Here is a 57,671-nt window from a genome sequence, read left to right as displayed (position 1 = left end):
ATTTGTTATAACTAAGTTTTTATAACTAAATATAGCATTATTGTCAACTAAATTGTCAACTGATGAAATACACTTTTAATCTTAAAGAGCCGAAGAGTGATAAAGAAACTTTGATTTTATTTTCATGCTATTTTAAAAATGAGAATAAGAAATTTGTCTTTTCAACTGGTGAGAAAATAATGCCTGAAAATTGGGATTTTGAAAATAGATTCCCTTTTGTAAATGGGAAAAAGAAATCAAAATTTGTTCAAAGTATAAGACTTCAGATGAATCGATACTCTGATTTATTTCTTGAAACAGAAAGCTTGTATAAAAGAATAAATGAACCTTTTACTTCAAAGAATTTAAAAAAAGTTTTTGACGAAGAGTTTAAAAAAGCTCCGTCCGGGAAAAATGCATTTTTTGATGCGTATAATGAGTTTACTGCCGAAAAGGAAAAAGGCAAAGAATGGTCTGCGTCAACAATCAAAAGATATAAAAATATAAAGAATATTCTAGAAAAATTTGAAGCGGCTAGAAAATTCAAATTGACATTTAGTAAGATCGATGAAACATTTCATCGTGAATTCACTTCCTATTGTATGGATGATTTAAAGCATATTAATAATACTTATGCTAGAAATCTAGGGCTTTTCAAAACCTTTATGTTTTGGGCCAGGAAAAATAAATTTACTTATAACGATAGTTTTACAGAGTTTAAAAAAGTTGAGAGAGTAATTACAAATCAAATTGCATTAACAATAGATGATTTGAATAAGTTGATGCAACATGAATTTGAAAGTGAAAAGCTAGGGAAAGTTCGTGATGTTTTTGTCTTTGCTTGTGTAACTGGTATGCGTTTTGGTGAGTTATCTTTGATAAGAAGAAGTAATGTAACTAATGATTTTATTTTATTAAAAGAAAATAAAGATGAAACTAAAGAAACCAGGGAGATACCTTTAACCAGTATTTCTAGATATATTTTATTAAAATATGATTATAAACTTCCTTTAATTGCCAATCAAAAACAGAATAAATATATAAAAGATGTGTTTCAGGAGATGGAATACAATAATAAAGTTCAAAAAGTTACAACTAAAGGGAAAGAAAATATTAAAGAAGAAATGTTCTTTTACGATAGAATAAGTACACATACAGCAAGAAGAACTTTTATTACCATGATGAAAAGACAAGGTAAAAGTGATAAATTAATTGCATCTATAACTGGGCACAACGATATGAAAACTTTGAATCAATATTACCAGATTAGTGAACCAGAGAAAAAAGAAGCCATGGATGAAGTTTTTAATGTTGAATTAAAATTGAAAATCGTTTAGTATGGATTTTAAAAAGAAATATTTTAAAAAGAAATCAGAATTTATTGATTTAAAGCCTCTTGATAATAAGAAGACTAATAGTGAAATTAAATTAGGTGTAGTTATTCTTATTATGGTTTTTCTTTTTTTGATTGCTTTTTATTTTTTCGAAAATGTTTTTCTGAAATCAGAAGGAATATTTAGACTAGTTGCTATAGGAATAACGTTTTCGGCAGCAATTATGGTTGTTTTATATTTTCGTCTTTTGATTGATAAGACTGATAAGAGGAATAAAATAAATTCAGCAATAGTAAATTATGATTTTTCGAATGATGAAAATAATACAATAGAAGTTCGCTTTAAAAATTTTTTTAAAGATGAATTGTGTTATTTGAATTTTAAAAATAATGCCATTAAAATTGGATTAATTGACCAAAATTGTAAGTGGTTGTATAAAGAAAAAGAAATTTTATACTTCGCTTTATTGTTTTTTAAGTTAAAAGAGAATAATTATTTTAAAAACACAATTGAAAACAAAATTTTTTGTGAGGTTTCTAGCCAATTTTTAGATATTAAAATTAATTCAACGATGCTAACAAAATATGATCTTTCCAAGGAAAATAATCTAATTAAAGCACATCATGAAAAATATTATGAAAATGATTATTCCATTTTTAACCAAATATAATTCAACTCATTTTCAATTCAATTCAATTGAAGATATTGAATACAAATAAATTATAATTAATATGATTAAGTTATAAAATTGTAAAAAATTAAATCTACAATTTTATGCAAAATCCATTTGAAACAATTCAATCAGAATTGAAAGAGCTAAAAGGTTTAGTTGCACAACTTCTTACTAAACCAGAGAAAGATTTATCGAATAACATGTATACTGTCAAAGAAGCGGCAGAACTCTTGCATGTGGATCGCCAGACCATTAGAAACCACATTGAAAATGGTAATATTAAGGCTTCTTCTATTGGGAGAAGAATTTTAATAAATCACGAAGAGTTATTTGACTCTCTTAATGAAGTAAAATCCCTGAAATATAAAAGACAAGTATAGAAAGCACCATTTCTATACTTGTTTTTTTATTATCTAACCTATTGTATACACTATATATACAATAAAAAAAATTGCACAAAATGGAAGAAAAATATTTACGAGTAGGAACTTCCTATTTCAAAATTATAGATAAACCTTTAATTTCTGGCGATAAAGTAAAAGTAATGGTTCGGTGGAATCGTGAAACAATCATTTCAGATCACGGAAAATCATTTTTGAACGACATATCCAAACTAGATGGTTTTTGCTGTATTCCTAATCATTTTGGTTATGAGCAAATCGTAGATGATTTCTATAATACCTATCATGAACTGCCTAACAAACCAATAGCTAAGGATTTTTCAATTCATGAACTCGAAAAATTAATTCCAAATTCATTGCAATTTATTCAACATATTTTTGGAGAGCAAAGAGAGTTAGGCTTAGACTATATAAAACTTTTATATGAAAAACCTACTCAAACATTGCCAATTCTTTGTTTAGTAAGTAAAGAGCGATCGACAGGAAAAAGCTCTTTTATAAAGTGGTTGAAGGCAATTTTTGGAATGAATATGACTTACATAAAAGGCGATTCGTTTGGTTCACAGTTTAATTCTGATTGGGCAAGTATGTTACTTGTAGCCATTGATGAAGTGTTTTTTGATAAAAAAGAAATCACAGAACGTTTAAAATACCTTTCTACGACTGACAAAGATAAAATAGAAGCAAAAGGAAAGGATCGACAAGAAATTGAATTCTTTGCAAAATTTATTCTTTGTTCTAATAATGAAGATAATTTTATTCAAATAGATGAAGAAGAAATCCGTTTTTGGATTCGTAAAATACGTACTATAAATACAGAAGATGTATTTTTTCTTAAAAAACTGAACAAAGAAATTCCGTATTTCTTAAAGTACCTGCAAATGAGAAATTATTTTTCCGAGCAAAAAACAAGAATGTGGTTTAAACCCGAACAGATTATGACAGCTTCCTTATTAAAACTTGTAAATCGAAATAAAGAAGAAATTCTGATGCTTGAATTGATACATGAGTGTTTTGAAAAAATGGAAGAGGATGAGTTGAAATTGGCTCCTAATGATATTTTCATTCTACTGAGGAGGCAAAATAACAGAATAAATATTTCTGCTAATGAAATAAGAAATATTCTCAAACGATGGAGTTTTACACCCGAAGATAATACGAAGTCTTATTGTGGAATTGAATTATTGTCGCATGGTGAATATGTGAAAGTAGATCGAAGAGGACGTTTTTATACTATCAAAAAGATTTTGTTTTATAAAATATTTGATGCTTTGATGCAAAATTAATATAAAGTCCTGTAATTGAGCTAAAGAGATCTGCATCAAAGCTTGCATCAAACTAAAAAACAATCTTTTTTGATGCAAAACTGATGCAGGACAAAAATAAAGTGATGCACTGATGCAGCTATTGATGCAGTTTAATATTAATGAAATCAATGGATTACGTGTAATTTGCATCAAAATATCAAAAAAATAAAAAATTATAGTTCTTTTTTTCATTAGCAAATGAACAGACTTGTGCCAAATAAAATAGAAGAGTAAAAAAAACAATTATGGAAAAGTTCAATTGTAAAATTGCAAATCAAATTGATTTGGTCAATTATCTTGAAACATTAGGGCATGAGCCATCAAAAATAAAAAATCAGGATTATTGGTATCTATCGCCATTCAGAAATGAAAACACACCCTCTTTTAAAGTGAATCAAAAATTAAATTCATGGTATGACCATGGATTAGGCAAAGGAGGAAATGTAGTTGATTTTGGGATTGAATATTTTAGATGCACTGTTTCGGAATTTTTACAGCTTTTAAATAGTAACAGTATTTCCTCTGGTATAAGTTTATCACTTAAGAATGACAATCGACAATCGACAATTCTAAGAATTGCAAATGAAAAGAAAGATAATCCCCTTGATAAAATTGTCATTGTTGATGTACGCACATTGGAAAATAAATCCCTTATCCATTATTTAGAAAACAGGAGCATTCCGGAGGAACTGGCAAAAGAACACTGCAAAGAAATTGATTTTTCATTGAAAGGCAGAAAACATACTGCAATTGGATTTCAGAATATTTCAGGAGGATATGAATTACGTAATGAAAATTTTAAAGGTAGCAGCTCGCCAAAAGATATCACTTTCATAGATAACCAAGCAAAATCAGTATTTGTTTTTGAAGGTTTTTTTGATTATCTCTCTTATAAAATGATGAATCAAAAATCGCTTAACCTACAAACAAATTTTTTGATACTTAATTCATTATCTTTTTTTAATAAGTCATTACAGTTAATTGAAAAACACGAGCGAGTAGATCTCTATTTAGACAGAGATACAGGAGGTGTGAGATTTACTAACGAAGCCCTGAAAAGAGATTCTGCAAAATATACCGACCAAAGTTTTTTATATGAGCAGAAGAAAGATTTAAATGAATGGCTAAACCAGGGACAGCACATTAAGCGAGGTCATAGTTTTAGGCGATCTATATAACGTCCGAGTGGTAGCCAGCTATGTTTTGGTAAAACCAAAACGCTGGCTCCCCTCATGCTGTCGCATCCGTTGAGAGGATTTTTTTCATGCATCCGCATTCAAAAAATAAATGATAAGAGACTATGGAAGAGAAAGAAGTAAAAAAGAACAGAGGAGGAAGACCCAAAAAGGCTGTAAAAAGAGATCAGCTTATGGCAATTAAATGTACACTCTACGAGCGTAAAATAATTGAATCCAAAGCTAAAAAAGTAAATCTTACTGTTTCCGAATATCTTCGTGAAATCGGATTAACGGCAAAGATTGATTACAGAAATAAAGCCCTTCCGAAAGAAATTCTAAGCTTTACCGGAGTACTCAACCACATGGCAGCCAACCTGAATCAAATTGCTAAAAAGAGAAATAGCAATGATGAGTTAAGCCCGCTTGAACGTGCAGAATTAAAAGTGCAGTCAGGTCAGGTTAAAGATCTTGCTGTCCAAATTAAAAACTTTATATCATGATAGGTCATGTAAGTATAGGCAGCTCTTTTTACCATTGCATTAGCTACTGTCTGGAAGATAAAAGAGAATTGTCCGACGAGAAAAAGCTAGCACTTGCAATGCAAGATCATTTACAGCACAAAGAGCGTGCAGAAGTATTAGAATACAATAAATGCTTCGGAAACAAATATGAGCTTACTGGGCAGTTTAAGGATGTTAGAAAATTAAGCAGGCGTATTGAAAAACCAATGTTGCATCTAACCCTGCGTTTAGCCCCGGATGATACATTGACCAAAGAACAATTGAGAGAGGTTGGCAGAGAATGCGCTACGGAGTTTGGTATAGCAGACAACCAATACATCTGTGTACTGCATAAGGATACCAAAGAGCAACACATTCATATTGCAGCCAATCGTGTTGGATTTGACGGCAAAGTTGCCAATGACAGCAATAGCTATAAACGCATGGCTGAACTTTGTCGTCGTCTTGAAAAGAAATACGGTCTTCAGGAAGTATTAAGCCCAAGAGTATTCCTGTCCCCTAAAGACAGGTTATTGCCTCGTCATGACAGTAGAAAAGAAAAACTAAAAGGAGATATCCAGCAGACATTAAAGTCTGTCAGTTCTTATTTAGCTTTTGAAAAACAGATGAGAGATTTGGGGTATAAAGTTCTTAAAGGCAGGGGAATCTCTTTTATAGATGATAAAAAAGTAAAAATAAAAGGAAGCGAAGTAGGCTTTTCATTGACAAAAATTGAAAAGATAATAAGTCAGAAAGAGCAATTTGCGATAAAAAATACAGAAGAAGAAAAAAAACGTAATAAAGATAGTCTGTCAATATCCAATTCTTTCAGTAGTGGAAAGCAGAATGAAGAAAAGCAAAGCTACAACATAGGTAGCACTGGAGTGACAGTTATTGAGGAGGCCTTAGGAGTTATAGGGCAATTAGTGAATTCTGAATATGAGCCGGATTATTTCGATCCTGAATTACTGAGAAAACTCCAAAAGAAAAAAAAGAGACCATCATTAAGGAGATAATATTTTAAAAAATAGTAGTATGGAAACAGATACAAACAAAGGTCATTTAGAACGAGAGACATTACAATTAGTACTGGAGGAATTTACTCAGGAACAGAAAACAAACAATCAGCATATTGAGGCGCTTATTATTGCAGTTAATATCGTAGGCAATAAAATGGATGCATTAAAAAAAGAAGATAATAAAGCAAAAAGTGTTTCAGAGACATTAGATATTAGACCAATAGAAGCTATCCTACAAAAAGGTTTCCTGGATATAAAATTTATGATTGGCAGGCAACCGAAAAGTATCATTAGGAAATTTCAGATTTTATTATTTCCCGAACAGGATGCGAAACTGTTTTATAAAATTGTTTTTGGAAGGTGGTTTTTATGGCTTGTTATAATGGTAGCCTTAAGCAATCTTTATAATTGGGGAATAAATTATAGCGATAATAGCAAAGAAATTGAACTCAGAAAAATTCAAAACGATAGGATAAGAAAAGCTTGGGAGTATATGTATATTAATAGTGATAAAGAAACTAAAAAACGTATGAAAGAAGCGTATGAAACTCTGTAGAAAGTAAATGGCGGTGGAAACTTGAAATAAAATATTTTCTTTTATTCAATTAAGTAAATAGATTTGGAGATTTATAAAGGATTTTTTTGTCTTAAAAAATGGCAGGCAGCATTTAAAATTAAGATTTATTTTCTCTATACAGAAATTAGCAACCAGTATTTACTGGGATTGACAGATGTCGAGGGATCTCGACTGGACAAATTTCTATAAATTTTATGGAAGATTTGAAGAGATTGGCTTACTGGAAGTAAAGGCTGTCTTTTAATGGCTTCCAGAATTTGGTTTGGATGTCCCGTTGGGGATTAATGTAAAAATGTAACTAGTATATAGTTTTTAATAAGTTATGGTCAATTATAACTGCTGCAATGTATGCTCCATTTTTTTTTATAAAATCACTTAAAATATAATTTAATTAAAATCTTTAAAGACTTCTGGATTAGCGATGTTGGTTGGTTTTCCATTTATAAAGTTCAAAGCATTTTCGAATGCTTTTCCAAAGTATAATTCGTAACCGCATTTTTCAACATAACCTAAGTGAGGAGTGCAAACCACATTAGGTAATTTGAGTAATTCGTAATTTTTATCATAGATTGGTTCTTCGTCATAAACGTCCAACCCTGCGTATGATGGTTTTCCGGCTTTTAAACTCTTTAGTAATTTTCCTTCTTCAATAATTTCAGCCCTGGCTGTATTGATCAAAACAGAATTGTCTTTCATTGACAATAAATCTAATTCCTTTACTATGCCGAATGTATTTTCATTTAGACGCAGGTGTAATGTTACAATATCACTTTCAGTAAAAAACTCTTCTTTTGAATTTGCTCTTTCGAAACCATCTTCAATAGCTTTTTCTCTCGAAGATTCACTTCCCCAAACTATTACTTTTGCACCGAAAACTTTTGCATATTGAGCGATGCGCTGACCAATTTTTCCGTAGCCCCAAATTCCGATGGTTTTTCCGTGGATTGTTGAACCAATATTGGTCTGCCATTTTCCATTTTTCATTCCTTCAATTGCATTTGGAATTTGCCTTACGGTATTCAGCAGCAGCGCCCAAGTTAATTCTGCCGGTGCTATTGGTGAACCTAGACCTTCGGAAACTGCAACTTTATATTTAAGTGATTTGATATTTTTCCAGTCTGACTAATTAATTTCAAATTTGGCAGTAAGGAAATTAATTCTTCATTGATTTGAGTCCTCTCGCGTGTCAAAACAATAATGTCAGTGTCTTTTAGCTTTTCTGCTAATATTATTTTATTTTTCTCAGTATTATGAAGAATGTCAACATTCTGATTTTTTAAAAGTTGAAAGCAGTCGAGCTTCTCTACTGCATGTTGGTAATCGTCTAAAATTGTAATTTTCATAAGTTAAAATTTGATAATCATTTTATAAAGTTTCAAACCCATTCTCTAAATTTATTATCGTTATTAAGGTGTGATTAAAAGTTGAAACAGCATATATTGGATTTGGAACTTTTCAGGTATTATAGGAATTACAGGAGGGCTTATGATGGGGCGTGCTGAAGAACAGCGGAAGATCTTTGGCCTATCCCTTTTAAAGACTATATCTGGCCAATGTTATTTGCATGTCATCTGCAAAATAGCCGCTGCTTCAAAAAGTGGCGAGAAAAACGAATTGCATTACCGCAATTTGACCCCAAACGCATTGAAAAACTAAAAAATAGTAAAGAATACTCCGATAAGGCCGTTTAAACCTAAAGAGGAGTACTCCAATGGGTTTACAATTTAAACTATTTGGCTCTTATTTTTAGAACAAATTGCTCTACGCTATTTTTAAAATCCTGGTTCTTTTCATAATACAATAAATGTCCTCCGTCGATGATTTTAACATCTTGGTTCGGAAATTTAAAAGAAAGATAATGATCGGGACCAATATTATTGTCCTTTGCGCCTGAAATTATAAGTGTTGGGACTTTGATAGTCGAAGTTTCTTTTGTAAAATCTTTAAAATAAACCGGATCTTTTAGTGCGTGTTGGGCAAAAGAAGTGTTTCTTTTAAAACCGTTATCGATACTGTCTACTTTTTCGACACTTGCTTTATCATCGGATAGTATTTTATAATTCAAATCTGTTTTACTCAGACGTTTTTTAGCATCAAAAAAACTATTTAGTACTGAATCATTTTGTACAGTTATATACTCGCCAATGATAGTTCCAATAAAAGAAATCTGGTTGCGTAGGGAATAGTTAATATCAAGAGTGGCATTTAGAAGGATTAAGCCCTGTATATGCTGGGGATATTTCCTGGCATATTCAGTGGCTAAAATACCTCCAAAAGAATGTCCCATTATAAAAACTTTAGAAGTATTGAGATTTTTGCGAATATCTTCAATATCATCTACCATACGATCCAAACTATAGTTATTATCTGTTGGGGATGTAGATTTTCCGCAACCTCTCTGGTCATAGTAGCACATAGTTAATTTATCTTCCAGAATATTACCGCCCAGTTTTTCAAAAGATTCACTCCAGGCACCCGGACCGCCATGAACGAATATACAGACATCGCCTTTTCCTGAAATTTTTGCAAACAGAGAAACTCCGTCTGAAGTTTTGATGGTATTGTTTGTAAATGATCTTTTGGAATGGTTTTCCTGACAGTAACTGTTATATGAAAAAGACAAGAATACTAAGAGAAGAAAATAAATTTTTTGTGTCATTTTACAAGTTATTTAGATGTTTTGCATGTATTAAATTTAATATATTAAATGTATAATTTAAAATAGTAAAACAAAAAAGAATAAAAATCTTTTGTTAAATCAGGAACTCAGTTTTGTTTATAATCGTTACTACTGCATCATCGCTTAATTACCTCAAGCGTGTTACTTGAGCTCTTTGTCCTATGCTATGGTCGAATTTTTTTGCCAAGCCTCGGTATAAGGGATTTAACCGCATACAAGCCAAGTGAAGCGAAATAATCGGTGCCAAATGCTAGGGTTTATTTTTATCAATTTTATTTTAAGGAAGTGTTATTTCGTTCTATTTGGTTGCAAATTATAATTTGAAACACCTTTATCCCTTATGAATTTTCGCTCTTTTTTATTTTGAAGTAATTTTAGCTGTATCATTTATTGCTATGTATTTAATTTAAATCTAAAATTATGAAAAGAGTATCAAAGACAACGGTAAGGTTTTTATCACTTATAAGCTTATTGGCTGTGACAAAAACGTATTCACAAAAAATACAAACAGACAAAAATCAAAAAGATGCTACTAGTTTTACCCAGAAAGCAAATAATGATTTGTTATCCTATCTGCCTTTTGCAGACAAAACAGATTATGACAATGCAAAAAGAGGTTTTATTGCTACAATTCCCGAAGGAAATATAAAGGATGCGAAAGGAAATGTAGTGTATGATATGAAACAGTACGATTTTATAAAAGGTACTGCCCCTGCAACGACAAATCCAAGTTTATGGCGTCAGAGTGAACTCAACAGTATCAATGGTTTGTTTGAGGTAAAAAAAGGTTCAATTTATCAAATCAGAGGTTTAGATCTTGCTAACATGACTTTAATCGCAGGTAAAACAGGCTGGATTATAATTGATCCTCTTATGTCTCCCGAAACAGCCAAGGCCGGATTAGCATTAGCAAACGAAAAGGTTGGTAAAAAGCCTGTTGCTGCAATTATTATTACACATAGCCACATTGATCACTTTGGCGGAATAAGAGGAGTGGTGGATGAAAAAGATGTGAAAAGCGGCAAAGTTCCAATTTATGTTCCAGAAGGTTTTTTCGATCATGCTATAAGTGAAAACGTAATGGGAGGAAATACAATGGGGAGAAGAGCTTCCTATATGTATGGTAATTTACTTCCAAAAGATGCCAAAGGAACTTTAGGGACAGGTTTGGGACAAACAACTTCAACAGGTTTGTCTGGTATTATAGATGGTACATATAAAATTAATAAACTGTCCGGTGAGGAAAAAATTGTAGATGGACTTAAAGTGGAGTTCATTTATACTCCCGAATCTGAGGCGCCTGCAGAGATGATGTTCTATTTTCCTGAACTCAAAGCATTTTGCCAGTCTGAGGATATAACACATACCCTTCACAATCTTTATACTTTAAGAGGGGCGCAGGTTCGCAACGGTCAAAAATGGAGCGCCTATATTGATTTGGCACTTGCCAAGTGGGGAGACGATGTACAGTTTTCTTTTGCCTCTCACCACTGGCCAACCTGGGACAATAAAAACATAAAACCGTATTGGGAAAAGCAGCGCGATTTATATCGTTTTATTCATGACCAGACGCTAAGATTGGCTAATGAGGGATATACGCCTATTGAAATTGCCGAGATGTTAAAACTTCCGGAATCATTGGACAAAGAATTTTATAGTAGAGGTTACTACGGAACTTTAAGCCATGATGTACGTGCACAATATCAATTATATTTTGGCTGGTTTGATGGAAATCCTTCAAACTTAAATAAACTTACACCAGTTGATGCAGGGAAAAAATACGTTGAATTTATGGGCGGGGCTGATAATCTGCTCTCTAATGCCAAAAAATCGTATGACAAAGGAGAATATCGCTGGGTGGCTGAAGTTGTAAGCCATTTGGTTTTTGCAGACCCAAAAAATCAGGATGGAAGAAATCTTTTGGCAGACGCTTACGAACAGCTTGGTTATGTGGCCGAATCTGGTCCGTGGAGAAATTTTTATCTTTCAGGAGCAACAGAATTGAGAAATGGGGTTAAAGTACTGCCTTCTCCAGATACTGCAGGTCCGGACATGGTTCGAGGTATGAGTACTGATTTATTCTTTAATTTCCTTGCCATGAAATTTAAAGGAACAGAGCCTGATGCAGCCGCTATGAAATACAATTTTAATATTGTTCTTCCGGATGTAAAAGAAAAAGTAGCGCTAATAGTAGCAAACGGAGTTGTAAATCCGAGAATTGGCGGAAGCGTAAAAGATAATGTTACAGCGACGATCACAATTAATAGAAGTGACCTGAATAAAGTTAGTTTGAAAGAAGCTTCTTTTGCTGATTTACTGAAATCAAAAGCCATTAAAATTGACGGGGACCAAAATGCCTTTACAACATTCCTTGGAAAAATAGACAGTTTCAATTTCTGGTTTAATATTGTTGAGCCTTAATAATTATGACATTTTTATAAGCGCTTTTTTTAATATCATTAGACAGTGAGCTTTTGCTTTTGTAATACTCAGGTGGCTTATGGCTGCAGATTATGATCTGCAGCCTGTTTGTGCAACCTTTTATAACGTACAACTGCTAAAGCGGGGCTGGTATAGGGCTTGTAGGTGAACGGACACAGAAATGTCAGGCCCGGACCACCTCTGTTTGGCTGATCCCACTATCAGCGGGGTGACAAGCATCGGTACGCAAAAAGTTTCATTGGCTATCTGACCCCGGGTGCATCTTATTACCGCGGAGAGCATCAGGGCTGATTGAGGATGGAGGGCTATGGTTATTTTTCTTTTTCCTAAGTAATTTATTTAATAAGATGGGGATGTTCTGGTTTTATGCCAGCTGTAATTATGTAATTAGGATCGATATTCCATCATGTCATTATGCGGAAGTATATTTACCTTTCTTTTTTTTATTTTGTGGCCGCAGTTGCTGCAGCCCAGACAGATGAATTGAACCAGTTCTGGAATCAGTATGATTTTACAAGAGACCTAAGTCAGAATTGGGTGCTGCAGGCCGATGCCGGATTTGTGTCCAGCAGTACCCCGGATGACCCTAATATGTTTCACGGCATAACCCAGTTTTATCTTAGGGGATGGGTTCATTATTATGCTTTTGAAAAATGGAAATTTTCTGCTTTTATTTCTAATTATTCCAATAATAACGTTCCGGAATTAAATCAAAAAGAATCAAGGGAATTCCGAACTGCCCTGCAGGCAACTTATAGTATGTTTAAGTCTTCGGCGGTTACAATTAACCTTCGGGCCAGATTCGAGGACAGGCATATGCAGACCGATGAAAATTATATGGAAGCTGTTGAGCGCCTCAGATTTCAGGTGAAGGCCGTGTGCCCGTTATCAACTCTGGGAGTAAAAGTAAAAAAAATGTATGTTTTTGCTTCCGATGAGCTGTTTTTTAAAACCAGGAGCCAGGTGAGCGGTCCCGAGGTATTTGACCGAAACAGGGCGATGGCGGGCTGTGGATTTGCTTTTTCAGATGATATTAAAATTGAAGCGGCTTACGCCAATGAAATCATGCCACGAAGCGGAACAGACAAACTGGTAAATGCTTTTCAGATCAAAGGTGTTTTTAATAATATATTTTCCCATTTATTACAACCATTTAAACGAAAAAAGAATCAGGTTGACCAGGGTGAAGGTGATTTGTAGTTTTTACTGGCCTCAAGAGATTTACTATTGTAAAAATGAGCTGGAAATGACTTGTGTGTTTTTCAGGGCAAAGCATATCGTTTGTAACATTAGATAAGAATTATGGGCTATGAAAAGTTAACATCAAAAGAAAAGAAGTTTTATTTGGCTAAAATAGAAAAGGCCCTGACCAGCAATATGCTCTTTTTGCAAAATGAGTTTTCGCTGCCCGAGCTTGCACAAGAGACAGGGATTACCCTTCATACTATCTCGTATCTAATCAATGTGGAAATTAATCATCATTTTACCGACTATGTCAATTTAAAGAGAATTGATTATTTTAAAGCAAAAATTAATGATGCGGACTGGAAAGATCTAAAGACCGAGGAAATAATGCTGGCTTGTGGCTTTAAATCAAGGACAACAGGTTACAGGGCATTTAAAAAACATGTAGGCATTGCTCCATCGGAATATTTAAAATTGTACAGGCAGCACAGCACAGGCCCTATTGAAACTATACTATAGGTTTAGGGAATCAGAAGTAAATCACGTTTTTAATTTTAAAATTTTTTATATGCAGCGGGCCAGATTCATTCAGTCATTAATTTTACTTTTCAGTTTCACTCTTCTTTTGGTCCCTGATTGCCTGGCACAGGAAACCGAGGTGCCATTTGTGGCCCATCATCAGTTATCGATTGTCCTTAGCCATGCCCATGTCTTTGAGGGAAGGGACGATCAGGGAAACAGGGAAGTGCTCTCATTGCCCTGTTGGGGAATTGATTATACCTATCATTTTACCGGGAAATGGGCAGCAGGTATTCATACCGATTTTATTATTGAAAAATATGCAGTTCAAAAAAACCTGGCAAGCGGCAAGGAAAAAGAAACAATCCAGCGCAGCTATCCTATTGCCCCTGCCATTGTGGGAATTTATAAGCTAAATGAGCATTGGAGTTTTTTACTTGGAATGGGTGGTGAATTTGCCAAGGAGGAAGACTTTTTGCTAACCAGAGCTGGTATTGAATATGGATATGAACTGCCAAAAGGATGGGAGCTGCTGGGAAGTCTGGGGTATGATTTTAAATGGAATGCTTACGATACCTGGACCCTTGGAATTGGAATTGGCAGGAGTTTTTGATAAAAAATAATGGGTTTTCCTAAATCTGGTAAGGAGTAGTGGGGTTGTATTTCAAATTATTTTTTAGGTTTAATATTGTTTTTACGAGCTGTTCCCGCTATTCGTTTCAATCTTTTGTGCCCACTATAGGATTATACAGTTTCGAACCTAAACTTGGCAGTCCTTGGTTTTGCTAGATTCTTAATTGTTAAAAATAGCTTGTGCCAGGATCCTACCACAAAATTAGGTTACAATAATTTTAAGGCATTAGTATAAAATTGGATTGATTCTAAAGATGTAATTTTACGTTTGCAATTTGTACTTTGGTTGTACCTCAAATCATTTTACTCTACGTCATGACCAAAATTTAATTTCTGGAAGCGAAATTAACTTAATGCATATTTTTGTATTGAAAGATAGTTTCTACTGATTAATACCGTAAAGACATGTTTTTAATTTGTAAAAGGGAGAGTTCTCGAATTGTTTTTATAATTTTTATTAACAATAAAAACATCAACTAAATTGTCAACTAAAAATAAAAAAGCCTGTAAACATTACGTTTACAGGATTTTTTGTGGAGTCGCCGGGAATCGAACCCGGGTCCAAACGAGCAACTAAAGAGCTTTCTACACGTTTATTTCCTGATTGAATTTTCGATGTTGAGCTAGGCCAGAAACAACCACCCAACACTTATCTTCTTAATTTTCGAAATCCACCCGAAGCTCATGGAAATCTAGGTTTATTTTTACGGTTCCCCTGAACGGAACGCCACAAACCAAGGCTTTCCAGGAGAATCCAGCTTCTCTACCTTGTAGAGACGTGGCGCAATCTTACTATGATTCGGATTATGCAGCTAAAGCGTAATTATTTTCGCCGTGTAAAAGTGTGAGATCTTATATTTACGAGCAAGGTCTCAATGCTCGACGTGCTTACTGTTCAATTCGACTCGCTGTCAAAACCAGTCGACCCCAAAAATAAGTCTGCAAATTTAGAGTATTTGAAATTACTTTCTGCTAAAAATTTCAGAAAAATTTTGTTATTCTTCGTCTTTAAAATTAAAAGGGTAATCTCCAAAGACAGGAGCTAGTTTACGAACTGCATAAGTGTTTCTGGTCATCTTATTTGATAACGCAATAATCGTTACGCCTTCGTTCATCAAAGTAATGTAAGATGAGGTATTTCCATGCCACCATCCGTTATGGAAATAGAAATTCTGACCTGTTTCCCAGTTAATCATTCTAATTCCAAGACCATAATTTTTAGTTCCTTTGCGTTCGTTGCTGTAACCTGTGTATACTTGTTTCAATAATTCAGGTTTTAAGAAATCTGGTGATTGTCTTGCTCTATCAAATTTTAAAAGATCTCTAGCGGTAGAGAAAATGTTTTTATCGCCGTAAACATTGTCTAGATAATCAAAACCAATTTCTACGCCGTTACCTTTATACGATGGAACAATTTTTTTTCTGTCTTTATCATCGTCAAAAACGTAGGTGTTTTTCATTCCTAGTGGTTTAAAAATCATTTCAGACATTGCTTCTTTATAGCTTAAACCAGTAATTTTTTCGATAATAAGCGCCAACATTGCATAATTAGTATTACAGTAGCTAAAACGAGTTCCTGTTCTAGATTCTAAACCAATGTCTTTTGTTGCTAAAATATCAAGAATATCTTTATTGGTTAATTGATTATGTCGGTCCCAAATCGATTTATCACGATCTGTGAAATAAGCATAGTTGCGCATTCCGGTACGATGATCCAGTAACATTCTTATGGTACACTCTTCGTATGGAAAAGTTTTTAAGATCGTATTTACCTTTTGGTCCAATTCAATTTTACCAGCATTAACCAATTTTAAAACTGCTGTAGCCGTCAAAACTTTACTTACCGAAGCAATTTGTACAGGTGTTTCAGACGTTATTTTGGTTCCTTCATTTTTATTGGCAAAACCATTATATCTTTCAAATAAAATCTGTCCGTTTTTGGCAACCAAGAAGCTCCCGTTCATGTTATTATTGGGCCAGTTTTTATTGTAAAAGTGATTTATTCTGCCCACAACCGAATTTTTATATGCTTGAGAAACTTTCGGTTCTGGACCTAAAGGTTTCATTTTGGGTAAAGTATCTTCGACTGTTTGAGTAGTATCTGTTGTTGTTTTTTTGTTTTGACCACATGAACTTAAAACAAGTATGGAAAAAAGTAATTGTGGTATCTTTGTCTTTTTAAGGAAAATCATTTGCATCGTTCTTTAAAAACAAATATATCGAATTCAATTTTGTTGTATTCTTAGTTCTGAGGCTTTAATTTGTGTTTTTTAACATAATTTTAAGAAAAGTAAATTTTAGTCGATTGTTTTTCAGCTTTTAACGGTTTTGAAACATTTTAAATTGAATTTTAGAAACAAAATTTTAACTAAATTTGTTATATTTGAAACAAATGCATTGTAAAAAGTTATATTATTTAATATTAAAAAATCAGTTTAAATGAAATTTGGAATCATAAAAGAGAGAAAAAATCCGCCAGATAGAAGAGTCGTTTTTTCTCCAAATGAATTGACAAGGTTAAAACAGCTTTATCACGATGCTTCTGTAAAAGTGGAGAGTTCTGATATAAGAATATTTTCTGATGATGATTATAAAAATATGGGAATTACAGTTGCCGATGATGTATCTGACTGCGATGTATTATTTGGAGTAAAAGAAGTTCCCGTAGCCGATTTGATTCCTAATAAAGCCTATTTCTTTTTTTCTCATACGATTAAAAAACAGCCTCATAACAGAAAATTGCTTCAGGCAATTTTAGAAAAGAATATTGATCTATACGATCACGAAACAATTGTAGACGAACATGATCGTCGTTTAATTGGTTTTGGAAGATACGCTGGAATGGTTGGTGTATATAACGGAATTAGAGCTTTCGGAATTAAATTCGAATTGTTCAAACTTCCTAAAGCAGAGACACTTTCAGGAAAAGAAGATTTGATCAAGCATTTAAAACGCATCACAATGCCAGCTCTTAAATTTGTAGTTACCGGAACAGGAAAGGTGGGGAGCGGAGCAAAAGAAATTTTGGATGCCATAAAAGTGAAAGAAATTACGATTGATAATTATTTGACTAAAAAATACGCTCAAGCGGTTTATGTGCAGTTGGATGTTTTGGAATATAACAAAAGAAAAGACGGTCAGGTTTTAGATTTTACAGATTTTGTGAATCATCCAGAGGAATACGAATCTGATTTTGAAAGATTCACGAAGGTTTCTGATATTTATTTTGCAGGGCATTTTTATGCAAGTAATGCACCAATGATTCTAACAAAAGAAATGCTGAATGCAAGCGACTGCAAATTGAAAGTTGTAGCTGATATTTCTTGTGATGTTAATGGACCAATTGCTTGTACAATTCGCTCATCTACAATTGAAGAGCCGTTGTACGGATATTTTCCTTTAGAAGATAGAGAGGTAGATTTTTTTCATCCTGCTGCAGTTGCAGTAATGGCGGTAGATAATTTGCCATGCGAAATCCCTAAAGATGCCAGTGAAGGTTTTGGAGAACAGTTTATGGAACATGTAATTCCAGCTTTCTTCAACGGAGATAAAGACGGAATCTTAAAACGTGCCAAAATCACAGAAAATGGAAAACTGACAGAGAGATTCAGTTATTTACAGGATTACGTTAATAATGGTTAATTGTGAATTATAAATTGAAAAGCCTGAAATTGATATTTCAGGCTTTTGTTTTATTTGTCACCCTGAGCGAAGTCGGAGGGTTTTACACATAAAAAGACTTCGACTTCGCTCAGTCTGACAACGAGTCATTTTTGGTAATTAATAATTCACCATTAACAATTCATCATTAATTTAGACCATCTCTTCAGGTTTCACCCAAGCATCAAAATCTTCTGGAGTTACATAACCTAAACGAACAGCTTCTTCTTTAAGAGTAGTTCCGTTTTTGTGTGCGGTTTGGGCTATTTCAGCGGCTTTGTAATATCCGATTTTAGTATTTAATGCGGTAACTAGCATTAATGAATTATCTACCAATTCTTTTATTCTTTTATGATTAGGTTCGATTCCTTGTGCGCAATGTTCGTCAAAAGAAACACAAGCATCTCCTAATAATTGTGCCGATTGTAAAAAGTTGGCTGCCATTACAGGTTTGAAAACATTCAATTCATAATGACCTTGCATGCCTCCAACTGCAATTGCCATATCATTTCCAATAACTTGAGCGCAAACCATTGTTAAAGCTTCGCATTGCGTTGGGTTTACTTTTCCTGGCATGATTGAAGAACCTGGCTCATTTTCAGGAATATGAATTTCACCAATTCCAGAACGCGGACCAGAAGCTAGCATTCTAACATCGTTAGCAATTTTATTTAAAGAAACGGCTAGTTGTTTTAAAGCTCCGTGTGTTTCTACAATAGCATCGTGTGCAGCAAGTGCTTCAAACTTGTTTTCAGCCGTTATAAAAGGATGATTAGTAAATTGGGCAATATAATCGGCTACTTTTACATCATAACCTTTTGGTGTATTTAATCCAGTTCCAACAGCTGTTCCTCCAAGCGCTATTTCAGATAAATGTGCTAAAGTGTTTTTTAATGCTTTTAATCCGAATGCTAATTGAGCGGCATAACCAGAAATTTCTTGACCTAAAGTTAATGGCGTTGCATCCATTAAGTGTGTACGCCCGATTTTGACTACGTCTTTGTATTCAGCTGCTTTTTTTGCTAATGTAGCGTGAAGTTTTTCTACACCAGGAATGGTAGTTTCGACCACCATTTTATAAGCCGCAATGTGCATTCCGGTAGGGAAAGTATCATTTGATGATTGTGATTTGTTCACATCGTCATTGGCTTTAATGAATTGTTCGCCTTCGCCAATTTCAAAACCTTTAAGAACTTGAGCGCGATTTGCAATTACTTCGTTCACATTCATATTGCTTTGCGTTCCAGAACCTGTTTGCCAAATTACTAATGGAAATTGATCATCTAATTTTCCTTCCAGAATTTCGTCGCAAACAGCAGCGATAGCATCTCTTTTTTCGATTGGTAAAACGCCTAAATCATAATTGGCATAAGCTGCTGCTTTTTTTAAGTAAGCAAAACCTTCAATGATTTCTTTTGGCATAGATGCCAATGGTCCAATTTTGAAATTGTTTCTGGAACGTTCTGTTTGTGCACCCCAATACTTATCGGCTGGGACCTGAACTTCGCCCATGGTGTCTTTTTCTATTCTGTATTTCATTATGTTGTTTGTAAAAATGTTATTCTGTAAATGTGAAATATCTAAATGCGAAATGAAAAGTTTCTTTTGAAAATGAGTCTTTTAGCCCTGGTGGTAGCGGCATCTCCCGATTTAGAAAAACAAGGCTTTTTAGCCGTAGTTTTTGTTTATCGGGAATACAGCGGACAGCAGGAATAGCTCCTGAAAATTATTACAATTGTCTGAGCTCTTTATTTCAAAGGACTTCAAGTTTAAAAAAAGCTTATTTAAAATGAGTATAAATATACGTATAAATGTTATTTAACGAAAATTGATTTAGATTTTATTGCTGAGAAAAAATATATACCCTACATTTGTCGTAACATTCAAAAATTCCGGAAAACATGTTTGAATTTTCACAGTACTTAGGCTTTTTACTTTTCTTAACCATTCTAACTATAGGGTTTTGGTTAATGTTTTTCTTGGTTGGTTTCGTATCTTATTGGGTTACGGGAGCAAGCTGGGAAATGATCAAAGAAAAAAGAGCCAGAAAAAGACAAGAAGAACAATCTATTAAATATTAGATTGATGTCATAAGAAAAGAACCCACTAGGGTTCTTTTTTTTTGCACAAAAAAAAGGAAATTCCAATCCCGAAGCCTTGGGAGAAATTCCAAATTCCAATACTTTGCGTTTAGATTTTAGTCAAAGTTTTAAACTTTTACAAAGTTAAACAGCTAAGAAGTAGGCTTAAAATAAAAAATTCCAAATCCCAATTATAATTGGAATTTGGAATTTTTTGGATTGTTATTTTTTTATCCAATTTGGAATTTTTGATATTGGAATTTAACAGATGTTAACCCGGAAATTCTCCGCCACCTTCTCCACCACCATCGTTTCTTGGCTGTGCGTTTTTATCTCTTTCGCTTTTTGGTTTGTTGAAACGGTAAGTGAATGATAAATTAAACTGACGTTTACGGAATTGGAATTCGCTATATGAATTTACATTGTCTAAGTAGGTGTAAGATCTCATTTTTCTTGAATTGAAAACATCGCTAATATTGAATGCAATAGTTCCTTTGTCTTTCATAACATCTTTACTGAAAGCTGTATTCATTCCGAATTGGCCTAAGTTTTTACCTTGAGCTGTTTTTTGCTCTCCGTTGTACATTGCCGTTAACTGCCAGTCAATTTTGTATGGTAACGTTACTTTAGAGTTTACTCTTGCAAACCAAGAATTAGCCTGATTGTCTAAATTTTGAACTATCTCGTTTCCTTGTGTGTCTGTATAGCTATGTTCTCCAGTTGTTTTTACATTAAAAAAGTTGAAGTTACTGTTTAATTTCCACCATTTGTATGGAGTGTAATTAAATGTAAATTCGAAACCAAATTTTTGTTCTTTTCCTAAGTTAATAGGCTGGCTTTTGATAACTGGGATTCCATTAACTTCATCACCTGTAGGAGATCGTACAAAGCTGAAAACGTCTTTTGTATCTTCAAAATAGGCAGACGTATTAAAAGTTACTTTATCCCATTTTTTAATGTAGCCAATATCATATTTGTCTGTTAAAGAAGGATCCAAGTCTGGATTTCCTTGAAAGATATTAATGTTACTTGCATAGTTTACAGCAGGATTCATGAAACGACCTCTAGGTCTAGTTAAACGTTTACTATAGCTTGCCGAGAAATTACTCTGATCTGAAATTTCGTAACTAACAAAAGCACTTGGAAATAAGTTGTTGTATTTTTTAGTATTGAAATCGCTGTTGTCTAATAAGTTAACATGGATGTCTGTGTCTTCCCATCTTAAACCAAATAAATAAGAAAACTTATTTGCTTTGAAACCATATTGCGTATAAAGCGCATTGATGTTTTCTTTGTACTCTAAGGTATTTGATAAATTAGGATTTTTTACACCTTGATCATCTGTTACGAAATATTCGTTATTCAGATCTCCAAAACTTCCTTTGTAACCCGCTTCAAACTGTCCGCCTTTTCCTAATGGCAATACATAGTCTGCTTGAAAAAGAACTTGTTTCTGAACTTGATCGTTTAAAGTTGTGTCAAATCTAGGAGAATCTTCGATTGTACTATTGCTATCGTCTGTATTTCTTGAAATAGAAAAATCTGCGGTAAGTTTATGTCCTTTATCGTTGAAGTTTTTAATCAAGTTAGAAGTATATTCAAAGTTTTCACTTCCAGTATCTGCATTGTTTAAACGAAATGTTGTTCCTGTAAAATTTTGAGCAGCATCATAGTTGTAATAGTTGATCAAATCTCTATCGTCACCAGAATTTTTTTGGTAATTGATCGCATTGGTCCAAAATGTAGATGGAGTTATGGTCCATTCTACACCGGCTCTTCCGTTAAAACCTTTTCTAATACGTTGTGTATCGCGGTCTTCGTCTAAGTAGCTTTTTATTGTTCCGTCTGGATTAAGGTATTCGGAATTTGTTTTTCCTGCTCCTTCTGTAGTTCTATAATTGTAACCAGCAGTAGTGAAATAGTTTAACTTTTCTGTTTTATAGTTCAAATTACCGCTTAAACCGTAAGTTTCTGGCAAACCTGTTGAAGCAATAAAAGTTCCGTTGAAGCCTTGGTTTTTACCTTTTTTAAGAATAATGTTGATAATTCCAGAACCACCTTCTGCATCATAACGCGCCGATGGATTCGTAATAACTTCTACTTTATCAATTGCATCTGCAGGCAGTTGTCTTAAAGCTTCTGCCATGTTTATAGCTTGCGAAGGTCTTCCGTCAATTAAGATACGAATATTGTCGCTTCCTCTTAAACTTACATTTCCTTCTGTATCAACAGAAACAGACGGAACGTTGTCTAAAACATCGCTCACGCTTCCGCCTTTTACAATCATATCTTGACCGACATTGTAAACTTTTTTGTCCAATTTAATCTCAACTGTCGATTTTTCAGCTCGAACAACAACTTCATTTAACTGCGCTGCATCTTCGGATAGATTTATTACGCCTAAATTGGTGTCATCCTGAATGCTTTTTGCCTTAATTTCAGTTGGTTTAAATGAAATAAATTCAACCTTAATATCGTAAGTTCCAGGCGCAACAGCAACCTCAAACTCTCCTTTTGGATTTGTGATGCCTCCAGCGACAACTTTTGTATCGTTTGGAGCAGTAATCGAAATAGTAGCATATTCTAAGGGCTGTTTGCTTACTTTCTCGAAAACTTTCCCGGTGACTTTTACTTTATTCTTGCCACCTGGGCCTCCTTGTTGAGAGTAATTGTAAAAACTTGTAAACAAGAATACAAGCAATACTGCAAATTTGATTTTTTTCATTTTCTGGTTTTCTTTATTCCTTTAGACGGCAAATGTAGTTTTTGGTTTAAAGAGAGAAATCACAAAAAAATGTTAATAGGATATTTTAGAATCAATCTAAAAAAGAAGCGACCAATTCTGGGTCACGTCCAATGATGGCTTTTCCGTCTTTTACAACAATCGGGCGTTCAATTAAGATAGGGTTTTCTACCATTGCATTGACAATATCGTCGTTGCTCAGAGTCTTACCTTTAAAATTTTCAATCCAGATTTTTTCTTTAGTTCTGATAAGCTGAATTGGTTCAAGATTTAACTGTACTAATAGTGTTTTTAACTGATCAAAAGTTGGAGTTTCGGTTAAGTAAGGAATGATTTCAAAATCTTGGTTCGATTTTTCGATAAAAGCAAGACAGTTTCTTGATTTTCCGCATCTCGGATTATGGTAAATTTGTATCATTTTGTTATATTTAAACGTTTCAAATATTCTTACAATAAAAAAGGGGTATTTTAGCAATATCAAAAGTAAGATTAACTTATCGAATTTGAATTCTCATTTTTTAAAATTTTAAATTTATGTTTTTAGAGCAAGGGATTAAACCTGAAAATAAATTTTGGAAATATCTTTTAGGATCTGTCTTTATTATTTCAGCGTCTTTTGTTGGCCAACTTCCAATTACAGCAGCTGTGTTTTATAAAACATTTACCGAGCACATCGCTTTTCCAACAACTAACGAGGGTGTTATGAACATGTTCGAGTCGAATACGACGCTTTTTCTGGTCATGATTTCGTTTGTTTTTGCGTTTGCAGGAATTTATTTTGTTGTAAAATTTATTCATCATCAAACCTTATTGTCAGTCACCACTTCAAGATCTAGAGTAGATTGGAATCGAATTTGGTTTTCTTTTTTTGTGTGGACATTTTTTTCACTGCTTAGTTTTTTGTTTGTCTATTTAAGAGCTCCGGAACAATTTGTGTTGCAATTTAAATTGATTCCTTTTTTAGTATTAGTAATTTTAGGTTGCATTTTAATTCCGATTCAGACAACTACAGAAGAATATGTTTTTAGAGGATATTTAATGCAAGGATTTGCCAATTTAGCGCAGAACAGATGGTTTCCGCTCCTAATGACTTCTGTTATATTCGGTTCAATGCATTGGACTAATCCAGAAGTTGGTAAAATGGGAAATATTATAATGATTTATTACATAGGAACAGGATTGTTTTTAGGAGTTATAACTTTGATGGATGAAGGAATGGAGCTTGCGCTTGGATTCCATGCTGCAAACAATCTTGTGGGAGCTTTGTTGGTTACATCAGATTGGACTGTTTTTCAAACGAATTCTATATTTAAAGATCTTTCAGAACCTTCGGCGGGAATCGATGTTATTCTGCCAGTTGTGGTTATTTATCCTCTTCTGCTTTTTATTTTTAGTAAAAAATACGGTTGGACAAATTGGAAAGAAAAGCTAACGGGAAATATTAATCATGTCGAATTAAAAGCTTAAGAATATGCAAAACTTAACTCAAAATAACGTTCACAATTATTTCAAATTAAATGGATATCATTTAAATGCGAAAGATCTGTGCCGTATCGCTTATAGTTTTATCAAAGAAGGAGATGCCTACGAACAATCAATAGGGGAGTTCTTTTTGGATTGGTTTGATAAAAAGGATTATATCGAAATGACTACTTCTGGTACAACAGGCCTGCCAAAATTAGTTAGGCTGAAAAAACAAGCCATGATACAGTCAGCGCTTGCAACTGGAGATTTCTTTGATTTAAAACCAGGAGATAAAGCGTTGTTGTGCCTTCCAACGCAGTTTATTGCTGGAAAAATGATGCTGGTAAGAAGTTTAATTTTAGGTTTAGAATTAGATGTTGTCTCACCAAGTCTTCATCCGCTGGAATTAAATACAACGACTTATGATTTTGTAGCAATGGTTCCGCTTCAAGTTCAAAATTCTATTGCTGGATTGTCTAAAGTTCGTAAGTTGATTATTGGAGGTGCTAAATTAGATTCGGCTTTAGAGGAGAAATTGTTGCCACTTAAAACGGAAATCTATGAAACATACGGAATGACTGAAACCATTACGCATATTGCTGCGAAACGTTTAGGCGATTCTGTTTTTTCGATTCTTCCAAATGTAAAAATTTCTCAAGATGATCGCCAATGTTTGGTTATCAATGTGGCTACAATATCAGATGAACCAATTGTGACTAATGATTTGGTTGAATTGTTGAATGAACAGCAGTTTAAATTTTTAGGACGAATAGATAATGTAATCAATAGTGGAGGAGTAAAGTTGATTCCAGAACAGATTGAAGCGAAATTGATTGGAAAAATAAACAGCAGATTTTTTGTTACTGGACTTCCAGATACCACTTTAGGAGAAAAATTAGTTTTGGTTATCGAAGGAGAAAAACAAGAGTTTGAACCTGATTTTTTTGATGTTTTAGGTAAATATGAAAAACCAAAAGAGATAGTTTTTGTTTCAAAATTTAAAGAAAACGAAAATGGTAAGTTGTTGCGAAAACCTACTTTACAAGATTAAATACTAATCTTTTAAATTCCAAGGTTTCGCAATTTTGTCATTTCGACGTAAGGAGAAATCTTCGCTAGAAACTCCACAAAGATTTGCTTATTGGAGCGGAGCTACTTGCGAAGATTTCTCCTTACGTCGAAATGACAAAGTTATATGGGATTAGAAAAAATAAAAAATTCCAAATTCCAAGTTTTAAGATTGGAATTTGGAATTTTAATATTGAGTATTCCGAAATAAATCGGAATTTGGAATTTATTTTTTTCTTTCCAAAAGTGCCATATAAAATCCATCAAAACCAGATTCTGAAGCCAGCATTTTACGATCTTCAATAAAAGTAAATTGTTGTCCGATTTCTGTTTTTAAGAACTTCTCTACTTGCTCTTGATTTTCTGATGGAAGAACAGAACAAGTTGCATAAACCAATTTTCCGCCTGGTTTTACAATTTTAGAATAGCTTTCTAAAACTTCACTCTGAACCTTACGGATATTATCAATAAACTCAGGTTGTAATTTCCATTTAGAATCTGGGTTTCTTTTCAAAACTCCTAATCCGCTACAAGGTGCGTCAATTAAAACACGATCTGCTTTTTCGTGTAATTTTTTGATCACTTTTGTGCTGTCAATAATGCGGTATTCGATATTAAAAGCGCCATTTCTTTTTGCTCTTAATTTCAATTGTTTCAATTTGCTTTCGTACAAGTCCATTGCGATCAATTGCCCTTTATTTTCCATTAAAGAAGCCATGTGCAAAGTTTTTCCTCCAGCACCAGCACAAGTGTCAACTACACGCATTCCTGGTTTTACATCCAAAAATCCTGCAACTAATTGAGAGTTGGCATCCTGAACTTCAAAAAGTCCTTGTTTAAAGGCATCTGTCAAAAATACATTGGCTCTTTCTTTTAAAACAAGAGCTTCTGGCTGGTCTTTTAAATATTCTGTTTCAATATTTAAATCCATTAAAGTATTTCGAAGGTTTTCTTTAGTGCCTTTTAAAGTATTGGTTCTAAGAATAACTTTTGCCGGCTGATTTTGCGCTGCAATTTCTTTTGCCCAAGCTTTTTCTCCAAGTTCTTTTACGCCCAATTCATCCATCCAATCCGGAATAGATTCTTTGATAGCTCTAGTCTTAGATAATTCGTCAAAACGGCCTTTTATTTTTCTTTCAGGAGTTCCTTCTAATTGTCTCCAATCTGGAATTGGATAGCCGCGTAAAACAGCCCAAACGGCAAACATTCTCCATAGATTATCTCTGTCGTAAGGTTCTTTTACTTCGGCAATTTCAGCGTATAATCGTTTCCAGCGAACAATTTCGTATATGGTTTCAGCAACAAACTTCCTGTCAGAACTTCCCCAACGTTTGTCTTTTTTTAATGCTCTTGCTACCACTTTATCAGCATATTCTCCTTCGTTGAAAATTGCATTTAAAGAGTCAATGGTAGTATAAACTAAATTTCTGTGTAATCTCATTTCTATAATTTGAGTTGCAAAGGTACTATTAATTGATTGAAAGTTAAATTTTTAATACTGAATCTTACTTCAGACTTTCACTAAATGAAAAAAACACTCTAAATTAGAGTGTTTTTGAAATTATTGTTAAGCTTTTTATTCTTTCGAAATAATACGCGTTAATCCAATATTTTCTGGAGCATGAAGCACCATTGGGAATTTCTCTATCTTAACAGAGCTGCTGTCCAGACCGAAAGCTCTTTCTTCAGACAAACTCAGTTTTTTGATGAAGAAATAAGAATTCATGATAATGTTTTCATGCCATCTTAAATCGTTGTCATTTGATAAGAATTTCTCAGACAATACAAATTTAAAGTCCCCAATAATATTGTTTTTATTCAAAGATTCATAACGGCTCGTAATATCAACTTCACCACGTTTTACCATATCTTTGATAACTTCTCTAAACATCAAATTTATCTTGGTAGGCTCTCTAAAACCTAAATTAAAGTCAATTCTGTAGATATCGTCTTTAGCAATCTCTGTTACTTTATATTGCGTTTTATATGGTTCAGTCAAGATATTCACATGAACAAACCAATAAATATCGGCTCTTTTCGGGCGCTTTTGAAGAATAGAATAAATGATTTTTTCCTCTAGTTCATCTACACGATTTGCGTTTGTCATATAAACCAAATGCGTAGCATATTTTGGAATAGATAAATCTTGGCTTAACTCTACCAAAACTTGTTTGTAATCATCAACCTTAACGACTTTTGTATAGTTTTTGTTGATTTTCTTAGCCAAGTACCAGATTGTCATAACAGAAATCAGCATACTTGCAATGATTAAAGTTACATAACCACCTTCTGCAAATTTGGTAATATTAGCGAAAAGGAAACTGAACTCAATCAATAAATAAATTGTGATCAACGGTACCATGAAGTACAGTTTTACGCGTTTCATGATTAAGTAGTAGTTTAAGAGAATCGTTGTCATGATCATACACAAAATAATCGCAAGACCATAAGCATGCTCCATGTTTCCAGATTTCTCAAAATGTAAAACGATTCCGACACAGCCAAAAAACAATAACCAGTTGATTGACGGAATATATAATTGTCCTTTTACCTCTGTAGGATATTTGATTTTTACTTTTGGCCAGAAGTTCAGACGCATTGCTTCATTGATTAAAGTAAACGAGCCAGAGATAAGTGCCTGAGATGCAATTACGGCTGCAAGAGTTGCAACTACAATTCCGAATGGTAAAAACCAATGTGGCATAATTAAGTAAAACGGATTTCCGTTTTCGCCTCCTAATTGCTGTAATGTACTTCCTTCATGGTGAATCAAATAAGCTGCTTGTCCGAAATAGTTTAAAACTAAAGTCGTTTTTACAAACATCCAGCTAATTCTGATGTTTTTTCTTCCGCAGTGTCCCATGTCAGAATACAAAGCCTCGGCTCCAGTTGTACATAAGAATACAAAACCAAGAACGAAGAAACCATCAGGGTGTATCGATAATAAATGATAAGCGTAGTAAGGATTGATCGCTTTAATTACCTCTGGATAATTCAGAACCTGAATTGTTCCTAAAGTACCCAGCATTGCAAACCAGATTAACATCATTGGGGCAAAGAATTTACCTACCAATTTAGTTCCGAACTGCTGAATAGTGAATAAAACGAATAAAATTGTAATTACGATATACACAATGGTTTGTGTTTCCATCGTCGGGTAGAAAGCTCTAATTCCTTCTACAGCAGATGAAATCGAAATAGGCGGAGTTATAATTCCGTCAGCGAGCAGGGCGCTACCTCCAATAATGGCGGGTACTATGAGCCATTGAATTTTTGTTTTTTTGACTAATGCATATAGGGCAAAAATTCCTCCTTCACCGTGGTTGTCAGCACTTAAAGTAATAAGTACATATTTAATTGTAGTTTGTAATGTTAAGGTCCAGAACACACAAGAGATACCGCCTAAAACAATATCAGCATTTATCGTGTGATCGCCTAATATAGCCTTCATTACATACAATGGAGATGTTCCAATATCTCCATAAATAATCCCTAAAGTAATTAATAAACCCCCAATAGACAACTTACTATGTAAGTTTTTATGCGATGCGCTCATGTTAATTTTATAAAAAGACGGTTGCAAATTTACTGTTTTAAAACAAATTAGAGGCATTTAAAATTAAAAAGATAAAAAAAAGCACAATCGTAAAATTGTGCTTCTGTTTTTGAATATTATTTATTTGGAAAATTAACCTCGTCTTCCGTTTCCTCTAGAATTCGAGCTGCTTTCTCTTTGGCTTTGTCCGCCTCTAGATTCTTGGCTCATTTTTGGAGATTCTTGACTTGGTCTAGAAGCTTCTTGGCTCATTCTTGGAGATTCTGAACGCTGACTTTGCTGTGGTCTAGCTGAATAATCTCTATTTGAACTGCTAGATTGATTCTCTGAGTAGCTTCTAGTACTTCTTTCAGCTCTTGGAGCAGATGTTTCACGGCTTGAGTTACCTCTTGATGTGCTAGAAGAATTATTGCTACCATAATCTACTCTCTGAGAATTTTGTGCTCTCGGAGTGCTTTCAGCTCTTGGAGTATTATTCGTACTATTAGAATAATCACGAGTTGCGCTTCTTTGAGTATTTACATTTTCAGTGCTTCTGCCTGTAGAATTGTAGCCTCTGTTGCTGTTTCCATTGCCATTATTGCTTCTGTCGACAGAAGGTCTATTTGTACTGCTTCTGTTATCAGCATATGTTCTGTTAGAAACTCCATTGTTAGATGTTGTTCTGCCACTGTTATTTCTGTTTGTATTGTACGTATTTCTGTTAGTTTCTCTGCTTACAACACGTCTTTGATCTAATTCGTATCGATTTGTTGTGTTAGCATGTCTTTCCGCAAAACTATAATTCGGACGCATTCTTTCGTAACCATAAGTACGTCTTGTTTCGTAAATAGCAGAAGCTCTATAGCTTCTTCTCACATTTACATAATTGTATGTATTGTGTACATTGATGCATACATTTACGTTGTTTCTGTATCTGTAAACAGGGTAAGGTGTCCACGCTGTGTAATACGTTGGATAATAGCCCCAGTACCAAGTTGAATAATAAGGTCTGTAATTTGTTACCCAAAACGAAGTGTAAATAACAGGAACCACACTATAAACGGGCTCATAAATATAATTTGCTCCGTATAAATAAGTGTTTCCTACAATCTGAACACTTACTTTGTTGTAATTGTCTCTCTCCACATCGATAGTTGCAATGTCTTGGTAAACATCACGATCTAAAACGGCTTGGATAATAACAACGTGTGTTCTGTTTTCTACACTCTCAATAACGCGAAGATAATCTACTTCGTTATCACCATTAAGGTCTAAGTTTGATATTTGATATTTAGGATCATTTAAACGTCTTTCAAAATCTTGAAGGTTAGCTGATTCTCCAAACATCGAAGCAACAGCTCTTAAATCTAAGTTATCGCTTATATCTGAGTTTTTTGCATAAACAGTAGCTCCAGCTTGGGCTTGGCAAGAACTAATTCCTAATGCAAATAGGGCTAGTAAAAGTAATTTCGCTTTCATGATAAAATCATATTGAAGATTAATATTCTGAGATATCCAATTACTGTGCCATAAAATTTATTCAAGATAATTATGAGTTTAGTTTCTTGGTTATCAGTATCTTTTTTTTGTTATCGTCTATGGAGAAATACGTCTAAAACTGTAAATACAAATGGAATAATAATATCTTTTGGTCGAATACCAGGATCGTTACTGTAGCCTGTATTTTTAGAAGTCATGATAATATTAATGGTTGCCACATCTTCGAATATGTTTGGTTTTATTTCCGATTGAATGATGATGATTTTAATATTGTTTTGAATTTTTTCTGTAACTCTTAAATAATCAACCTTTCCATCATTATTTAAATCTAAGTTTGAGATTCGTTCATCAGGATAATTTAATCTTGTTTCAAAATCTGCCGCGTCTACAGATTGAGAAAATATCATAGAAACAGCATTTAAGTCTAAATTGTTTTCTACATAAGAGTTTTTAGCGTAAACATTTACTTTTTGGGCGTAAGTGGAATTTACTAGTAGTATAAAAATCCCTATAAATAATATATTTTTCATATTTTACTTGTTAAATGTATTTTGTAAGAAAACAATTACCATGCCAGAAAAGAATATAGAATGATTTTGAAATTTTATAAATAATCGTATTTTAGCGTTAACCAAATTTTAAATTTCCTATGAAAAAACTCGCTTTATTTTGTGTTATTTTTATTTTGCTGATGTCTTTTAGGACATTTAATTATAAAACTGATATTGTTTATAATAATGGCTTTACATCAATGACAATAGATACATTGTTTAAAGACAGAATTAGTATTAGAGCAATTCTTATTGATAAAAATAAAGTTTGGTACGGGGCAGATAATTCTCGTTTTGGTTATTATGATTTGGATAAAAACGAGAAATTTGAAGAACATATTTACCGTGATACACTTAAATTAGAATTTAGAAGTATAGCGCAAACATCAAAAGATATTTTTTTGTTGAGTGTGGCAAATCCAGCACTTCTTTATTCCGTTTCAAAAAAAGACCGCAAAGTTAAATTGGTTTATAAAGAAATTAATCCGAAAGTATTTTATGATAGCATGCAGTTTTGGAACGATAAGGAAGGAATTGCAATTGGTGACCCGACAGAGGATACTTTCTCTATTATAGTTACTCGCGACGGCGGAGAAACTTGGACAAAATTATTGTCTGATAAATTACCAACAAATAGCACTGGAGAAGCTGCTTTTGCAGCGAGTAATACCAATATTGTTATAAAAGGAAACGATACATGGTTGGTATCGGGCGGAAAAAAAGCGCGTGTTTTTTATTCTCCAGATAAAGCAAAAACGTGGAAAGTTGTAGAAACTCCAATCGTGCAAGGGAAACAAATGACAGGAATTTTTACTGCCGATTTCTACGATTCTAAGCAAGGTTTTATTGCAGGAGGAGATTATGATCTTCCTAATAATAAAGCCAATAATAAGGCTTTTACAAAAGATGGCGGGAAGACTTGGCAATTAATTGGCCAGAATATGGGATTTGGTTATGCGTCATGTATACAATATGTTCCAGGAGGCAATGGAAGAGAAATTGTTTGTGTAGGTTCAGAAGGAATACAATATTCTCAAAATGGAGGAGAAAACTGGATGCAGCTTTCTACAGACACCAAATTCTTCACCATTCGTTTTGTGAATAGAAATACTGCTATCGCAGCAGGACATAATAAAGTAGTTCGATTGAATTTTAAATAAAAAAATAAGAACCCTAAATAATAAAGTAAGTATTATTATATAGGGTTCTTATCGCTGTTGTTTCTTTAAGTCTAGTCTTTATTGCCTTTATCTCGATATTGCTGCAATAGTTTTCGATTAAAATCGTCTTCTGATTTTTTAAGTAAAAGTATCTTCTTTGCAGGAAGTACTTTTTTCAGACTGCTCATGTATTTTTCACGAAGCTGATATATTTCTTTATCAGTACTTTCGATTTGAGATAATAACGTTGCCGCTTCTTTATCTGAAAGATTTTTAAGATTATCATCTTTTAATTGTCTCAGATAAGTCTTCATTTTCAAATACTTTAATTCATATTGCTTATCGTCATAAGCATTATAAATAGGCCAGAATTTTTCTGCTTCAGTTGAAGTTAATTCCAATTCTGTTGTTAAAAATGACACTTTAAAAGCTTTAATTTTTTCTCGCTTTTCATCAATTTTTCCGCTTTGGGCAAAAATTGAAAAACTTATCAGAAATAGCAGGAGTGGTAAAATGTTTTTTATTTTCATTGTTAAGCTAAGTTGTTGAGTTAAGTTTGATTTAATTTTGTTCTGAAATTAAGTGTTCTAAGTTCGGACTTGTAGCTAAAATGTCTTCTAGTGTTTCGTCTTCTAAAGTGACATCGTTGCCTAATTTTTCTATATCACTGTCGTCTAAGGTTTGAATTAAATCGTATTGGCTGATATTGGAGTGATAAGATAAATAAGTTTCTAAAGTAGCTTCGTCAAGTTCGTTTGAACTGGCTTTATAATTATTTACGATCGGTATTAATAATGCAAAACCAATTACTGCAGCGGCCGCTAGAGAGATTGTTTTGTTGTGTTTGTAAAAAGGAATTACTTTAACTTCTTTTTCGTCTAATTGCTGTAAAACCTTCTCTGAAAAATGATCAAAATAATTGTCTGGAGTTTTAAAACCAGATTTTATTTTGGGTTCGTTTTCTAATTTAAATGTTTTCATGATACTTATAAGATAGTTTTTGTTACAAAAGGTTTAATTTGATGTAACATATAATTCAATTTTTTTTACTGCGTGATGATAAGAAGCTTTTAAAGCTCCAACAGATGTTCCTAAGATTTCTGCGATTTCTTCATACTTCAATTCCTCAAAATATTTCATTTTGAAAACTAATTGCTGTTTTTCTGGAAGTGTTACAATTGCTTTTTGAAGTTTGATTTGAATTTCATCTCCATCAAAATAAAGATCTGCTTTTAAATTATCAATCGTTTTATTCTGCAGATCTTCAGATGAAATTCCGCTTAATTTTGCTTTTTGCGATAAAAAAGTCAAAGCTTCATTGGTAGCAATGCGATACATCCAGGAAAAAAGTTTACTTTCTCCTTTAAAGTTTTTAAGATTTTGAAAGACTTTTACAAAAGCGTTCTGTAAAACATCGTCGGCATCATCATGATTCAAAACAATGTTTCGAATATGAGAATACAAAGGTCTCTGATAATCGGACAAGAGTTTTTGAAACGCAGTATTTTGCGTTTCGGGACTTAATAATTCTTTTATAAATTCTTTCTCGTCTATCAAACTTTTTGTTTTGTAAACTTTCTTTAATAGAAGTTAGACAGAATTTAATGTAAAAGGTTTAATGCGCCTTTAAAATTATTTAAAATTCTGAGTCTTCTTCTTGTGCCGGTGTTTGTGTTGGGGCAAGGGCAGGAGCCGCTGGTTTACGCTTTACTGGCTCTGTGCGTGGTTGTTCTGTATGTGGCTCGCTTGTAGTTTCGCTAGTGCTTTCTGGGGTATAAGTCGGTTCAGTGGTAACAGGAACTACTTTTGGTTTTATTGGGAAATAAATTTCAGTCACCAATTTTGAAGAAGCTTTTACGTCCAATTTGCTCAACGTTAAGATTTCAAGATGAGACCAGCTCAAATTTGGAATAATTTTTTGGTTGTTAATGTAAGCCGTTGTTTTTGCAATTGCTTCGTTTCTATGAGAGTAATCTCCGTTAAGAGTTGTTTTTACAGCATCAAAACCATTTAATTTCCCTGCTAAAATATCACTTCCTGAACTAGTTGAAATTTCTTTATTAATAGGCAAACAAATTGAAATCTTTGCCAAACCTGTTTTAGTGTCGTACGTGTGATAAATAATGAATGGTTTTCCGCTTGCTGCTAAGCCATTTGTTTCACTAAAGTGAATAAGCTTCGGAATTACAATCCTAGCATTTTTGCTTACTTTGGCAATCTCACTAGTAAAAGTCTGTTTTATATAAGGTGTTTCTGTTTTCTTAACTACTCCGTCTACTGTAACGGCGTAAGTTTTCGTTTCGTAATCTAAATTTTTGTCAATATTAGCCAAACTTTTTTCGTAGATAGTTCCTATAACTCTGTCTGAACCTCCATGTAATGCGGTATAAATTTTAAACAGAAAGCTCATTGTTCCTTTTCCTTTCCAGGTAACTTTTGTTTTTCCGTTCAAAGTATCTTTTAAAGTCCAGTTTACATCAGCTTCAGTACCGTCAAATTGCATTTTTTGGTCAATGCTTTCGCCATCTTTTGTTTTAAGAATAATAGAATTTCCTTTTCCATCAGCACCATCCCAATAAAATGTCGCACCATTTCCGCTAGTTTTATTAGCGTATGTCATTTTTATAGAAGGATCTTCAACCGACCATGATTCAAAATCTTCGTAATTTCTAAAGTCGTTTAGGTAGTTATAAACCGTTGTACGAGGAGAATTGATGACTTTACTTCTTTCTACAGAAAAATCCCCTTTCTGAGTAGCAACAAAAACAGTAAGAGCAACAAAGCTTAAAAGTGCAAAAAGAAATAAATACTTTAGAATTTTCATGGTAGGCTGTTTGGTTTCGGTAAAGTTATAAATTTATCATGAGTCTTACTAATAACCCATAATGATTAGGTTTTATTTTATTGCGACCAGAATAATTTATCTTTTCAAAAAGATTTTAATTACGAACAAAAGGACAATGAAAAGAAGAAAGGCAAGGAGTACTTTGTAATTTCCTTTATAAAAGACTTTGTGTAATTTTAAATCTTTTCGATAAGCAAATATCATAATGATTACAAAAACGATAAAAAAACATATTCCAAATTGTATTTGACCTTGACTAAACATAGTTATAAAATTTTTTGGCAAATTTAAAGATTTGTAAACGATTTGCTGCTAAATTGCCTTTTCATTTCCTTCAATAAATTTCAGATTTATAAGAAAGTGACTTAAATTAGCAAAAAAAAGAAAACGACTATATGAAAAAACAACTTGACGCCGTAACTGAATTTCACACTGCTTTTAAAATTGGCCACAGCGCAACTCCAATTGCCGATGTAGGAGCAGAGAAAAAACTACTTCGTTATAATTTAATGAAGGAAGAGAATGAAGAGTATTACGAGGCGGTTCAAAATAATGATTTGGTTGAAATTGCAGATGCACTTGGAGATATGATGTATATTTTGTGCGGAACAATTATCGAGCACGGACTTCAAGATAAAATTGAAGCCGTTTTTGATGAAATCCAACGTAGTAATATGAGTAAATTAGGTGAAGATGGAAAACCAATTTATCGCGAAGACGGAAAAGTGATGAAAGGCCCAAATTATTTTAAACCTGATTTTTCGAAATTGTTGTAAAGAGGATTAAACGCAAAGAACGCTAAGTTTTTTTTCAGCAGTTCTTATGCAAATGCAAAGTTCGCAAAGTTTTACGTTATTTGAGTTTAGTCTTATCTCTAAGACAAAATTTAAAAATAAAGAAAAATAAAAAACCCGATAAAACTAAATTTATCGGGTTTCTTATTTATATGGTTTTGGGATTATTGAACTTTAACTGTCCATCCAAAAGTATCTTCAGAAAGTTTGTTTTGAAGACTAGTTAATTTTTCTTTTAATAAAGAAGCATAAGAATCCTCAATTGGAGCCATTTCATAATACTCATCTTTATAAGAGAATCCTTTGATAACGCTAATAACTGCAGCAGTTCCTGCTCCGAAGATTTCTTTTAGAGATCCGTTTTTAGCCGCTTCAACCAATTCTGAAACAATTACTGGACGAACGTCAACTTTTAGACCTTCTTTTTCAGCCATTGCGATCAAACTTTTTCTGGTAACACCATCTAAAATTCTTTCGCTTGTTGGAGCTGTTAATAAAGTATCGTTGATTCTGAAGAAAACGTTCATTGTTCCCGCTTCTTCTAATTTTGTGTGTGTTGCATCATCAGTCCAAATAACTTGTTGGAAGCCGTCTTTGTTTGCCAAGTTAGTTGGGTAAAATTGAGCAGCGTAGTTTCCGGCAGCTTTTGCAGCACCAATACCACCATTTGCAGCTCTACTGAAATGTTCAGCAATGATCACTTTTACTTCACCTCCATAATATGCTTTTGCAGGAGAAAGTAAAATCATAAATTTATATTCGTCAGAAGGATTTGCGATAACTCCAGGACCTGTAGCAATCATAAACGGACGAATGTACATACTAGCTCCGTTTCCTCTTTGAATCCAGTCTTTGTCTAATTTCAATAATTCATTTAAACCATCCATAAAAATAGCTTCAGGAACTTCTGGCATTGCCATTCTTACAGCAGATTTATTAAAACGGTTAAAGTTTTCATCTGGTCTAAACAACCAAACATCATTATTGTCATCTTTATAAGCTTTCATTCCTTCGAAAATTGCTTGTCCATAATGGAAGACTTTTGAAGATGGATCCATTAAAATTGGCGCATAAGGCTTAATGACAGGATTTTGCCATTGTCCGTCTTTAAAATCGCATTCGAATAAATGGTCTGTAAATACAGCACCAAAACTTAAGTTGTCAAAATCTACTTCGTTTATTTTTGTAGAAGTAGCTTTAATGATTTCAATTTTGCTTGTTTGAGTTGTACTCATAGTTATGTAAGTTTTTTGTGAGATATTCTTCACTGTCAGAAATCTAAAGTGATGATATCATGTAAAATAGAATTTATTGAATGCAAAATTACGTAAAAATCTGTAAAATACTTGGCGAAAATTCATTATTTGCTGGTTTTGACTGAGATTTATTTATCCTATAATAAACTCAAATATTTAATTGCTTTTTATAAAGATTTTATGAAAAAAGTATGGTTTTTTAAGGCTTTACGCATTAGTTTTGATTAAATTTGATTATTAAAATGGCTTGAAAACCAATAAAAAGCTAGTATAAAATTCTGAAAAAAGTGAAAAGAGAAATAATTAAAACGCTAGATGGCTCAACTACAATTCGTTTACCAGAGTGGGATGAGTGCTATCATTCTAAACATGGTGCAATTCAGGAAGCGAAGCACGTTTTTATTAAAAACGGTCTTTCGTTATTTGAAAATCCGATAAGTATATTGGAAATAGGTTTTGGGACGGGTTTGAATGCTTTTATAACTTTTTTAGAATCTGTTAGAAAGAAGCAGGCTATCGATTATGTTGGGGTTGAAGCTTATCCGGTAGATGCAGATGAGATTTTGGAAATGAATTATGCGGAAGAATTAGAAGCATCGGAATTTTATAACATTTTTGAAAAAATGCATAAATCGGAATGGAACGAAAAAATAGAAATTTGCGATCAGTTCTCGTTAACCAAAAGAAAACAATTTTTTCACGAAATAAACGATTTTGAAATTTTTGATTTGATTTATTTTGACGCCTTTGGTTATCGAGTGCAACCAGAACTTTGGAGTACTGAAATTTTTCAGAAAATGTACAACAGTTTAAAGCCAAACGGCGTTCTTGTAACTTACGCAGCCAGAGGAGTTGTTAAAAGAAGCATGATTGAAGTTGGATTTACTGTAGAAAAATTGGCAGGGCCTCCAGGGAAAAGAGAAATGTTTAGAGCCTTTAAAAACGTTTAAATGAGTTATTTAGAATAATTCTACATTGATTTATGTGTTTTAAGAAAACGTATTCGTTGCTAAAGTTTTTAAAAAAATAAGTTAAAAGTAGAAATTATGTTAGTTATTTGTTTAAATTTGGCTCGAGTTTAAAAAAATAGATAACCCCCGAAAATCTTATTTTATTATGTCAAAAATGATGTTTGATTACACGAAATCAATACTTGAAAGAGTTAGTTTCGATCCGATACTTTTCTGCAAAGAGTTAGAAAAAGCTATCAAAACACTGTTACCTTACGAAATGGAACAATTGCAAGAGTGGTTACTTAATTTCGTTGTTGGAAAACCAGAATTAAAACAAAGTCTACAACTAATTAAAGTATAAAAGAAAGGAGCCAAATTGGCTCCTTTTTTATTACGCTTTCTTTTGTAATGGACTAATGATTTGAACATTCTGAAAAACTATTGCGCCTTTTACAACGCCAGCAATTGTAGATCGTAATGCGTCAATGATTTGCATTTTTAATTCGCTCTTTGGGTAGATCAAACTTACCTCTCGAGCAGGTTTTGGCTCTTTAAAATTACGGAGCTTCAGTTTGTCGGATTCTTTTAAGTCTAATGTGTGCAAGTACGGAAGTAACGTTGTGCCAAGGCCTTCGTCTGCCAATTTAATTAAGGTTTCAAAACTACCGCTTTGAATCTGGAAATTGTTTTGGTCGGCGTCTGAGACATTTTTGCATAAATTTAAAATACCATCTCTAAAGCAATGTCCGTCTTGCAATAAAAGAATTTCATTCAGATTTAAGTCGGCAACTTCAATTTCTTCTTTCTGGAAACTTGCGTGGTGTTCTGGTATATAGGCGACGAATGGCTCAAAATACAAAACAATTTCTTTGATTTTTTCGTCTTCTAACGGAGTTGCGGCAATTGCAGCATCCAAATGTCCATTTTTTAGCTTTAGAATAATTTCTTCTGTATTCAACTCTTCGATTAAGAGTTTTACTTTCGGATATTTTTTAATGAAGTTATTCAAAAACATTGGCAGAAGCGTAGGCATAATCGTTGGAATAATACCTAAACGAAATTCTCCGCCAATAAAACCTTTCTGTTGTTCTACAATATCTTTTATGCGATCAGCCTCGTTTACGATATTTTTAGCTTGATTTACAATTTTCTGTCCTATATCAGTAAGCTGAATTGGTTTTTTACTTCTATCAAAAATTAAAATATTAAGTTCTTCTTCGATTTTTTGTATTTGCATACTTAAAGTTGGCTGTGTAACGAAGCATTTTTCAGCAGCAAGAGTGAAATTTTTATGCTCAGCCACCGCTAACACATATTGCAATTGAGTTATAGTCATGTTGATAGTAATTTGTGATGCAAAAATAAGAAAATATAATTTTTATTTATGTTTATTTTGGTAAAGTTACTCTAAATTTGTAGTAAATTAGTGTAAAAAAATAGATTATGAAGACGAATATTTTAGGATTACCAGTAAAAGAATCAGAATTATTAGTAAAGGAATTGAATGTGCTATTGTCAAACTTTCAAGTGTACTATCAAAATTTGAGAGGAATTCACTGGAACATTCGCGGAAAGCGTTTCTTTGATTTACATGTAAAATTCGAAGAATTGTATACCGATGCACAATTGAAAATAGATATGATTGCAGAAAGAGTTTTGACAATTGGAGGAACGCCTCTGCATACTTTTGAAGATTATATTAAAAATAATAAATTGACAGTTGGAAAGAATATTTCTAATGATGAAAAAGCGGTTCAGTTAATTGTTCATTCTTTATCAGATTTATTAAAAATCGAGAGAGAAATCTTGAACAAATCTGACGAAATTAATGATGAAGGAACCAATTCTATGATGAGTGACTTCATTGCTGAGCAGGAAAAAACAATTTGGATGATGAACGCTTGGTTAGAAGAAACTTTGTAAATAATTGTTTTTTAAATAATTAAAAGCAGAATGGAATGAAAATTGCATTCTGCTTTTTTGTTTATGTTAAATTTCTATAAAAATCTCTTTGATTTTATTTGTTTAACGCTATTTTTGCTTTGATGAAATATATAGCTCGCATATTATTATTCATATTTATTGCCTTCTTATCGACCCCGACAATTGTTCAGGCGATTAAGAAAGGAAATAATACGGCTATATCTTTTAGTATTGCTGAAGAAGAAGTGCACAAAGAACTTAAAAATGTAGTTCATCCTACTATTCTTGAGCATGAAGTTTTGATTCCGGTTTACATCGAGAAAAAAACGATTATTTCTGAAAACATTGTCAAACTAGACAACATCTCTCCGAGCATCTTTGCTCCACCACCTAACGTAGCATAATACTTCCGATTATTTCGAACTTTAGCCGCATTTCTATCGAGATGGGGTAAATCTTTAATGAATAATTTTTTTAGTATTATATTATGACAAAAAAAATCAATCTTTTTGCCAACCTTAAATCTGATTTTGCTTCAGGTTTAGTGGTTTTCTTGGTGGCTCTTCCGTTGTGTTTAGGTATTGCAATGGCTTCTGGAGCACCATTATTTTCTGGAATCATTGCTGGTGTTGTGGGTGGTATCGTTGTAGGATATTTGAGCCAGTCACATATTAGCGTATCAGGTCCAGCTGCTGGGTTAACGGCTATCATTTTAACCGCAATTACCGATTTAGGAGCTTTCAATGTATTTTTAATGTCTGTTTTTATTGCTGGATTAATTCAATTAGCATTAGGATTTTTAAAGGCTGGAAGTATATCGAACTATTTTCCGACAAACGTAATCGAGGGAATGTTAGCGGGTATCGGAATTATTATCATATTAAAACAAATACCACACGCTTTTGGTTATGATGCAGATTTTGAAGGAGATCAGGCTTTCATTCAAAATGATGGAAGTAATTCTTTTTCATTTTTATTCGATGTCTTAAATCATATTCATTTAGGAGCTGTAGTAATTTCAGCAGTTTCATTGGTAATTTTATTAGCTTGGGATAAAGTTCCTTTCTTAAAAAGAATAAAACTAGTTCCTGGAGCTTTGGTTGCTGTTATAGCAGGAGTAGTTTTAAACGAAATATTTGTATCTACAGGAAGCACTTTGGCAATTGCAAAAGAACATTTGGTTTCTTTGCCAGTTCCAAAATCTTTTGAAGACTTTAAATCAATTATAATTACCCCAGACTTCACTGCTATTACAAATCCGCAGGTTTGGGTGGTTGCTATTACGATTGCCATTGTCGCTTCTATTGAAACGCTTTTGTGTATTGAAGCTTCAGATAGAATGGATGTGCAAAAACGTTACACCAATACCAATGTAGAGCTTAGAGCTCAAGGTGTTGGTAATATGGTAAGTGCTCTTTTAGGAGGTTTGCCAATGACTTCTGTAGTAGTAAGATCTTCTGCAAATAACAATGCAGGAGCAAAATCTAAAATGTCTGCCATCATTCATGGTGTGCTTTTATTAATAAGTGTATTATCTATACCAGCAATTTTAAACAAAATTCCATTGGCAACATTGGCTACTGTTTTGATTTTGGTGGGATATAAATTAGCAAAACCAGCAACCTTTATGCATTTCTGGGAAAAGGGGAAATACCAGTTTGTACCTTTCATTGCAACTTTGGTCTTTGTTGTTGCGACAGATTTGCTAAAAGGTGTTGCGTTGGGAATTGTTATCAGTATCATTTTTGTTCTTAGAGGAAACCTGAAAAGAGCTTACGTTTTCAAGAAAGAAGAATATGAAGATGGGGATATCATTCATATTGATTTAGCGCAGGAAGTTTCGTTTTTAAATAAAGCGGCAATCAAACAAACATTGGCTGAAATTCCAGAAAATTCGAAAGTAATTATCAATGCACATGATACGGAGTATATTGCGCATGATGTTTTGGATTTAATTCGTGAATTTAAAGAAACTAGAGCTATCGATGAAAACATCAAAGTGAAGCTTAAAGGATTTAAAGAAGCATACGAATTAGAAAATACGCCAGAAAATAGTAACCATGTTACGATTGAGCATTATTATGATGTGGCAAAAAGAGAACTGGTTAAAAAAGAAGTTGTTAGAGGAGAATAATTAAAAATTGGTGTTTTTAAGGAAGATGAAATGTCAAATTTTAGGTAACTTTACATTTAAGTTCATTTTTTGAGACTATTATAACTTAGAAATTACCACACAAAAAAATAAAAAAATGAGAAAATTTTATGAGCAGTTATTAGAGAACAATAAAAAGTGGGTTGAAACTTCTTTAGCAAAAGATCCTAATTATTTTGCTGATTTGGCAAAAGGACAATCACCACCTTTATTATGGATTGGATGCTCTGACAGCCGTGTTCCTGCAAACGAAATTGTTGGTGCAAAACCAGGTGAGGTTTTCGTTCACCGAAACATTGCCAATATGGTTGTGCACTCTGATATGAACATGCTAAGTGTTCTGGATTATGCTGTAAACGTTTTGAAAGTAAAACATGTTATTGTATGTGGACATTACGGATGCGGAGGTGTAAAAGCGGCAATGGGACATCAGTCTGTTGGAATTATTGATAACTGGCTTCGTCATATTAAAGATGAATATCGTTTACATGATAAATACTTAAACTCTATTGAAGATGAAACAGAGCGTTTTAATGCTTTTGTTGAAATCAATACTAAAGAACAAGTTTACAACTTAGCGAAAACATCTATTGTACAGAATGCTTGGAAAAATGGCCAAGATTTAATGCTTCATGGATGGGTTTACGGACTAAATTCTGGTTTTGTAACTGACTTAGATGTAAATATTGCTTCAAATGATGAGCTAGACGAAGTTTACCAATTAGATCTTTAATAGATACAAATAGAAATCGCCCTCAAAAGGGGCGATTTTTTTTATTCGTTTTCGTCTAAATTTTCATTAAATGCAGACGGAAGCATTGTTGGGATAAATTTGATTAGAATTGGAAGAAGTAAACTTCCGCCAGGAAGTAAAAAGATGGTTAGCGACGGAATGGTTTTACAAATGTCCAAAAGCTGTTTTTTTACCTTTTTCTTTTCCTTCGCATCCAAATCTCTTGTTGTAGAATAGGCGAGTAGTACCATCAATTCCTTACTCTGTACAATCTCCTTAATCAATCTGTTTTTGTTTCGTATGATTAATTTGACTACACTGTGCGTCATTTGGTCATAAAAATGTTTAACAGGATTTGAATAATTAAAGTACGGAATTTTCTTTTTGTGAGTTGTAATAAAAGTATTGGTTGTATCCATGCTTTGCGTTACAAAATCATCAGGAACTCCCATTGTTGAACCTAAAGAATATAGGAAATACGATTCTTCATTTTCTACAACTCCATCACTCCACAAAGCCATTCCGGCCATATCGATTAAATAGTACTGTTCAAGTCTATTTTTAAAGTATTCTAGATTTAAAGTCTCCAAAGTCTCAACTGTAACTTTCGAAAACTTTGAATAACGTATAGAAGCTTCAAAAAGTTTAATTAAAAGATCGTCATGCTGAGATTTTACTGTTTTGGTTTTTAAAGCCAAACCAACAATTCCAAGAACGGTTTCTTCAATTCTTTTTAAATATTTTTCAGGAATTTCTCCATGCTCTAAATATTGTCTAAAGGCCAAAACATCAATAAACAATAAAGCATTTGTCACCAAATGCGAGAAGTTTTTACTGATGATGCTATCATTCGTTTGAACTCTTTGGTCAATAATGTTTTCCAGAGATAGAGAAGGAGTATCTTTTGGCAATAAAATTTTAAACAAATTAAATCCCTCTGGATTCATTTGCTTGTAAAACTTTAAAACTTCAGAAATAAAATGTATAGGTTCCGAATTTCTTTTCTCTAAACAAAAGACATGATAGAGTGTGTTAAGTAAGGCAACTTTTGAAATTTCGGTTTTAAACCAGCCCTTTATCGGAATTGGGACTTGTGAATCTATGGTAATAATATGTCCGTAAATAAACCCCGTTTCTCTCACTTTATAGTAAAACGAATCTACAGTTTCAAAAGGAATTGCTTCTGAAAACTTCTGTTCACTAAAAAACTTATCGATCCAGCCTGGTGCTGATGGGTTAATCATGGACTTAATTTTGCTGATGCAAAGCTATGTCTTTTTCTTGTTTTAGGATTCATTTTAAAATTAAATAACCGCTAGATTTTGTTAAAAATAGCGGTTATTCAAATTTTTCTTATTTAATGATTCCTGCACAAGCAACTCTTCCTCCTGCATTTCCAGTTGGCTGAGTGGTAAAATCATCTGTTCCTGCGTGTACGATTAAGCCTTTGCCTAGAACATCTTTATTACTGTCTCCACATCCAATACACCATTCGTCAGTAGTTAAAGTGATAGATCCGTTACCTTTTGCATCTGCGGTAAAGTTTCCGATATCACCTTTATGATATTCCCCAACTCCCCATTTTCCATGTTTTTTGAAAGTCGGATTCCAGTGTCCTCCAGCAGAACTTCCGTCAGCAGAACTACAATCTGCTTTTTCATGAATATGGATGGCGTGCACTCCAGGTTCTAATCCTGTTATTTTTGCTGTAAAAGTTACTTTACCATTTTTTTCAACAAAAGTAGCAGTTCCGGCAACTTTACTGTTGCTTTTTGGCTCTAATGCAACAGTTAGAGTTTTAGCATCATTTGATTTGTTATTTGTTTTACAGCCAATGATTAAGGCAGTAATTATAGCGAAAGAAACAATTAGTTTTTTCATATCTACGGGCATTTTTAATTAAAGATTAAGTAAATTTAACATAAAATAACGGAATTGATTGACTCTAAAAGTTAAAAAAAAGTCAAACTATACGTTATAATTTGATGTTGATTGAGTTAAAACCCAAAAATATTGTTTAAATTCGTGTAGGTTTTTAATGAATAATTTCTGAAAACCATTTATCTAATTCGCTCACATTTAATCCTTAATGTTATGATGAAAAAGATTTTTACTCTCGTTTTTATTACTTCGTTTTTAATTTCTTGCAAATGCGCAAAAACGGATGCAGTTTCTAAGCTTGATGGAACTTGGGAATTAAATTATGTTGCAGATTCCCAAACTTTTGATGTTTTATATTCAAATAAAAAGCCAACTATTGTCTTTAGTATTAAAGAGAGTCGTGTTTCGGGAAATAATGGATGTAATTCTTATACGGGAAAACTTAGCGCGACAGGAAACAAAATAGATTTTACACAACCAATGGCGGTAACTAAAATGATGTGTTTGAATGGTAGTCAGGGCGAGCAGGTGTATATGAGTACGCTACAGAAAATTACATCATATGATATTACAGATGATGGTAAAACTTTGAATTTCATTTCTGGAGATATTGCGATGATGCGTTTTACTAAAAAATAGTTTTATGAAAACTAAATTATATGTCTTCCTGTTTCTGATTGCTTTTAATTTTTCAGTTTCTGCACAAGAAAAGACAAAAAAAGAACTCAAGCAAGAAAGAGAATTAAAAAAACTAAACGAAATTAAAGCACTTATCGATTCTCAAAACTTTGTTTTTGAGGCTCAAAAAGCAATGCCTCAAGGAGGTCGATTACTTCAATTGGACTATAATACGTATTTTTTAAAGTTTAAGGCCGATAGTGCAACTTGTGATCTTCCTTTCTTCGGACGTGGTTATAACGTTGGCTATAATGGCGATGGCGGAATAAAATTTGAAGGGAAGCCCGAGAATATTAAAGTCGAAAATAAAAAAAATAATACTATTCTAAAAGCAACAGTGAGAGGAACTAGTGATGTATACGATTTAACATTTTCTATCTTTTATAACGGAAACACAACACTTTCTGTAAGCAGTAATAATAGAGGTCCAATTAGTTATGATGGAGTGATATACGCTCCAAAAACAGCAGAGAAACAATGATGTAATTCAATACTAAACTTGTCACAAATTCGTCTGAATATATGGTAAGAATCTTTTTATGGTTATTAAAGTGGCAGTTTTCGGTTTTGTTTTTCTTTTTTGGTGTATTCACTATGTTGGGTCAGGATTTGGAACCCAGAGCTTATGCTAATGTTCCTAAAGGTCTAAACGTAATTGCGGCAGGGTATGTTTTCATGAATGGAAATGTACTCACAGATCCTTCTTTACCCATAAAAGATTTTACACTTCAAAGCCACAATATGGCTGTAAATTATATCAAAACTTTTGGGTTGGCAGATAAACTGGCTCGTATACAGGTAGGACTGCCTTTTACTTTTATGGACGGATCTGCTGTAATTAGTGATCAGCTGGTTACTGGCTCAAGAATAGGTTTTGCAGATATGAAAGTGCGTTTTGGAATTAATTTGCTAGGTTCTCCTGCACTTGATAAATCTGAATTTAGAAGTTTTGAGCAAAAAACAATTCTTGGAGTCAGTTTGGTTACTTCAATCCCAACAGGAAGATATTATGGCGATAAACAAGTAAACATTGGAACAAACCGCTGGGCTTTTAAGCCCGAAATAGGGGTGTCGAAACGGTTTGCTCACGTTTATGCCGAGGCCTATGGCGGGGTGTGGTTTTATACGGATAATAATGATTATCTAGGAAAAAAATTAGAGCAAAAACCAACCTGTAGTCTTCAGGCGCATGCAAGCTATTATTTTAAAAACCAAATGTGGGTTGGTTTTAATACGACTTGGTTTTTTGGAGGTCGAACTATTGCTGATGGAGTTTCAGATGAGAGTCAGATTGATAATTGGCGAGTGGGGGGAACTTTTTCTACTCCAATTGCAAAAGGGCAGTCCGTTAGATTTCAATATCATATTGGAGCCTATACCAACAACGGACTAAATTATTATGCTCTGTCAGCGGTTTACCAATATTCATTTTTTTAAAACCTGTTGATCGTTTAATGTGTTTAAAATCAGTATATTTGAGTATGCATAAATTTTTAAAAACAAATTTAAAATTAAAACTATGAAAAAATTAGGACTTATTCTTATCATGGCGGCAGCCTCGTTTTCATCTTATGCGCAGTCTTCTTACAAGGAAGATTTAGAAGTAGTACAAAGTGTTTATGGAAAATCTAAAGCTGAGCTGGTAAAGCAGTACATGAATTTATCTGATGCGCAGGCAACAGCTTTTACTAAAGTTTACGATAATTATGAAACGTCGCGAAAAGCTCTAGGGCAGACTAAGTTTCAACTAATAAACGATTATGCGGCCAATTACGAAACTTTAACCGATGAAAAAGCAGATCAATTGGCTAAAGCAACTTTGAAAAACCATATTGATTATGAGAAATTGTATTCTAAAACTTATAATCAAGCAAAAAAAGCGATTGGATCTATTAATGCAGCAAAGTTTATTCAGCTTGAAGTATATCTTCAAACCATAATAAGAAGCGAAATTTTAGAAGCAATTCCGTTTATTGGAGAAATAGATAAGAATAAGGTGCAGTAATCTTATACGACTTATATAAAAAAAGGGAATCATTATGATTCCCTTTTGTATTATTTATTGTTTTTTGACTTTGTAAATCTCATTTACCATTCCGTCACGGAAACTATCTAAAGTAAGTTCCCAAAACATAATTCCGCCTAATTTTTTAGCTTTTACATATTCTGCTTTTGCTTTGATAGATTTTAAATCATCTGATGTTGCAAAAGTTTTCGTTGAAGCATTGTACCAATATGGCGCTTGAGCTTTTTCATCATAAAAATATTTCCAGCCGTTAGCCTCTGTGTATGTTGTAACATAGTTTTTAAAATCAACACCTTGAAAATGCTCTCCAGCTTGATACAATCCGTTATTGATGTTTTCTACATTTTTCCATTGTCTAGTATAGAATGCACCTCCAATTACTAATTTTTCAGCAGGAACACCTGCTTTTAATAAAAACTCAACAGCTCTATCTGTAGATTCTTCTTTCGGATTTGTGCTGTATAATGGTGTATGATGACCTGTAACTTTTGAATATCCGTTAACTAAATCGTAGCTCATGATATTAATGCGGTTTACATAAGGAGCAACAGCTTTCCAGTCTATAGATTCATCTAGACATTTTTGAAAACCTCCCGCAGCAAAACTCAATTCGTATTTTTTTCCTAATGTTGAGCGTAAAATTTTAAGAAGTTCTGTAAAATTAGGTTTATCAGCAGCTTGGTATAAATGTCCAGGAAGCCCTTCAATTGATGGATATTCCCAATCTAAATCTAAACCATCAACTTTAAAATAATCGCTTACTTCTTTTACAGATTTTGCAAATTTTAAGCGTCCTTCAGCAGTTGAAAATGCTTCCGAGCATGGCTCACAGCCTCCCCAGCCACCAAGAGATAAGATAATTTTAAGTTGCGGATTTTTTGCTTTAAGCGAAACCAAATGTTTGATAGTAATAGAGTCTTTAGCTGAATCAACGCTTAATTTCCCATCTTTTAGATGGCAAAAACTAAAAATAATCTGGTTTAATTTTCCAACCTCATATTGGTCAATAAGTTGAGAATCGCCAGTATAGTAGGCAATGATATCCATTTTTTTGTTTTTCTGTGCAAAAGTGGTTGTAATACCAAAACACAGCAAAAAGGATGCGATTAGAGTAATTTGTTTCATTATTTTGTTTTTTTATAGTTTTTAGAATGTTAAATATACTGTAATACATTTAATATTTAACATCGTAAAGGCTCTAGAAAGTTAATTTTAACGAATATTTTGCAAATTTCTGCAAAAATATTGCGTCTTGTAAGTGATGTCTTTCACTGGAAATAACAAAAAAATAAGCCCGCGCAGTTTCGGACTTGCGCGGGCTTAAACAAATTAAAAGCTAAAAACTATCTTGATATTAGAAGCAGTAAGTATCTTCTGCTACTAATTTTGCTGCAATTTTTTCTCTCAATGCCACAACGTTTGGCAGGTTAGTGTATTTAGTGAAACGTTTAAGTCCTATTAACATCATACGTTGCTCATCACCTTCAGCGAAAGAAGCAATTCCTTCTTTTCCTCTTAAGTTTACGATATCTACAGCTTTGTATAAATATAATTTTGCCATAGCGATTTGCTCCTGAACTTTATCTTCGCCTTGAGCTTTTGCTAATTTTTCAGTTCTCAAAATTGTACTTTCAGCCATGTAGATTTCGATTAAGATATCAGAAGCTGCCATTAATAATTGTTGGTGAGCATCTAATTCAGGACCATATTTTTGAACAGCGCTACCAGCAACCATTAAGAAAACTTTTTTCAAGTTAGCTATGATTACTTTTTCTTCTGCGAATAATTCAGAGAAATCTGGCGTGTCAAAAGATGGAATTCCCATTAATTCTTCTTGAACTTTCATTGCTGGTCCAAGTAAATCAACGTGACCTTTCATTGCTTTTTTGATCAACATACCTACAGAAAGCATTCTGTTGATTTCGTTTGTTCCTTCGTAGATACGAGCGATACGAGCATCTCTCCAGGCACTTTCCATTGGAGTATCTTCAGAGAATCCCATTCCACCAAAAATTTGGATACCTTCATCAGAACAAGATTGAACGTCTTCAGAAACGGCTACTTTCAAGATAGAACACTCGATAGCATATTCTTCAACACCTTTCAATTCTGCTTCTTGGTGAGAAGTTCCTTCAGCTTCACGAGCAGCGATTCTGTCTTCGATGTCTTTTGCAGCACGGTAAGAAGCACTTTCTCCAGCGTAAGCATTAGTTGCCATTTCAGCTAATTTAGAACGGATAGCTCCAAAAGATGAAATAGAAGTATTGAACTGAATTCTTTCGTTAGCATATTTTACAGCTCCAGAAGTAACTCTTCTTTGCGCATCTAAACAAGCCGCAGCCAATTTAATACGACCAACGTTTAAAGCATTCATTGCAATTTTGAAACCGTTTCCTCTTTCAGATAACATGTTTTCAACCGGAACTTTTGTTTCGTTGAAGAAAACCTGACGAGTAGAAGAAGCACGGATTCCTAATTTATGCTCTTCTTCATTCATAGAAATTCCGTTAGACGGATCGTTTTCTACGATGAAACCTGTAATATTTTTATCATCTCCAATACGAGCAAAAACGATGAAAACGCTACAGAAACCTGCATTCGAAATCCACATTTTTTGACCTGTAATTAAATAATGAGTTCCGTCTTCAGATAAAACTGCTTTAGTTTTTCCTGAGTTAGCATCAGATCCTGCGCCTGGTTCAGTTAAGCAATAAGCTCCAAACCATTCTCCAGTAGCCAATTTCGGAACGTATTTTTTCTTTTGTTCTTCAGTACCGTAAAGGGTGATTGGCATAGTTCCAATTCCAGTGTGAGCACCAAAAGCAGTAGAGAACGAACCTGTTGCTCCAGAGATGTAGTCACAAACCAACATTGTAGAAACAAATCCCATTCCTAATCCGCCGTATTCTTCTGGAACTGCAACTCCAAGAAGTCCAAGTTCACCAGCTTTACGCATAGATGATTCAGTATACGCATAATCTTTTTTCTCAAAACGATCTTTGTGCGCCCATAATTCTTTGTCAACGAACTCTTTTACAGAGTCACGCATCATTAACTGCTCTTCCGAGAAATCTTCTGGTGTGAAGATGTCCTCGCATTTTGTTTCTTTAACTAAAAACTGACCACCACGAGTCACGTTTTTTTCGATTGTATCTGCCATTTTTTATTTTTTTAGAGAAAAGAAAATAGAATATAGAGAATAGATTTTAAACTGGGTTTACTTTAAGCCGTTTTGAAAACCCATTGTCATCCTTTGGAATTCTTCTATTTTAATTTCTAATTGGTTAAATTGTATCTCGTTTATATATTTTCTATGTTTAGCAATCAATAATTGTGTAACTAGTTCAAATGAAGAACCAAGAGAAATGTCTAAAAAGTGACTAAAAGACTTATCAGTTCTGGAAGATCCTTCAGCAATATTACTAGGCATCGAAACCGAACATCTGCTTATTTGAGAACTCAAATCGTATCGTTCGTGTTTTGGAAATTCTATTAATACATCTGAAATTTCATTAGCAATTGAAATTCCAATCTTCCAAATCTTTAAGTTCTTATAATTGTGTCTCATGTTTTTTAAGCTAAGTTAAGAAATTAAAAATAAGTAGGATTTTTACTACTTATTGAAATTAAATGATCTTATCTCTTCTCAATAAACATCTATTCTCTAAAATCTATTCTCTTTGTTCTATATTCTATCCTCTCTTAAAGAACCTCGTAAATCCCCGCAGACCCTTGCCCAGTTCCCACACACATCGAAACAATTCCGTATTTATTTCCTCTGCGTTTCATCTCATCGAATAACTGAACAGAAAGTTTAGCACCAGTACATCCCAGAGGGTGACCTAAAGCGATTGCTCCACCGTTTACGTTTACGATATCTGGGTTTATATTTAATTCTCTAGTAACTGCTAAAGCTTGTGAAGCAAAAGCCTCGTTTAATTCAATTAACTCAATATCGTTTAATGTTAGACCAGCTTGTTTCAAAGCTTTCGGAATTGCTTTTACAGGTCCGATACCCATAATTCTTGGCTCAACACCAGAAGAAGCAAAGTTTACCAAACGTGCAATTGGCTCAAGGTTTAATTCTTTAACCATTTCTTCGCTCATAATTAAAACGAAAGCAGCACCGTCGCTCATTTGAGAAGAGTTACCTGCAGTTACACTTCCGTCAGCAGCAAAAACTGGTTTTAAACCTGCCAAAGCTTCTTTAGAAGTTCCAGCTCTTGGTCCTTCGTCTTTATTTACAACGTATGATTTTGTTTCTTTTTTACCATTTTCATTGATGAAAGTCTGCTCAACAGTAATTGGAACGATTTGTTTATCGAATTTTCCTTCTGCCTGCGCTTTCAATGCTTTCATGTGAGAGTTGTAAGCAAACTCATCCTGATCTTCTCTAGAGATTTTGTATTGATTAGCCACTGCTTCAGCAGTTAAACCCATTCCCCAGTAGTAATCTTCGTGACCCGCTGCAGCAACTTTATAATCCGGAGTTGGTTTGTAACCTCCCATCGGGATATAACTCATACTTTCTGCACCACCAGCGATGATACAATCTGCCATTCCTGATTGAATTTTAGCAGTCGCCATTCCGATAGTTTCTAATCCAGATGCGCAGTAACGATTTACTGTAACTCCAGGAACATCTTCAACTTTTAATCCCATCAAAGAGATCAAACGTCCAACGTTAAGACCTTGTTCTGCTTCCGGCATGGCATTTCCTACCATAACGTCATCGATACGTTTTTTGTCAAAATTAGGCAGTTCGTCCATTATAAACTGGATCGTTTCTGCAGCTAATTCATCAGGTCTTTTAAATCTAAAAACACCTTTTGGAGCTTTTCCAACTGCTGTTCTATATGCTTTTACTATATATGCTGTTTTCATTTGTTTTGTTTTTTAAGAGTATAGAAGATAGAGTATAGAAAATAGACTTTACGAAATCTCAAATCTATATTCTATTCTCTTTGTTCTATTTTCTAATTACGAAGTGGTTTTCCTTTAGTCAACATGTACTGGATTCTTTCTAACGTTTTACGTTCTGTACATAAACTCAAGAAAGCTTCACGTTCGATATCTAATAAATATTGTTCAGATACTAAAGTTGCTTCAGATAAATCACCACCGGCCATTACGTAAGCTAGTTTGTTAGCGATTTTCTTATCGTGCTCAGAAATGTATTTTCCAGCTTGCATTTGATCTGTTCCTACTAAGAACATACCCAAAGCTTGTTTTCCTAAAACTTTAATATCGTTTCTTCTGATTGGCTGTGTATAACCTGCTTCAGCTAATAACAAAGCATGTTTTTTAGCTTCAGCAATCTGACGATCTTTGTTTACTACGATAACATCTTTTCCATGTTGAAGAAGTCCGGTATCAAAAGCTTCATAACCAGAAGTCGAAACTTTAGCCATAGCGATTGTTAAGAAATACTCTTGAAGAACGTTCAATTCCACATCATTTTTGCGGAATAAATCAGAAGCTCTTAAAGTCATTTCTTTAGAACCACCACCGCCAGGGATAACTCCAACACCAAATTCAACTAATCCCATATACGTTTCCGCAGCAGCTACCACTTTATCAGCATGTAAGCTCATTTCGCATCCACCGCCAAAAGTCATTCCGTGAGGCGCTACTACAACTGGAATAGAAGAGTAACGAACACGCATCATGGTATCTTGGAACAATTTAATTGCCATATTCAATTCATCATATTCCTGCTCAACCGCCATCATGAAAATCATTCCGATATTAGCCCCAACAGAGAAATTTGCTGCTTGGTTTCCAATAACTAAACCTTGATATTCTTTTTCAGATAAGTCGATTGCTTTATTGATAGCTTGTAGAACGTCACCACCAATTGTATTCATTTTAGATTGGAATTCTAAGTTTAAGATTCCGTCTCCTAAATCCTGAATGATTGCACCGCTATTGCTCCAAACTTTTTTGCTTTCGCGAATGTTGTTTAGGATAATGAATGAATCTTGTCCAGGAACTTTTACTTGTGATTTTGTTGGAATGTTATAGAAATAAGTCGCTCCCTCTTTTACAGTATAGAAACTATCGCTTCCAGAAGCCAACATTTCAGTAACCCATGCAGCAGGCTCTAAACCTTCCGCTTTCATGATTTCAATTCCTTTCGCAACACCAATAGCATCCCAGATTTCGAATGGACCATTTTCCCATCCAAAACCAGCTTTCATGGCATCGTCAATTTTGTATAATTCGTCTGAGATTTCAGGAACTCTGTTTGATACATACGCAAACATTCCAGCGAAACTCTTACGGTAGAATTCTCCCGCTTTGTCTGTTCCTTTAACTAAAACTTTAAAACGATTGATTGGTTTATCAATAGTTTTAGTTAATTCAAGAGTAGCAAAATTTGCTTTTTTCGCAGCGCGGTATTCTAATGTATCTAAGTCTAAAGAAAGAATATCTTTATCTACTTTTTTATAAAAACCTTGTCCAGTTTTGCTTCCTAACCAATTATTTTCCATCATTTTGTTGATGAAATCAGGAAGTTTGAACAATTCGTGTTGCTCGTCGTTAGGGCAGTTTTCGTAAATACCGTTGGCAACGTGTACCAAAGTATCCAAACCAACAACGTCAACAGTACGGAAAGTAGCTGATTTTGGACGACCGATAACTGGACCAGTCAATTTATCAACTTCTTCAATTGTTAATCCCATTTCTTTTACTAAGTGGAATAAACTTTGGATTCCGTAAATACCAATTCTATTTCCAATAAACGCCGGAGTATCTTTAGCAACAACAGAAGTTTTTCCTAAGAATTTAGATCCGTATTCGTTTAAGAAATCCAATACTTCAGTAGAAGTTTTTGGACCAGGAATAATTTCAAATAATTTTAAGTAACGCGCAGGGTTAAAAAAGTGAGTTCCGCAAAAGTGCTGTTGGAAATCTTCGCTTCTTCCTTCACTCATAAAATGAATTGGAATACCAGAAGTGTTAGAAGTAACTAAAGTTCCCGGTTTACGGAATTTCTCGATTTGTTCAAAAACTAATTTCTTAATGTCTAAACGCTCCACAACAACCTCGATAATCCAGTCAACATTGGCAATTTTTGCCATATCATCTGTCGTATTTCCAGTTGTGATTCGGTTTGCGAATTTCTGACTGTAAATAGGAGATGGTTTTGATTTTAATGAATTCGCCAAATGTTCGTTTACCACACGGTTGCGAACGGCTTTACTTTCAAGTGTTAATCCTTTTTTAGCTTCAGCTTCGGTCAGTTCACGCGGTACAATGTCCAGAAGTAAAACTTCGACACCAATGTTAGCAAAATGACAAGCTATACCTGAACCCATAATTCCGGATCCAATTACAGCAACTTTTTTAATTGTGCGTTTCATATTTGTTAATTTTGTTTTCTATTTGTCAAATATGTTATCGCCTTTTTATTAATTGGAAAAAACTTTATTGTGGGCGATTTCATAATTTGTTACTATTTGTTTGTAGGAGGAAAAGAATATTATTCTTTTTCTGTGTTTTCTGTTTGATTAAATATGTTTTTATCGTGAATCAGCTCATTGATGATTTCAGAAACTTCGATAAAATGATTCAGCTTTTCTTCCGAAACATGTTTTCTTACCATTTCATTAAACTTCAGAACCGTATTTTTAGATAAATCTCTTTTTTCTTTCCCAAAATCAGTCAGATAGATTAAAACACCTCTGCCGTCGCTTGGGTTCTTTTTGCGAACAATCAAACCTTTTTCTTCCATAGATTTTAAAGTTCTTGTTAAGCTGGTGGCTTCCATACCCATTCTAGGGCCTAGAGCCGTTGATGGAGTTCCTTCTTCCTTGTCCATACTTAAAAGAGCAAATCCTGTCGCCATTGTTGCATCATACTTTGCAGCCTCTTCATTATACATTCTTGAAACAGCTTGCCATGTCGCTCTTAAAATATAATCTATCGTTTTGTCTTTCATAGGTAACTATATCGATTTCAAATATAATTAAAAAATACTATGCATGCATATAATTTTTTAATAATTTTTTGGTTAGTTATAAAATATCCCTGATTTAGAGGGTTTTGGTAGTTTATTTTAAGTGAAATATACTATTCTTTTTTTAGATTTTAACATTTTTAATGCGGTAAAAATCTTTTTTTAATTTTTAAAAAGCATTTATTTCTGTATTCTGTAAAAAATCATGCATTTATTTCAGTTGGTTTTTGAGAATCGTAACGCGAAATTGCCTCCTGAAGGGTTTTTTTCATACGATTTCTCAGACTTTCAGGTCTTAAAATTTCCAGACAGCTTCCAAAACCTAGAAGGAGTCTTTCCATTTCATAATTTGGTATTACATATATATGTATAATAACACTCCCGTCTTCATTTTCCTTAATTAATCGCTGAGACGTATGCAAAGGTTTAGTGAGTACATAAGGCGCATTCGAAGCATCTACCCATAATTCAATTCGTCTTGCATTCAATCCCGAATTTACTGTAACACCAATGACATCTTTGTAATAAATGTCAGCGTCAAAATCTTCTTCTAAATAAGGAAGATTAAAATCGTAATCAATAGAAATGATTCTATCCAAAGCCAAATTGGTAATGGGCTGCGAGGCTTTTTTCTTTCCGATTAAAAACCAGCGATTATTAAACTCTTTTAATATAAAAGGATGAAAATGGAATTTTGTTTCTTCTCTGGATTTAAAAGATTTATAAGTAATAATGAGAACCATTTTCTTGATAATCGCCTGATATATTTCGTCCAGATAATGAAGCCCTTTTAGTTTCTCATTTTTATCCAGATAAATAACAGGTTTGGTATGCGATTTCTCGGCGTAGATTTTATCCTCTAACCGCTGTAGAATATCCGATACATCATTAAATAAAGAGAAATCTTTAAACTGTTTTAGCATAGAAACCGTTTCGGTCAAAACATTCATGTCGGTTTCCGTCAGCGGAATATCGGTTATCGAAAAATCTTCATCTTCATATTTATAATACTTTTTATCGTAAACCACGATCGGAGCATTATAACCCAATTTCTCACTTCGCATCAGCTGAATATCCATTTGAATGGTTCGCTTACTGATTGGATTTTGGCGTCCTTCATATTCAAATAATGCTTCAGAACAGCATTCGATTAAATCTTCGAGTGTCCATTGCCTGTATTTGTTCTGCAGACATTTATCGATCGTTTTGTATCTAATTAAAGCGTTTTTGTTTTGTGACATTGCTGTGTGTGTTTTGCTCGCAATCCCGATAACTATCGGGAGCGAAGGCGCAAAGTTTTTATTTTTTTAAGCCACAGATTATGAGGATTAAAATGATTTTCCCCATTTTATGTCATCCTGAGGAACGAAGGATCACACAAGAAACTCTACAAAGATTGGCGATTCTCTTTGAGGAATATTGGATGTGATCCTTCGTTCCTCAGGATGACAAACTGTGCGTTTAATTAATACTTTAAATAAAAACTTTGCGACTCTGCGTCTTTGCGAGATTCAATTTTTAGTTTAATAACTCTATTTCCTTTTCAATATTAATTCTCGCTTTTCCCTCATATAAATTCCTAAACTCATCAGTCTGAAAAATAAATTCATTCTCCAGAAAATGCTTTAACGCTTTTGCGCGTCCGGGTTTGTATAGAAAATCAGGATAAATGCGATATTCTTTTCTAATTTGTTCGAAATAGATTTTATAATCATCCCAATCTTTAGCGAGGATTTTCAAATCAAAATCAATTAACCAGTTAATGTCTTCAATTTCATTTTGCCGATGCTGTTGTGTAGCACAAATCGCATCAAAGACCAATTGTTTATTTATATTGATATTTTCAGGTAAAACTGCCCAAGCATATTCAGCACTTTTAAGTTCGTTATCTTTTTTGGATGCCGAATACACAAAATCATGATAAAAAATAGAAAATAATATTTCGTTTGGATTTTGAAGTTTATCGCAATACGTTTCAAAACCCTCTATCATTTCTTTTAAATGGGTGAGATTATGATAATGCCTTGATTTTTTGGAATATGCCTTTTCTAAATCCAGCCATTTTAACTGAATTTCATTTGCTGAAAAGCCAATATTTGATAGTAAATCAGAATAAATTTCTTTTAAGTTCATAATCGTAAGTGGATTTATTAAGCTCCAGAGGAGCTAAATATTTATGGCTAATTGATAAGACCCAATCATAAAGCTCCAGCGGAGCGACAGTTAAGTTGGGTTTTATTAAAAAATATGTCGCCCCGCTGGGGCTTTTTTTAGG

General features: G+C 33.5%; 55 protein-coding genes and 1 other RNA gene. 28 read left to right on the top strand and 28 right to left on the bottom strand.

Annotated elements, in window-relative coordinates; translation table 11 throughout:
* Positions 1 to 62: 62 nt before the first annotated feature.
* The 8 genes from BSF41_RS07945 to BSF41_RS07910 all read left to right on the top strand — a co-directional run bounded on the left by BSF41_RS07945 (position 63) and on the right by BSF41_RS07910 (position 6,947).
* Positions 63 to 1,316, top strand: coding sequence for a tyrosine-type recombinase/integrase (locus BSF41_RS07945; RefSeq protein ID WP_095928959.1), 1,254 nt, complete (start codon positions 63 to 65; stop codon positions 1,314 to 1,316).
* A 1-nt stretch (position 1,317) separates the two neighbouring features.
* A complete protein-coding gene (locus BSF41_RS07940; RefSeq protein WP_095928958.1) occupies positions 1,318 to 1,983 on the top strand; it encodes a hypothetical protein in 666 nt (221 codons plus the stop codon).
* 104 nt (positions 1,984 to 2,087) lie between these two features.
* Positions 2,088 to 2,366: a helix-turn-helix domain-containing protein gene (locus BSF41_RS07935; protein ID WP_095928957.1), complete on the top strand. Its 279-nt coding sequence runs from the start codon at positions 2,088 to 2,090 to the stop codon at positions 2,364 to 2,366.
* A gap of 80 nt (positions 2,367 to 2,446) precedes the next feature.
* The gene (locus tag BSF41_RS07930; RefSeq protein WP_095928956.1) at positions 2,447 to 3,673 is read left to right on the top strand and encodes a primase-helicase family protein; all 1,227 of its coding nucleotides are present in this window, start codon (positions 2,447 to 2,449) and stop codon (positions 3,671 to 3,673) included.
* 266 nt (positions 3,674 to 3,939) lie between these two features.
* Complete coding sequence (locus tag BSF41_RS07925) at positions 3,940 to 4,872, top strand: toprim domain-containing protein (RefSeq protein WP_095928955.1); 933 nt, start codon at positions 3,940 to 3,942, stop codon at positions 4,870 to 4,872.
* 122 nt (positions 4,873 to 4,994) lie between these two features.
* A complete protein-coding gene (locus tag BSF41_RS07920; protein WP_095928954.1) occupies positions 4,995 to 5,372 on the top strand; it encodes a mobilization protein in 378 nt (125 codons plus the stop codon).
* The gene (locus BSF41_RS07915; protein WP_095928953.1) at positions 5,369 to 6,388 is read left to right on the top strand and encodes a relaxase/mobilization nuclease domain-containing protein; all 1,020 of its coding nucleotides are present in this window, start codon (positions 5,369 to 5,371) and stop codon (positions 6,386 to 6,388) included. The genes BSF41_RS07920 and BSF41_RS07915 overlap by 4 nt, the downstream gene beginning before the upstream one ends.
* A gap of 19 nt (positions 6,389 to 6,407) precedes the next feature.
* Positions 6,408 to 6,947 carry a hypothetical protein gene (locus BSF41_RS07910; RefSeq protein ID WP_095928952.1) on the top strand — a complete coding sequence of 180 codons (540 nt, stop codon included), beginning with the start codon at positions 6,408 to 6,410 and terminating at the stop codon, positions 6,945 to 6,947.
* 408 nt (positions 6,948 to 7,355) lie between these two features.
* Here the strand turns inward: BSF41_RS07910 and BSF41_RS23935 are convergent, their stop codons facing one another.
* The 3 genes from BSF41_RS23935 to BSF41_RS07900 all read right to left on the bottom strand — a co-directional run bounded on the left by BSF41_RS23935 (position 7,356) and on the right by BSF41_RS07900 (position 9,627).
* Positions 7,356 to 7,952 carry an NAD(P)-dependent oxidoreductase gene (locus BSF41_RS23935; RefSeq protein ID WP_253251779.1) on the bottom strand — a complete coding sequence of 199 codons (597 nt, stop codon included), beginning with the start codon at positions 7,950 to 7,952 and terminating at the stop codon, positions 7,356 to 7,358.
* A gap of 80 nt (positions 7,953 to 8,032) precedes the next feature.
* Positions 8,033 to 8,311 (bottom strand): hypothetical protein, encoded by a 279-nt coding sequence (locus tag BSF41_RS23930; protein ID WP_253251778.1) that lies wholly within the window; start codon positions 8,309 to 8,311, stop codon positions 8,033 to 8,035.
* A gap of 386 nt (positions 8,312 to 8,697) precedes the next feature.
* Positions 8,698 to 9,627 carry an alpha/beta fold hydrolase gene (locus BSF41_RS07900; RefSeq protein WP_095928951.1) on the bottom strand — a complete coding sequence of 310 codons (930 nt, stop codon included), beginning with the start codon at positions 9,625 to 9,627 and terminating at the stop codon, positions 8,698 to 8,700.
* Positions 9,628 to 10,068: 441 nt separating this feature from the next.
* Here BSF41_RS07900 and BSF41_RS07895 point away from each other — a divergent pair, with 441 nt between their 5' ends.
* The 4 genes from BSF41_RS07895 (at position 10,069) to BSF41_RS07880 (ending at position 14,407) form a co-directional block, all read left to right on the top strand.
* Complete coding sequence (locus BSF41_RS07895) at positions 10,069 to 12,069, top strand: alkyl/aryl-sulfatase (RefSeq protein WP_095928950.1); 2,001 nt, start codon at positions 10,069 to 10,071, stop codon at positions 12,067 to 12,069.
* A gap of 435 nt (positions 12,070 to 12,504) precedes the next feature.
* Complete coding sequence (locus BSF41_RS07890; RefSeq protein ID WP_095928949.1) at positions 12,505 to 13,290, top strand: DUF2490 domain-containing protein; 786 nt, start codon at positions 12,505 to 12,507, stop codon at positions 13,288 to 13,290.
* Positions 13,291 to 13,392: 102 nt separating this feature from the next.
* The gene (locus BSF41_RS07885; protein ID WP_095928948.1) at positions 13,393 to 13,794 is read left to right on the top strand and encodes an AraC family transcriptional regulator; all 402 of its coding nucleotides are present in this window, start codon (positions 13,393 to 13,395) and stop codon (positions 13,792 to 13,794) included.
* Between the two features lie 49 nt (positions 13,795 to 13,843).
* The gene (locus BSF41_RS07880) at positions 13,844 to 14,407 is read left to right on the top strand and encodes a hypothetical protein (RefSeq protein ID WP_095928947.1); all 564 of its coding nucleotides are present in this window, start codon (positions 13,844 to 13,846) and stop codon (positions 14,405 to 14,407) included.
* Positions 14,408 to 14,958: 551 nt separating this feature from the next.
* Here BSF41_RS07880 and ssrA read toward each other — a convergent pair.
* Both ssrA and BSF41_RS07870 read right to left on the bottom strand, forming a co-directional pair.
* Positions 14,959 to 15,356: a transfer-messenger RNA gene (gene ssrA, locus BSF41_RS07875) on the bottom strand.
* Between the two features lie 66 nt (positions 15,357 to 15,422).
* Positions 15,423 to 16,625, bottom strand: a complete 1,203-nt coding sequence (locus BSF41_RS07870) for a serine hydrolase (protein WP_095928946.1) — start codon at positions 16,623 to 16,625, stop codon at positions 15,423 to 15,425.
* A 241-nt stretch (positions 16,626 to 16,866) separates the two neighbouring features.
* Here BSF41_RS07870 and BSF41_RS07865 point away from each other — a divergent pair, with 241 nt between their 5' ends.
* Positions 16,867 to 18,069, top strand: a complete 1,203-nt coding sequence (locus BSF41_RS07865; RefSeq protein WP_095928945.1) for an NAD(P)-dependent oxidoreductase — start codon at positions 16,867 to 16,869, stop codon at positions 18,067 to 18,069.
* Positions 18,070 to 18,240: 171 nt separating this feature from the next.
* On the opposite strand, the gene fumC is transcribed toward BSF41_RS07865, so the two are convergent.
* The gene (gene fumC, locus BSF41_RS07860; RefSeq protein WP_095928944.1) at positions 18,241 to 19,626 is read right to left on the bottom strand and encodes a class II fumarate hydratase; all 1,386 of its coding nucleotides are present in this window, start codon (positions 19,624 to 19,626) and stop codon (positions 18,241 to 18,243) included.
* A gap of 362 nt (positions 19,627 to 19,988) precedes the next feature.
* Between fumC and BSF41_RS07855 the strand changes: the two genes are divergently transcribed.
* A complete protein-coding gene (locus tag BSF41_RS07855; protein ID WP_095928943.1) occupies positions 19,989 to 20,168 on the top strand; it encodes a hypothetical protein in 180 nt (59 codons plus the stop codon).
* Positions 20,169 to 20,439: 271 nt separating this feature from the next.
* On the opposite strand, the gene BSF41_RS07850 is transcribed toward BSF41_RS07855, so the two are convergent.
* Positions 20,440 to 22,893 carry an outer membrane beta-barrel family protein gene (locus tag BSF41_RS07850; protein WP_095928942.1) on the bottom strand — a complete coding sequence of 818 codons (2,454 nt, stop codon included), beginning with the start codon at positions 22,891 to 22,893 and terminating at the stop codon, positions 20,440 to 20,442.
* Positions 22,894 to 22,984: 91 nt separating this feature from the next.
* Positions 22,985 to 23,329, bottom strand: a complete 345-nt coding sequence (gene arsC / locus BSF41_RS07845) for an arsenate reductase (glutaredoxin) (protein ID WP_095928941.1) — start codon at positions 23,327 to 23,329, stop codon at positions 22,985 to 22,987.
* Positions 23,330 to 23,445: 116 nt separating this feature from the next.
* Here arsC and BSF41_RS07840 point away from each other — a divergent pair, with 116 nt between their 5' ends.
* Both BSF41_RS07840 and BSF41_RS07835 read left to right on the top strand, forming a co-directional pair.
* Positions 23,446 to 24,378: a CPBP family intramembrane glutamic endopeptidase gene (locus tag BSF41_RS07840; protein WP_095928940.1), complete on the top strand. Its 933-nt coding sequence runs from the start codon at positions 23,446 to 23,448 to the stop codon at positions 24,376 to 24,378.
* Positions 24,379 to 24,382: 4 nt separating this feature from the next.
* Positions 24,383 to 25,426, top strand: coding sequence for an AMP-binding protein (locus tag BSF41_RS07835; RefSeq protein ID WP_095928939.1), 1,044 nt, complete (start codon positions 24,383 to 24,385; stop codon positions 25,424 to 25,426).
* A 243-nt stretch (positions 25,427 to 25,669) separates the two neighbouring features.
* On the opposite strand, the gene BSF41_RS07830 is transcribed toward BSF41_RS07835, so the two are convergent.
* The 4 genes from BSF41_RS07830 to BSF41_RS07815 form a co-directional block, all read right to left on the bottom strand.
* Complete coding sequence (locus tag BSF41_RS07830; RefSeq protein WP_095928938.1) at positions 25,670 to 26,884, bottom strand: RsmB/NOP family class I SAM-dependent RNA methyltransferase; 1,215 nt, start codon at positions 26,882 to 26,884, stop codon at positions 25,670 to 25,672.
* 135 nt (positions 26,885 to 27,019) lie between these two features.
* Positions 27,020 to 28,999, bottom strand: coding sequence for a KUP/HAK/KT family potassium transporter (locus tag BSF41_RS07825; protein WP_095928937.1), 1,980 nt, complete (start codon positions 28,997 to 28,999; stop codon positions 27,020 to 27,022).
* A 132-nt stretch (positions 29,000 to 29,131) separates the two neighbouring features.
* Complete coding sequence (locus tag BSF41_RS07820; protein ID WP_095928936.1) at positions 29,132 to 30,460, bottom strand: hypothetical protein; 1,329 nt, start codon at positions 30,458 to 30,460, stop codon at positions 29,132 to 29,134.
* 110 nt (positions 30,461 to 30,570) lie between these two features.
* The gene (locus tag BSF41_RS07815; RefSeq protein ID WP_095928935.1) at positions 30,571 to 31,011 is read right to left on the bottom strand and encodes a hypothetical protein; all 441 of its coding nucleotides are present in this window, start codon (positions 31,009 to 31,011) and stop codon (positions 30,571 to 30,573) included.
* Between the two features lie 119 nt (positions 31,012 to 31,130).
* Here BSF41_RS07815 and BSF41_RS07810 point away from each other — a divergent pair, with 119 nt between their 5' ends.
* Entirely contained in the window at positions 31,131 to 32,192 is a 1,062-nt protein-coding gene (locus BSF41_RS07810) for an oxidoreductase (RefSeq protein ID WP_095928934.1), read from the top strand.
* A gap of 71 nt (positions 32,193 to 32,263) precedes the next feature.
* Here BSF41_RS07810 and BSF41_RS07805 read toward each other — a convergent pair whose 3' ends face one another.
* The 4 genes from BSF41_RS07805 to BSF41_RS07790 form a co-directional block, all read right to left on the bottom strand.
* Positions 32,264 to 32,722: a sensor of ECF-type sigma factor gene (locus tag BSF41_RS07805; RefSeq protein ID WP_095928933.1), complete on the bottom strand. Its 459-nt coding sequence runs from the start codon at positions 32,720 to 32,722 to the stop codon at positions 32,264 to 32,266.
* Positions 32,723 to 32,753: 31 nt separating this feature from the next.
* Complete coding sequence (locus BSF41_RS07800; protein WP_095928932.1) at positions 32,754 to 33,173, bottom strand: hypothetical protein; 420 nt, start codon at positions 33,171 to 33,173, stop codon at positions 32,754 to 32,756.
* Between the two features lie 33 nt (positions 33,174 to 33,206).
* The gene (locus BSF41_RS07795) at positions 33,207 to 33,749 is read right to left on the bottom strand and encodes an RNA polymerase sigma factor (protein WP_095928931.1); all 543 of its coding nucleotides are present in this window, start codon (positions 33,747 to 33,749) and stop codon (positions 33,207 to 33,209) included.
* Positions 33,750 to 33,828: 79 nt separating this feature from the next.
* A complete protein-coding gene (locus tag BSF41_RS07790) occupies positions 33,829 to 35,016 on the bottom strand; it encodes an SRPBCC family protein (protein WP_095928930.1) in 1,188 nt (395 codons plus the stop codon).
* A 416-nt stretch (positions 35,017 to 35,432) separates the two neighbouring features.
* Here BSF41_RS07790 and BSF41_RS07780 point away from each other — a divergent pair, with 416 nt between their 5' ends.
* Positions 35,433 to 35,813 (top strand): nucleoside triphosphate pyrophosphohydrolase family protein, encoded by a 381-nt coding sequence (locus BSF41_RS07780; protein WP_057116704.1) that lies wholly within the window; start codon positions 35,433 to 35,435, stop codon positions 35,811 to 35,813.
* Positions 35,814 to 35,995: 182 nt separating this feature from the next.
* Here BSF41_RS07780 and BSF41_RS07775 read toward each other — a convergent pair whose 3' ends face one another.
* On the bottom strand, positions 35,996 to 37,066 hold the full coding sequence (locus tag BSF41_RS07775; RefSeq protein ID WP_095928928.1) for a branched-chain amino acid aminotransferase: 1,071 nt from the start codon (positions 37,064 to 37,066) through the stop codon (positions 35,996 to 35,998).
* Between the two features lie 308 nt (positions 37,067 to 37,374).
* On the opposite strand from BSF41_RS07775, the gene mnmD reads away from it, so the two are divergent.
* On the top strand, positions 37,375 to 38,037 hold the full coding sequence (gene mnmD / locus BSF41_RS07770; protein WP_095928927.1) for a tRNA (5-methylaminomethyl-2-thiouridine)(34)-methyltransferase MnmD: 663 nt from the start codon (positions 37,375 to 37,377) through the stop codon (positions 38,035 to 38,037).
* A gap of 166 nt (positions 38,038 to 38,203) precedes the next feature.
* A complete protein-coding gene (locus BSF41_RS23920; protein ID WP_095928926.1) occupies positions 38,204 to 38,401 on the top strand; it encodes a hypothetical protein in 198 nt (65 codons plus the stop codon).
* Between the two features lie 30 nt (positions 38,402 to 38,431).
* Here the strand turns inward: BSF41_RS23920 and BSF41_RS07760 are convergent, their stop codons facing one another.
* The gene (locus BSF41_RS07760; RefSeq protein WP_095928925.1) at positions 38,432 to 39,376 is read right to left on the bottom strand and encodes a LysR substrate-binding domain-containing protein; all 945 of its coding nucleotides are present in this window, start codon (positions 39,374 to 39,376) and stop codon (positions 38,432 to 38,434) included.
* A gap of 107 nt (positions 39,377 to 39,483) precedes the next feature.
* Here BSF41_RS07760 and BSF41_RS07755 point away from each other — a divergent pair, with 107 nt between their 5' ends.
* From BSF41_RS07755 to can, 4 genes are all read left to right on the top strand, one after another.
* Complete coding sequence (locus BSF41_RS07755; RefSeq protein ID WP_095928924.1) at positions 39,484 to 39,963, top strand: Dps family protein; 480 nt, start codon at positions 39,484 to 39,486, stop codon at positions 39,961 to 39,963.
* Between the two features lie 122 nt (positions 39,964 to 40,085).
* Positions 40,086 to 40,367, top strand: a complete 282-nt coding sequence (locus BSF41_RS07750; protein ID WP_253251777.1) for a hypothetical protein — start codon at positions 40,086 to 40,088, stop codon at positions 40,365 to 40,367.
* 83 nt (positions 40,368 to 40,450) lie between these two features.
* Positions 40,451 to 42,097, top strand: coding sequence for a SulP family inorganic anion transporter (locus BSF41_RS07745; RefSeq protein ID WP_095928922.1), 1,647 nt, complete (start codon positions 40,451 to 40,453; stop codon positions 42,095 to 42,097).
* 115 nt (positions 42,098 to 42,212) lie between these two features.
* Positions 42,213 to 42,848 carry a carbonate dehydratase gene (gene can / locus BSF41_RS07740; protein WP_095928921.1) on the top strand — a complete coding sequence of 212 codons (636 nt, stop codon included), beginning with the start codon at positions 42,213 to 42,215 and terminating at the stop codon, positions 42,846 to 42,848.
* Positions 42,849 to 42,889: 41 nt separating this feature from the next.
* Here the strand turns inward: can and BSF41_RS07735 are convergent, their stop codons facing one another.
* Both BSF41_RS07735 and BSF41_RS07730 read right to left on the bottom strand, forming a co-directional pair.
* The gene (locus tag BSF41_RS07735; protein WP_095928920.1) at positions 42,890 to 44,092 is read right to left on the bottom strand and encodes an LETM1-related biofilm-associated protein; all 1,203 of its coding nucleotides are present in this window, start codon (positions 44,090 to 44,092) and stop codon (positions 42,890 to 42,892) included.
* Positions 44,093 to 44,201: 109 nt separating this feature from the next.
* Positions 44,202 to 44,729, bottom strand: a complete 528-nt coding sequence (locus BSF41_RS07730) for a superoxide dismutase family protein (protein WP_095929096.1) — start codon at positions 44,727 to 44,729, stop codon at positions 44,202 to 44,204.
* A 213-nt stretch (positions 44,730 to 44,942) separates the two neighbouring features.
* Here BSF41_RS07730 and BSF41_RS07725 point away from each other — a divergent pair, with 213 nt between their 5' ends.
* The 4 genes from BSF41_RS07725 to BSF41_RS07710 all read left to right on the top strand — a co-directional run bounded on the left by BSF41_RS07725 (position 44,943) and on the right by BSF41_RS07710 (position 47,412).
* Positions 44,943 to 45,368: an META domain-containing protein gene (locus tag BSF41_RS07725; protein WP_095928919.1), complete on the top strand. Its 426-nt coding sequence runs from the start codon at positions 44,943 to 44,945 to the stop codon at positions 45,366 to 45,368.
* A 4-nt stretch (positions 45,369 to 45,372) separates the two neighbouring features.
* On the top strand, positions 45,373 to 45,888 hold the full coding sequence (locus tag BSF41_RS07720; RefSeq protein ID WP_095928918.1) for a DUF4251 domain-containing protein: 516 nt from the start codon (positions 45,373 to 45,375) through the stop codon (positions 45,886 to 45,888).
* 41 nt (positions 45,889 to 45,929) lie between these two features.
* Complete coding sequence (locus BSF41_RS07715) at positions 45,930 to 46,844, top strand: transporter (protein WP_095928917.1); 915 nt, start codon at positions 45,930 to 45,932, stop codon at positions 46,842 to 46,844.
* 82 nt (positions 46,845 to 46,926) lie between these two features.
* Positions 46,927 to 47,412, top strand: coding sequence for a hypothetical protein (locus BSF41_RS07710; protein WP_095928916.1), 486 nt, complete (start codon positions 46,927 to 46,929; stop codon positions 47,410 to 47,412).
* 54 nt (positions 47,413 to 47,466) lie between these two features.
* Here BSF41_RS07710 and BSF41_RS07705 read toward each other — a convergent pair whose 3' ends face one another.
* From BSF41_RS07705 to BSF41_RS07670, 8 genes are all read right to left on the bottom strand, one after another.
* Entirely contained in the window at positions 47,467 to 48,558 is a 1,092-nt protein-coding gene (locus BSF41_RS07705; protein ID WP_095928915.1) for a glycoside hydrolase family 18 protein, read from the bottom strand.
* 229 nt (positions 48,559 to 48,787) lie between these two features.
* On the bottom strand, positions 48,788 to 50,593 hold the full coding sequence (locus tag BSF41_RS07700; protein ID WP_095928914.1) for an acyl-CoA dehydrogenase family protein: 1,806 nt from the start codon (positions 50,591 to 50,593) through the stop codon (positions 48,788 to 48,790).
* Between the two features lie 57 nt (positions 50,594 to 50,650).
* Entirely contained in the window at positions 50,651 to 51,001 is a 351-nt protein-coding gene (locus BSF41_RS07695) for a four helix bundle protein (protein ID WP_095928913.1), read from the bottom strand.
* Between the two features lie 134 nt (positions 51,002 to 51,135).
* Positions 51,136 to 52,317 (bottom strand): acetyl-CoA C-acyltransferase, encoded by a 1,182-nt coding sequence (locus BSF41_RS07690; RefSeq protein ID WP_095928912.1) that lies wholly within the window; start codon positions 52,315 to 52,317, stop codon positions 51,136 to 51,138.
* A gap of 92 nt (positions 52,318 to 52,409) precedes the next feature.
* Positions 52,410 to 54,800 carry a 3-hydroxyacyl-CoA dehydrogenase/enoyl-CoA hydratase family protein gene (locus tag BSF41_RS07685; RefSeq protein ID WP_095928911.1) on the bottom strand — a complete coding sequence of 797 codons (2,391 nt, stop codon included), beginning with the start codon at positions 54,798 to 54,800 and terminating at the stop codon, positions 52,410 to 52,412.
* 119 nt (positions 54,801 to 54,919) lie between these two features.
* Positions 54,920 to 55,378 (bottom strand): MarR family winged helix-turn-helix transcriptional regulator, encoded by a 459-nt coding sequence (locus BSF41_RS07680; RefSeq protein ID WP_095928910.1) that lies wholly within the window; start codon positions 55,376 to 55,378, stop codon positions 54,920 to 54,922.
* 221 nt (positions 55,379 to 55,599) lie between these two features.
* Positions 55,600 to 56,637: a YafY family protein gene (locus BSF41_RS07675; RefSeq protein ID WP_095928909.1), complete on the bottom strand. Its 1,038-nt coding sequence runs from the start codon at positions 56,635 to 56,637 to the stop codon at positions 55,600 to 55,602.
* A 277-nt stretch (positions 56,638 to 56,914) separates the two neighbouring features.
* A complete protein-coding gene (locus BSF41_RS07670; RefSeq protein WP_095928908.1) occupies positions 56,915 to 57,529 on the bottom strand; it encodes a hypothetical protein in 615 nt (204 codons plus the stop codon).
* Positions 57,530 to 57,671 lie beyond the last annotated feature (142 nt).

Source organism: Flavobacterium sp. ACN2 (assembly GCF_002303885.1).
GTDB lineage: Bacteria > Bacteroidota > Bacteroidia > Flavobacteriales > Flavobacteriaceae > Flavobacterium.
This window is presented reverse-complemented; position numbering and strand designations above follow the sequence as displayed.

Excerpts from the sequence above, each read along its gene's own strand:
- BSF41_RS07945 (WP_095928959.1), top strand. The coding sequence starts at position 63 with ATGAAATACACTTTTAATCTTAAAGAGCCGAAGAGTGATAAAGAAACT.
- BSF41_RS07940 (WP_095928958.1), top strand. The coding sequence starts at position 1,318 with ATGGATTTTAAAAAGAAATATTTTAAAAAGAAATCAGAATTTATTGAT.
- BSF41_RS07935 (WP_095928957.1), top strand. The coding sequence starts at position 2,088 with ATGCAAAATCCATTTGAAACAATTCAATCAGAATTGAAAGAGCTAAAA.
- BSF41_RS07930 (WP_095928956.1), top strand. The coding sequence starts at position 2,447 with ATGGAAGAAAAATATTTACGAGTAGGAACTTCCTATTTCAAAATTATA.
- BSF41_RS07925 (WP_095928955.1), top strand. The coding sequence starts at position 3,940 with ATGGAAAAGTTCAATTGTAAAATTGCAAATCAAATTGATTTGGTCAAT.
- BSF41_RS07920 (WP_095928954.1), top strand. The coding sequence starts at position 4,995 with ATGGAAGAGAAAGAAGTAAAAAAGAACAGAGGAGGAAGACCCAAAAAG.
- BSF41_RS07915 (WP_095928953.1), top strand. The coding sequence starts at position 5,369 with ATGATAGGTCATGTAAGTATAGGCAGCTCTTTTTACCATTGCATTAGC.
- BSF41_RS07910 (WP_095928952.1), top strand. The coding sequence starts at position 6,408 with ATGGAAACAGATACAAACAAAGGTCATTTAGAACGAGAGACATTACAA.
- BSF41_RS23935 (WP_253251779.1), bottom strand. The coding sequence starts at position 7,952 with ATGAAAAATGGAAAATGGCAGACCAATATTGGTTCAACAATCCACGGA.
- BSF41_RS23930 (WP_253251778.1), bottom strand. The coding sequence starts at position 8,311 with ATGAAAATTACAATTTTAGACGATTACCAACATGCAGTAGAGAAGCTC.
- BSF41_RS07900 (WP_095928951.1), bottom strand. The coding sequence starts at position 9,627 with ATGACACAAAAAATTTATTTTCTTCTCTTAGTATTCTTGTCTTTTTCA.
- BSF41_RS07895 (WP_095928950.1), top strand. The coding sequence starts at position 10,069 with ATGAAAAGAGTATCAAAGACAACGGTAAGGTTTTTATCACTTATAAGC.
- BSF41_RS07890 (WP_095928949.1), top strand. The coding sequence starts at position 12,505 with ATGCGGAAGTATATTTACCTTTCTTTTTTTTATTTTGTGGCCGCAGTT.
- BSF41_RS07885 (WP_095928948.1), top strand. The coding sequence starts at position 13,393 with ATGGGCTATGAAAAGTTAACATCAAAAGAAAAGAAGTTTTATTTGGCT.
- BSF41_RS07880 (WP_095928947.1), top strand. The coding sequence starts at position 13,844 with ATGCAGCGGGCCAGATTCATTCAGTCATTAATTTTACTTTTCAGTTTC.
- BSF41_RS07870 (WP_095928946.1), bottom strand. The coding sequence starts at position 16,625 with ATGCAAATGATTTTCCTTAAAAAGACAAAGATACCACAATTACTTTTT.
- BSF41_RS07865 (WP_095928945.1), top strand. The coding sequence starts at position 16,867 with ATGAAATTTGGAATCATAAAAGAGAGAAAAAATCCGCCAGATAGAAGA.
- fumC (WP_095928944.1), bottom strand. The coding sequence starts at position 19,626 with ATGAAATACAGAATAGAAAAAGACACCATGGGCGAAGTTCAGGTCCCA.
- BSF41_RS07855 (WP_095928943.1), top strand. The coding sequence starts at position 19,989 with ATGTTTGAATTTTCACAGTACTTAGGCTTTTTACTTTTCTTAACCATT.
- BSF41_RS07850 (WP_095928942.1), bottom strand. The coding sequence starts at position 22,893 with ATGAAAAAAATCAAATTTGCAGTATTGCTTGTATTCTTGTTTACAAGT.
- arsC (WP_095928941.1), bottom strand. The coding sequence starts at position 23,329 with ATGATACAAATTTACCATAATCCGAGATGCGGAAAATCAAGAAACTGT.
- BSF41_RS07840 (WP_095928940.1), top strand. The coding sequence starts at position 23,446 with ATGTTTTTAGAGCAAGGGATTAAACCTGAAAATAAATTTTGGAAATAT.
- BSF41_RS07835 (WP_095928939.1), top strand. The coding sequence starts at position 24,383 with ATGCAAAACTTAACTCAAAATAACGTTCACAATTATTTCAAATTAAAT.
- BSF41_RS07830 (WP_095928938.1), bottom strand. The coding sequence starts at position 26,884 with ATGAGATTACACAGAAATTTAGTTTATACTACCATTGACTCTTTAAAT.
- BSF41_RS07825 (WP_095928937.1), bottom strand. The coding sequence starts at position 28,999 with ATGAGCGCATCGCATAAAAACTTACATAGTAAGTTGTCTATTGGGGGT.
- BSF41_RS07820 (WP_095928936.1), bottom strand. The coding sequence starts at position 30,460 with ATGAAAGCGAAATTACTTTTACTAGCCCTATTTGCATTAGGAATTAGT.
- BSF41_RS07815 (WP_095928935.1), bottom strand. The coding sequence starts at position 31,011 with ATGAAAAATATATTATTTATAGGGATTTTTATACTACTAGTAAATTCC.
- BSF41_RS07810 (WP_095928934.1), top strand. The coding sequence starts at position 31,131 with ATGAAAAAACTCGCTTTATTTTGTGTTATTTTTATTTTGCTGATGTCT.
- BSF41_RS07805 (WP_095928933.1), bottom strand. The coding sequence starts at position 32,722 with ATGAAAATAAAAAACATTTTACCACTCCTGCTATTTCTGATAAGTTTT.
- BSF41_RS07800 (WP_095928932.1), bottom strand. The coding sequence starts at position 33,173 with ATGAAAACATTTAAATTAGAAAACGAACCCAAAATAAAATCTGGTTTT.
- BSF41_RS07790 (WP_095928930.1), bottom strand. The coding sequence starts at position 35,016 with ATGAAAATTCTAAAGTATTTATTTCTTTTTGCACTTTTAAGCTTTGTT.
- BSF41_RS07780 (WP_057116704.1), top strand. The coding sequence starts at position 35,433 with ATGAAAAAACAACTTGACGCCGTAACTGAATTTCACACTGCTTTTAAA.
- BSF41_RS07775 (WP_095928928.1), bottom strand. The coding sequence starts at position 37,066 with ATGAGTACAACTCAAACAAGCAAAATTGAAATCATTAAAGCTACTTCT.
- BSF41_RS23920 (WP_095928926.1), top strand. The coding sequence starts at position 38,204 with ATGTCAAAAATGATGTTTGATTACACGAAATCAATACTTGAAAGAGTT.
- BSF41_RS07760 (WP_095928925.1), bottom strand. The coding sequence starts at position 39,376 with ATGACTATAACTCAATTGCAATATGTGTTAGCGGTGGCTGAGCATAAA.
- BSF41_RS07755 (WP_095928924.1), top strand. The coding sequence starts at position 39,484 with ATGAAGACGAATATTTTAGGATTACCAGTAAAAGAATCAGAATTATTA.
- BSF41_RS07750 (WP_253251777.1), top strand. The coding sequence starts at position 40,086 with ATGAAATATATAGCTCGCATATTATTATTCATATTTATTGCCTTCTTA.
- BSF41_RS07745 (WP_095928922.1), top strand. The coding sequence starts at position 40,451 with ATGACAAAAAAAATCAATCTTTTTGCCAACCTTAAATCTGATTTTGCT.
- can (WP_095928921.1), top strand. The coding sequence starts at position 42,213 with ATGAGAAAATTTTATGAGCAGTTATTAGAGAACAATAAAAAGTGGGTT.
- BSF41_RS07735 (WP_095928920.1), bottom strand. The coding sequence starts at position 44,092 with ATGATTAACCCATCAGCACCAGGCTGGATCGATAAGTTTTTTAGTGAA.
- BSF41_RS07730 (WP_095929096.1), bottom strand. The coding sequence starts at position 44,729 with ATGAAAAAACTAATTGTTTCTTTCGCTATAATTACTGCCTTAATCATT.
- BSF41_RS07725 (WP_095928919.1), top strand. The coding sequence starts at position 44,943 with ATGATGAAAAAGATTTTTACTCTCGTTTTTATTACTTCGTTTTTAATT.
- BSF41_RS07720 (WP_095928918.1), top strand. The coding sequence starts at position 45,373 with ATGAAAACTAAATTATATGTCTTCCTGTTTCTGATTGCTTTTAATTTT.
- BSF41_RS07715 (WP_095928917.1), top strand. The coding sequence starts at position 45,930 with ATGGTAAGAATCTTTTTATGGTTATTAAAGTGGCAGTTTTCGGTTTTG.
- BSF41_RS07710 (WP_095928916.1), top strand. The coding sequence starts at position 46,927 with ATGAAAAAATTAGGACTTATTCTTATCATGGCGGCAGCCTCGTTTTCA.
- BSF41_RS07705 (WP_095928915.1), bottom strand. The coding sequence starts at position 48,558 with ATGAAACAAATTACTCTAATCGCATCCTTTTTGCTGTGTTTTGGTATT.
- BSF41_RS07700 (WP_095928914.1), bottom strand. The coding sequence starts at position 50,593 with ATGGCAGATACAATCGAAAAAAACGTGACTCGTGGTGGTCAGTTTTTA.
- BSF41_RS07695 (WP_095928913.1), bottom strand. The coding sequence starts at position 51,001 with ATGAGACACAATTATAAGAACTTAAAGATTTGGAAGATTGGAATTTCA.
- BSF41_RS07690 (WP_095928912.1), bottom strand. The coding sequence starts at position 52,317 with ATGAAAACAGCATATATAGTAAAAGCATATAGAACAGCAGTTGGAAAA.
- BSF41_RS07685 (WP_095928911.1), bottom strand. The coding sequence starts at position 54,800 with ATGAAACGCACAATTAAAAAAGTTGCTGTAATTGGATCCGGAATTATG.
- BSF41_RS07680 (WP_095928910.1), bottom strand. The coding sequence starts at position 55,378 with ATGAAAGACAAAACGATAGATTATATTTTAAGAGCGACATGGCAAGCT.
- BSF41_RS07675 (WP_095928909.1), bottom strand. The coding sequence starts at position 56,637 with ATGTCACAAAACAAAAACGCTTTAATTAGATACAAAACGATCGATAAA.
- BSF41_RS07670 (WP_095928908.1), bottom strand. The coding sequence starts at position 57,529 with ATGAACTTAAAAGAAATTTATTCTGATTTACTATCAAATATTGGCTTT.